Here is a 54,781-nt window from a genome sequence, read left to right as displayed (position 1 = left end):
GGGGTCTTTTGCTTTGTGCACCTCAAGGCTGGGCGGCGAAGCTACGGGTGTTCGTCGATCATCGGTGTGTGCGACTTTTCCGGAAAATCGTGGTCAGTAGTGGTGTAGCGGGTGCAAGCCACTAATCCATGCGCCGTAACGGGCCGAACTGTTGCACAATACGCCCCGGGTCGTTTTTTTCAGGATGTTCAATGTTCAAATCATTTCATGTGCGTGCCGCCGGGCTGGCGTTGATGCTGGCAGCGGTCGCCGGTTGTTCGAAGGATCAGGCCATCTATGAGCATGAAAACTTCGACGATTCCGGGACGTTTTCGCGCAAGTACCCAGTGACTGATGTGGCGACGTGCGAGGCGGCCCGTCGGGCGTTGCTGAGCCAAGGCTATATCATCACCAGTTCCGATCCGAAACTGATCAGCGGTCACAAGAGCTTTCAGCAGACGGGCGAAACCCACATGGAAATCAGCTTCAATGTGGTCTGTGCCGAGGACAGCAGCCATCACGCGACGATGTTTGCCAACGCCTTGCAGGACCGTTATGCGCTGAAGAAAACCAACAACTCCGCCAGCCTGGGTGTCGGTGTGCTGGGTTCGGTGTCGATGCCGATCGGCTCCTCCGACGACTCGATGGTCAAGGTCGCCAGTGAAACCGTGACCTCCGGGAAGTTTTACGAGCGTTTTTTTGCCTTGGTCGAACTGTTCCTGCCACCTGATGTAAAAAAAGCGGCGCATATTCCCGAGAAGCCAAAGACTGACCTGGGTGTGCCAGAACCCAAGGCTGCCCCCGCCGCGCCGGCACCGGCAGCGGATCCAACGCCCGCCCCAGCCCCGGAACCGACACCCGCGCCGATCATCGAGCCGGCTCCGCCACCGGCAGCCCCTTCGGCCGTCGATCCGGTACCTGCAATGCCCGTGGCGGTTGAGCAGGCACAACCGGTGTCGACGGCTTCCGAACCGGTTGCGGCGCCAACCGAAGCCGCCGCGATCACGCCTGTGACCCATGTCGAGCCAGTGCCTGAGCCCCAAGTCGTGAACTCAAGCGTGTTGCCCGCCCCAAGCGAACCGATCCCTGCCTTGCCGTCCTCCGGCCAGTAATCCGAATCCGGCGTTGCGCAATCGAAGGCTGGTTACGCAGCGTTACTCCAGCGATGCGCGCGCAGGGCGCGCGGGTTGATGTACGTCAACCTCTGTTCGAGTTGTCCCGTGATAAATTCTTCGGTGCCTGCTACGTTTTATCAGCAGGTGCTGGCGTTCACCCGCGTCATTTTTTGTTCATGCGAGCACTTTATGCTGATGGCGAAGGTCAAGGGTTAAACGGTTTTCAACACGACTCAGGAAGGACATCTCAATGGACGATTATCAAGAAGAACTGCTGGAATATCAGGCGTTCGAACTGGACCCGCTGGAACCGGCCGAAGACGCAACGGAGTTGTAAGAGGTACAGCTACAAGCTGCAAGTTTTCAGCTTCAGGCCGATTGCCGGTGACTGCGACGAAACTCGCCGGGTGTCTGGTTGTTCCAGCGCTTGAACGCGCGTTGAAAGGCTTCGGCCGAAGCGAACCCCAGCAGGTAGGCGATCTCGCCAAAGGCCAGTTCGGTGTCGCGGATATAGGTCATGGCCAGATCGCGGCGGGTGTCGTTGAGAATCGCGCGAAACTGCGTGCCTTCTTCGGCGAGCTTGCGCCGCAAGGTCCAGGTCGGCAGTTTCAAGCGCGCCGCCACTTCTTCCAGGTCGGGTTCACGACCACCATTGAGCAACGGTCCCAGCAGCGCGGTGATGCGTTCACGCAGGCTGCGGGTGCGGGTCAATTGCTCCAGTTCCCGTTCACACAGTTGCAACAGGTGTCGCCAGGTACTCGGGCAATGCTCCGGGTTGCGCTGGGCCAGGCTGGCCTGACTGAGGCGTAACTGGTTCTGCTCGGCACCGAACTGCAGCGGGCAATCGCCCAGCAGCGCGTACTGTTCGCGGTAATCCGGTTCGCTGAACTCGATGTCGACCCGCTCGGCACGTAAGGGTTCAGGGCTGACGCTGGACAGTTGCTGCAACCAGCCGGCGATGATCGAATCCACCACAAAGCGGTTGTAGGCGTTGTACGGGCTGATGGAGTAGAACCGTAGCCAGGCCCCCTGTGCGTCCTCATGGAAGCTCGACTGGCCGCGATAGTTGGAGCCGTACAGGGCCTCGAAACGAATCAGGCAGCGGGCCGCCTCGCGGACGGTCGGTGCCTGGGCGGCGGTGATGCCTGCCAGTCCGGCCTGGCTCAGGCGGCTGAGCCGGCCCATGCGCAGGCCCAGCGCCGGGTCGTTCGTCAGCTGGATCGCCGCATGGCCCAGGCGCATGTAGCGCGGAATCGACAAGCGGGCGCCAGCTTCAGCCAGGCGCGCGGCATCGAGGCCGTATTGTTCCAGCAGGGGCTGCGGGTCCAGGTCGTGGCTGCGTATGGCGTCCGCCAGGCTGTGGACGAAGCCGACCGACAGGTCACCGAGGCGCATCGGCAGCGGTTTCATGGGTTACAACCAGATATTGAGCAAGCGCGCACCGCGGGCTTCGCTGTCGCCAACGTGCTGGCCATGGCTGCTCAGGAAGCTTTGCCCCGCGCTGCCCCGGTCCCAGAATTGCCCGCGCAGGAACACGCTGACGCCAGCACTGGCCTGGCTCAATGGTGGCTGGCTGGTCAGCGTCAGGCGATGCCAGGCCTGGCCTTCACTGAGTTCGCCAGGTTTGAGGCCGACATCACCAGGCGTCGGTGAACCCTGATAACCCCGCCAGGGTTTGTCCCAGCCAGAGCGGCCCCTGACAAATGCCGGCACGGCGATCAGCTGTGCGCCCTGGTCGTTGAGTGTGCGGTAGTTGCCGGGGTACCAGCTGTCGTTGCCGATCAGCACACCCAGGCGCCCGGCCGGTGTGTCGACGACTTGCAGTGCGTGCTCGGTGCCTGGCTGGATGTAGCCTTGTCTCTCCGGGTCCGGGTACAACTGGCGCTGTGGCTGGCCCAGGGGCACCCCGTCGCGGCCAAATACCAGGCTGGTGTTGTACAGCGGGCCGCGTCCGACGCGTAGTGTGCCGTCGTTGACGCTCGGTTCGGGCAGCACGATGCTGCCGGCCACCAGGGTCACGCCGAACGCCTTGGCCAGCCCGCCGAACAGGGCCTGGTACTGGCTGGCCATGTCCTTGGCCTTCATGCGCAGGTGCGCGTCATCCAGGCGGTTGTCGCCCTTGGCACTGATCACGGCTCGCACAAAGGATAAAGGATTGCTCACCGCGAGCCAGTTCATGGCTTCCTCAAGCGTGGCGGCCTGGTACAGCTCGTCTTTTTCGCCGCTTAGCATCAGCCAGGTGCCGATGTGTTCGGGCAGCACCACAATGGTCTTTTCGTTGAGCAGGCCTTGTTCGCGTGCGTGCTGCAGATAGGCTGCGAGCTTGCGATGCAGGCGTTCGGGGCTTTGATAATCGGTGGGGAACAGCTCGGGCTGGATGCCCAGCAGATTGCCGCGGTCGCTCGGTACACCCTGATCGACGGCGAGGTTGATCCGCAGGTCGGACAGGTAATGGCCCATCGGGCGTTGCGCTGTCCACATGGCGTAGCTGGTGATGATGGCGAGCAGCGCCATGGAGAAGGTCAGGTACAGAAGTTTGCGCATGGGAAAACAGTCGATGGCCGTGTGCAGGGTTCGGTGCCTAGGGTAGGCCCCAGGCTGGAGAATGCCAAGGGGTGCTGCGCATTTGGATCAATAACTTGTCACTTACGGTCATTGAGTGGCGGCGGGCCTGCTCTTAGTCTGTGCCACATAACCGATGGACGCCCAAGAGCGTCCGCACTTTTTCCGTGATTGCTCGTTGTGGAGTTACCGATGGCCGCCACTCACTACCCGCACCTGTTGGCCCCGCTGGACCTGGGTTTTACTACGTTGCGCAACCGTACCCTGATGGGCTCGATGCACACCGGCCTTGAAGAAAAACCGGGTGGCTTCGAGCGCATGGCGGCGTACTTCGCCGAGCGCGCGCGCGGTGGTGTTGGCTTGATGGTCACCGGCGGTATCGGCCCGAACGACGAGGGCGGCGTTTATTCCGGTGCCGCCAAGCTGACCACCGAGGAGGAAGCGCTCAAGCATCAGATCGTCACCCGGGCCGTGCACGAGGCGGGCGGCAAGATCTGCATGCAGATCCTCCACGCCGGGCGTTATGCCTATAGCCCGAAACAAGTGGCGCCGAGTGCGATCCAGGCACCGATCAACCCGTTCAAGCCAAAGGAGCTGGACGAGGAGGGCATCGAGAAGCAGATCAGCGACTTCGTCACCTGTTCCGTGCTGGCACAAAAGGCCGAGTACGACGGTGTCGAGATCATGGGCTCGGAAGGTTATTTCATTAACCAGTTCCTCGCCGCGCACACCAACCACCGCACCGACCGTTGGGGCGGCAGCTACGAAAATCGTATGCGCCTGCCCGTGGAAATCGTCCGTCGCGTACGGGAAGCGGTAGGCCCGAACTTCATCATCATCTTCCGCCTGTCGATGCTCGACCTGGTGGAAGGCGGCAGTACCTGGGAAGAGATCGTGCAGTTGGCCAAGGCCATCGAGCAGGCTGGCGCGACCCTCATCAACACCGGTATCGGTTGGCACGAAGCGCGTATTCCGACCATCGCCACCAAGGTGCCGCGTGGGGCGTTCAGCAAGGTCACGGCCAAGCTGCGTGGGACGGTCGGCATTCCGCTGATCACCACCAACCGCATCAACACCCCGGAAGTGGCCGAACAGATCCTCGCCGAAGGCGACGCTGACATGGTGTCGATGGCGCGGCCGTTCCTCGCCGACCCGGAGTTCGTCAACAAGGCGGCCGAAGGCCGTAGCGATGAAATCAACACCTGCATCGGCTGCAACCAAGCCTGCCTGGACCACACCTTTGGCGGCAAGTTGACCTCGTGTCTGGTCAACCCGCGGGCCTGCCACGAAACCGAACTCAACTACCTGCCGGTGCAGCAACTCAAGAAGATCGCCGTGGTCGGCGCCGGCCCGGCCGGGTTGTCCGCCGCGACCGTGGCTGCCGAGCGCGGCCACCAGGTGACCCTGTTCGATTCCGCCAGCGAGATCGGCGGCCAGTTCAACATCGCCAAGCGCGTGCCGGGCAAGGAAGAGTTCTTTGAAACCCTGCGTTACTTCAAGCGCAAACTGCAGACCACCCATGTCGAGGTGTGCCTGAACACCCGGGTCGATGTTGCGCAACTGGTGGCCGGCGGATACGACGAGGTGATCCTGGCCACCGGTATCGCACCTCGCGTACCGGCTATTCCAGGCGTCGAGCATGCCAAGGTCCTGAGCTACCTGGACGTGATCCTGGAGCGCAAGCCGGTCGGCAAGAAAGTCGCGGTGATTGGCGCCGGCGGCATCGGTTTTGACGTCTCGGAGTTCCTCGTGCATCAAGGTGTCGCCACCAGCCAGGACCGGGAAGCGTTCTGGAAGGAGTGGGGCATCGACACTCACCTTGAAGCCCGTGGCGGTGTTGCCGGGATCAAGGCGGTGCCCCATGCCCCGGCCCGTGAAGTGTTCCTGCTGCAACGCAAGAAATCCAAGGTCGGCGACGGCCTGGGCAAGACTACCGGCTGGATTCACCGCACAGGCCTGAAGAACAAGCAGGTGCAGATGCTCAACAGTGTCGAGTACCTGAAGATCGATGATGAGGGGTTGCACATTCGCATTGGCGAAGCTGGCGAGCCGCAGGTGTTGCCCGTGGACAACATCGTGATCTGCGCTGGCCAGGATCCGCTGCGTGAGCTGCACGATGGCCTGGTGGCTGCCGGGCAGAATGTGCACCTGATCGGCGGGGCGGATGTCGCGGCCGAGCTGGATGCCAAGCGTGCGATCAATCAGGGTTCGCGCCTGGCGGCCGAGCTGTAACTCAATCCCTGTGGCGAGGGAGCAAGTGCCCTCGCCACGGTGGTAGGTATCCGCAGCCACTCCCTCGCCACACAAGCCGTAGCAGGCTGTTAAAATCCCGGTTCTTTTCTCCCAGAACCGATCCCTCATGCTTTTCCCTCCCCACTGGCTCCCCCAGGCCCCGCTTCAACCCCTGCACCTGGACTGGCTCGCTCGCGCGGGTGTCGAGGTGGCGGTGCTGCGGCTGGATCTCATCGATCCGCTGATCTCGGGCAACAAGTGGTTCAAGTTGATCGAGCACCTGAGGTTCGCCAGCGAAAGCGGGGCCAAGGGTGTCATCAGCCTCGGTGGCGCCTGGTCCAATCACCTGCATGCCCTGGCGGCCGCGGGCAAGCGCTTTGGTTTTGCAACCGTGGGCCTGTTGCGCGGCCATCCCCAGGACACTTCGACGGTGCAGGACTTGCAGGCTTTCGGCATGCAATTGCACTGGTTGGGGTATGGCGGCTATCGGGCTCGGCACCAACCCGGTTTCTGGCAACCGTGGCGGGAGCGCTACCCGGATTTGCATCCGATGCCCGAAGGCGGGGGCACGGTGTTGGGCGCTCGAGGGTGCGGACAGTTATTGGCGTTGGCGGCCGGGCAATTGGAGGCGCTGGGCTGGCCTGACCATGATGGCTGGTGGCTGGCCTGTGGAACCGGCACCACCTTGGCCGGCCTGGTGCTGGCGGAGGCCGGCAGGCACCCCGTACTGGGTGTGCTGGCCGTGCCGGATGATCATGGCGTGGCGCAGCAGGTCGACGGGATATTGAGTGAGTGTGGGATGCCCGACGGAGGCTATGAGCTGTTCGATGGCAGTCGTGGTGGCTTTGCCAAGGTCGATCCGACATTGCTGGCGTTCATTGACGCCACCGAACGGGCCAGTGGTATTCCGCTGGAACCCTTGTACACCGGCAAGGCGTTGTTGGCGCTCAAGCAGCAGGTGGAGTCTGGACGCTTTGCCACCGGGACGCGCTTGATCTTCATCCACACGGGTGGCCTGCAGGGTCGTCGGGGCTTGAGTTCGTAGGGCACAAGCGGGCACGGTGCGTGTGGCGAGGGCGCGGGGTCCCTCGCCAGAGCGTGGCGTCGGTGCTCAGCCGCGTTTAGGCAGCATCCGCAGCAGCGTGTTGTCGCGGTACACGTAGTGGTGAGCCAGGCCAGCCACCGCGTGCAGGCCGATCAGCCAATAGCCGATAGTGCCGCCCAGGACGTGCCAGCCCTCGATCTGTTTGGCCAGGTCCTTGTTTTCATCGATCAGCAGCGGCAAGTCGACGCCGTAGAACATCACCTGATGGCCTGCGGCGCTGGTAATCAGCCAGCCTAGAATCGGCATGCTGATCATGAATACATACAGTGCAACATGCATCAGGGTGGCGAGAGCGCTCTGCCATTGCGGCGGCGTCGGCTTGATTTTCGGGGCAACCCCCAGGCTGCGGGCAAGCAGGCGTAGCCAGACCAGCACGAACACCGTCAGGCCGAGCATGAAGTGGGCTTCCTTGATCAGGGTGCGCCCTTCACTGCCCTTGGGAAAGATCCCGCGCAGTTCGATACAAGCGTAAACCACCGCCAGCAGGACCAGCATCAACCAGTGCAATGTGACTGATATCGTGCTGTAGCGTGATTCCAAATTCTTCCATGGCATAGGTATTTCCTCGCTAGTCAGGTCTGAAATTCCCCGCTCTTGTGTGACGGAGTGCGGTCACTGTAATCCTGTTTGCGCGGGTTTGCCTGAGCCAGGTCAGGCTTTTGTCATGCTACGAGCGCTCTGCGACGGGTGTTCTGGTCAAAAAAAACGCCAGCCCGGTTCAGGGGTTGGTGCTGCTCGAACGTCCCGGGACAGTTAGCTGCCTTGCGGCATTTCGCCCTTGGCCAGGCGTTTGTTGATGTCGGCAATCACTTCTGGCAGGTCCGTGATGGTGTCGATCATGTAGTGCGGGCGCGAGCCTTCGAACAGGGCGTGAATGCGTTTGCGTTCACTGGCCAGGGTGTCGCTGGCCAGCGCACGATAGCCTTCGTACGTCAGGCCCAGGGCGTTGCCCGAGCAGATCAGCGCAACGGTCCACATGCCGGCACGCCGACCTTCGAGGATACCGGGCACCGTGTCGTCGATCTTCACGCAGGCGGCGACGTCGTCGATCCCCAGGGCAATCACGTTGGCCAGCGCCTGGGCCGGCCATGGGCGGCCGTTGGGTACTTCGTCGGTGGCCACCACGTGATCAGCCACGTAACCATTGGTGGCGGCCAGCTCCACGACCTTGTCCATCACCTGCTTGGGGTAGCCGGAGCACGAGCCGATCTTGATCCCTTGCTGGCGCAGTTGGGCGATGGTGTCCAGGGCGCCTGGAATCAGTGCCGAGTGTTCGGCGATTTTTTCGATTTGCAGGGGCATGAAGCGTTGGTAGATGGCGGTCACGTCAGCGTCGGTCGGTGTGCGCCCGAAGACCTGGCGATAGCGCTCGGCCACCTGCGGTTGATCGCACAGGGTGCGGATGTGGTCCCACTTGCCCATGCCCATCGGCCCACGGGCTTCTTCGATGGAGACCTGGACGTCGAATTCGGCGAAGGCCTCGACGAAAATCTGGGTCGGGGCAAATGAGCCGAAATCGACCACGGTGCCGGCCCAGTCGAGGATGGCGGCTTGCAGTTGGGTTGGGTTGTTGTAGTTCATGGCACGGATGTCCTGTAGGGGCTGGCTTGCCAGCGAAGATCGTTGATGACTCGTGTTTGCTGGATAAACGCGGTGCTGTCGAGTCCGTCGCTGGCAAGCCAGCGCCTGCAACAGTCGGTGCGTCAGCGGGGTCAGATGTCGAGCACTTCCATTTCGCGCAGTACTTCAGCGACCGCGGCAACGGCGGCTCGCATCTCGGTACCGTTGACGTGACCGATGCAGCCGACGCGGAAGGTTTCGACTTGGGTCAATTTGCCCGGGTAGAGGATGTAACCCTTGGCCTTGACCCGTTCGTAGAACTCCTTGAACTGGTAGCGCGGGTCCTTCGGTGCGTGGAAGGTGACGATGATCGGCGCCTGGATGCTGGCTGGCAGGAAGCTGCGCAGGCCCAGTTTGCTCATTTCTTCGAGCAGCACCCGGCAGTTGCTCGCGTAACGCTGATGCCGCGCCGGCAGGCCGCCTTCTTCGTTGTATTGCAGCAGTGCTTCGTGCAGGGCGGCGACCACATGGGTTGGCGGGGTGAAACGCCACTGACCGGTCCTGGCCATGTAGGTGTGCTGGTCGAACAGGTCCATCGCCAGGGAGTGGGAGTTACCGGCGGCATTGGCCAATGCGGCCTTGTTGGCGAAGACGAAGCCCATGCCCGGCACGCCTTCCAGGCATTTGCCGCTGGCCGCGATCAGGGCATCGAAAGGAACCTGGCGAGCGTCGATGGGCAGCGCGCCAAACGAGCTCATGGCGTCGATGATCAGGCGTTTACCGTGCCCGGCGATGACCTGGGCGATGTCCGGCAGCGGGTTGAGAATCCCGGTGCTGGTCTCACAGTGAATCAACGCCACGTGGGTGATGCTGTTGTCGGCGCGCAGCAGGCGGTCGACGTCGGCGGCCGTGGTCGGTTCGTCTTCGGCGGTTTCGAAGGCGCTGAACGAACGGCCCAGCACTTCGCAGATTTTCGCCAGGCGTTTGCCATAGGCACCGTTGATCAGCACCAGGACCTTGCCGTCCCGTGGCACCAGGGTGCCGATGGCCGCTTCGACGGCGAAGGTGCCGCTGCCTTGCAAGGGGACGCAGTGGTGGCTGTCGGTGCTGTTGACGATGGTCAGCAGTTGTTCGCACAGGCTGGCGGTCAATTGGTTGAAGCGGTCATCCCATGAGCCCCAGTCGACCATCATCGCCTGGCGGGTGCGGGCCGATGTGGTCAGTGGGCCGGGGGTGAGCAGGATGGGGTCGGCAGTACTCATTCACGTGTCCTCGCATTCAATGGGATGAAGCTACGGGACATAAATTGCAATTTGGTGTGCCATCAATCAAATTGTTTGTTGTTATGCCAACCATCAGTAAGGGTTATTCATGAATCTGTTCCAGCTTCGTGCATTTGATGCCGTGGCCCGTGAAGGCAGCTTTACCCGGGCCGCTGCCCGCTTGTTTATCAGCCAGCCGGCGGTCACTGGGCACATCAAGGCACTGGAGGAGCACTACCAGATCACACTGTTGCGGCGTACCGCGCGGCGGGTCGAGCTGACGGAGGAGGGCACCAAGCTGGCGGCGATCACCCGGGCCATGTTTGGCCTGGCCGAGGAAGCGCAGGTGATGCTCGAAGCCAATCGGCAGTTGCTGACCGGACGCCTGGAAGTGGCGGCGGACGGCCCGCACATGGTGATGCCGATGCTGGCCAGCCTGCGGGCGCGGTATCCGGGAATCACGGTCAACCTGCGCCTGGGCAATGCCCAGGAAACCCTGGCGGCGCTGTTGTCCGAGCATGCTGATGTGGCGGTGCTGACAGAGGTCGAGCCGCGCAAAGGGTTGCACCTGCAAGCCTTGAGCGAATCGCGGATCTGCGCCCTGGTGCCGGATAACCACCCTTGGGCCGCACTGGAGCGGGGGGTAGCGCTCAAGCAACTGGATCAGGTGATCATGGTGTTGCGCGAGCCGAGCTCGATTACCCGCCGCACCTTCGATGACGCCTGTGTTCAGGCGAAGGTCAATCCACGGGTGTTGCTGGAGCTGGACAGTCGCGAGGCGGTCACCGAAGCCGTCGCCGCCCAACTGGGGGTGGGGGTGGTGTCGTCGGTGGAAGTCAGTCACGACCCACGGGTGCGGGCGGTGCCGATCCTGGGCGACGGGCTGGTGAACCGGCACATGATCGGCTGCATGGAGCGACGCCGGGATTTGCGCTTGATCCAGGCATTCTTTGGCCTGGCACCAGGGGGATAGCGCGCGATGCGGCCTTTGCGGGCAGGCGGGACCTGTCTACTCCAGGCTTTCGCGCACCATCTGCAGGAACGTCGCCACCACCCGTCGCGTACAAGGAGCCCGCGGAGGACCATGGCCGGCGGCCACGCCATCTGGACGTGCGGCTGGCCAGGTTTGCCGTCGCGGCCGGCAAGGCGGACAAGGGTTAGTGTCCGGGGCGGTTCACCAGCCAGTCGAACAGCAACTGGTTGTCGACCCCGCGCTGGTGTGCCCTGGCCGCTTTGGCGCTGTCGATGAAATCCAGGCGCTGCTCACTTGTCCAGTATTGCTGGAAGTAGTCAGCCAGTGCCACGCATTGCCCCGGATACAGCAGGCAGAGTTGCTCCGGCGTGCGGGCATATTCGTGGGCCAGCTGTCTTTTCTGCTTGGTCGTCAGTGACAGGTTGCCTGATGCCTGGCTGCGGCCTTCCATGATCACGGCATCACGGTTGAGACCGTCCAGCTCCTTGAGGCCGGGGCGGGGCGTGCGCACGATGTACCAGATGGTGTCGGACAGTCGTCGGGCAGTGGAGGGTGGTTGTTCGAACAGATAGATCTCGCCGCTCCAGCCGGTGGCGTGTTCCGCCAGCCTATCGGTGTCGTCGACATGTTCGCAGGCAGCCGGCGGGGCGCTTGAGGGCTGCGCAGGGCTGATCATGGGGCCGGACAGGGTGATGGCGGTCGGCGTCAGATGCAGGACATTGCCATTGGCGCTCAGGCTGATGGGCTGATCTTCAATCTTTTGCGCGGACTCGTCTGGCGCAGCACCGGTGAAGTCGCCCAGCAGCACAGGCCGGTCGGGGTCGGCATCGAGAAAGGCGACCTGCACCTCGTTGCCGCCCAAGGGCAGTCGAGGCTGCCCGCTGCCGGTGTGCACAAGGGACAACCAAATGCCGCCCGCGCCTGGTCCGCCGGACTGCTGCGGCCACAGGCAGACCTCAATCCGCCCTTGAGCGTCGAGCGCGGCGGGTTTGCCGGCCGGCCCCATGACACAACCAACCTGATAGCCGCTGATACATGGCTTGGGATGGGTCAGGGCTGGCCTGAATTCGGTGGCCCAGGGAATGGCGGTGAACTGATTGCCATAGCCTGTCGGCTGTTCCGGCCAGGGGCTGTCCACACCGGGCTGTTGTCCAACGTGATGGACATCGCAGAGCAGCCATTGATCGTTGAGTGCCGCCACGGGATGGCCGCTGACCTGCAGCGTCCGGCCACTGCGCAGTTCGGGCTGGGTGCTGTGGCCCTGCACTCGACGCTGCCGGCAACGTGTGCGCTCAAGTGCCCGGCGTCCCAACTGGTTGCGACGCGTGAGCAAAGGGTCGATTCGGCCCGGCGCAGACGGCGTGTCGAGGGGCGCCTGATTGGCGGCGTCGGCGGGCGTAGGGAGCACGCCGAGGTTGTCGGCGCGCGGCTGGAAACCGGCCTGCGGTTCGCCGAAGGGCCGGTCATGACACTCGGACAGTTGGGTGATCTGCGACGGGTCGGCACTGTGTGCGGCGAGGTGAAAGGTGGTCTCGACCGGAGGCAGGGCAAAGCTTGTGCTGTCCTCGGCGAACACCAGGACGTGCCGGTCAGGGTGGTGTTCAAAGTGAAAATGCAGGCCTTCCTCTTCGCACAACCGGTGCAGCAGGTGCAGGTCGGTTTCATCGTACTGGATGCAGAACTCGCGCAGCGGATACTCACCGTTAGGCAGTTCGAACCGATAACTGTCGCCTGGCAGTCTGTGTTCGTTGAGCAACTGGCGCAACAGCCCTGGCACGCTCAGTTGCCGGAACACCCGGCGTCGGGGCTGCTGTTCCAGCGTCTGCAGCCGGGGTGCCAGCTTCAGGTTGTAGCCGATCTGCTGCGCGCCTTCGTAGTGCAGGCCGGCGCTGTGGACGATGCCGTGTAGGCCGGTGTCGCGGCTCATCTCGAGCCATGCCGGCTGGTGCAGCAAGTGCTCCAGCGCCATGGCCGGTATGGGGCCGAGCATTTCAACCTCGAACCGATAGACCTGATTCAGGGCTTCGTGACCGCTGAACTGGCGGACCGGGAAACTCAAGCCGAGCTCGGTGAGCGTCAGGGTGAAGGGGCTTTCCTTGTCGTTGTGCATCAAAGACTCTTCTGCCATGAGGTGCGGGGGCATAGAGGTTACGAAACACTGGCCATCAATAGTCGGCCAAGGCGGTTTTTCGGAAATACCCTACAACGGCTGGTGAGGATGTCGATCACTGACAACACTTTTTGGTCGATTGCCAACTTTTTGCCGTATAAACTTGCGCAAAGCGTCGGCCAATAGTTGTCTCGGCGCCACAGATCAAGAGAGTGAGTAATGGGCGCACAGTGGAAGGTTAAACACAAAGAAGCGGCAGCCAACGCCAAGGGCAAGATCTTCGGTAAGTTGGTGAAAGAAATCACCATTGCTGCGCGTAACGGCGCCGATATCGCGACCAACGCGCACCTGCGTCTAGTGGTCGAGCAGGCTAAAAAGGCCTCGATGCCCCGTGAGACCCTGGAACGCGCCATCAAGAAAGGCTCCGGCCAACTGGGCGAAACCGTTCAGTACCATCGTGTAACCTACGAAGGTTTTGCACCGCACCAGGTGCCGCTGATCGTTGAGTGTGTGACCGACAACATCAACCGCACCGTGGCTGAAATCCGCGTGGCGTTCCGCAAGGGGCAACTGGGGGCTTCCGGTTCCGTAGCCTGGGACTTCGACCACGTCGGCATGATCGAGGCGTCCCCGGACACCCCTGACGCCGATCCGGAAATGGCCGCCATCGAAGCCGGTGCGCAGGATTTCGAGCCGGCGGAGGACGGTGCGACCTTGTTCATCACCGAAGCCACCGACCTGGATGCCGTGCAGAAGGCGTTGCCTGAGCAAGGCTTCACCGTGTTGTCGGCGAAACTGGGTTACAAGCCAAAGAACCCGGTCAGCGGCTTGACCGACGCGCAAATGGAAGAAGTCGAAGCCTTCCTCGAAGGCCTGGATAACCACGACGACGTGCAGGACATGTTTGTCGGCCTGGCGGGCTGAATCCGACCTGACCCGTGGCGAGGGAGCACGCTCCCTTGCCACGTGGCGTGTGCGCCGCTAGCGACTTGAGTCGCAGGCGGCCAACGCTTCCACGATCTCGCTGAAACCCGGTCGGGCCAGGACATCTGGCTGACAGCAGCGCGTGTGCAATTGCTCCAGTCCCACCCGACCTGCCTGGCTCAACCCCGAGTCGACCCGCTCCAGCAACTCACCCAGCAGAATCCCGAAGGCCCGCACTTCGATGCGTTGCAGCGCCCGGGTCTCCAGGGTATCGGCGGTAGCGTGGAAAGACGCTGCACCAAAGTCCCCGAGCAGGCACTCGCCGCGCTCATTGCACAGCGTGTTGTGGCCGTAGAGGTCGCCATGGGTAATGCCTTGCCGATGCAGGTGCGCAGCAGCCGAGGCGATGCCTGCGGCAATGTTCAACGCCACGGCAGCACTCAGGCGCAGGTCGTCGGTGTACACGTCACGGCTGCAAGAGGCCAGGCTGGGCAGGTCGGCCAGGTTGCGGTAGCTCGGGTCGACCAAGTGCATCACCAGCCCGGCCTGGGCTTGGGGATGGTCGACGAGGCGCCCATGGACGCGAATCAGGTTCGGATGAATGCCGGCGGTGATGCAGGCGTTCATTTCATGCAGCGGTGAGCCGTCGCTGGTCATGTGCCCTTTGTAGAGTTTTACCGCGACCGGTTGCGCCGGTTGTGCAGGGGGCTGCCATTGCGCCCGATGAATGACTCCGCTGGCGCCTTCACCCAGCGGCTGCTGCAGGTGCACGTGGGGCCAGGGAATGTTCGCCGTGGTCTCAAGGGCGCTGGCGCAGGCCTCGGTTTCCAACGGGTTGCCGGCGTAGGCCAGCCAGGCCAGTGCCGGCAAGGTCAGCAGCCACTGTGGCAATTCGGTCAACTGGTTGGCAGCGATGCGGATCAGTTCCAGCTGATGGCACTGGCTCAAGCTGGCGGGCAGGTGTCGCAGGCGATTACCCGCAAGCATCAGTTTTTGCAGGAGCGGGCGTTCGCCCAGCTCACTCGGCAACTCGCCGATGTGGTTGTCGGTCAGGATCAACCAACGCAGCAGCGGCGGCAGGGCGGCGGCAGGGACCCGCTCCAGCTGATTGGACTTGAACCCGATCATGCTCAGTTGCGCGCACTGGCCCAGGCACTCCGGCAGTTCAGTGAAGCGGTTGTTCGAGCAGAACAGCACGCGCAAACGGGTCAGGCGGTGCAGGTCATCGGGCAAGCGCTCCAGGGCGTTGCCGCTGAGGTTGAGCACTTCCAGCGAGTCCGCCAGGTCGAAGATTTCCTCGGGGAACTCCGTCAGGCCACACGACAGGTCCAGACGTTTGAGGCCTGCGAGCGCTCCGGCTCGCAGTTGTGCAAGGGTATGCATGGACAGATCCAACCAGTGAAAAGAGAGCAGTGTGTCGCCCTGACAGGCGTGGCCATGATAGCGGCAAATACCGGCTCAGCGGCGTAATGCCAGCTTGGGACGTCGAACACTTATCCCGTGGCGAGCGAGCTTGCTCGCGCTGGTCTGCGCAGCAGGCCAAAAACGGCTCACCGGATGTTATCTGAAAGACTGCACAGTCTTCTCAGGGCCGCTTCGCGCCGTAACGGGAGCAAGCTCCCTCACCACGGAAATCGCGCTCACCCAGAGGATCAGGAGCTTGTCCTGGTCGTACAGCACATCGATCAGGTTGATGAAACGCTGTTGAACGGCAATTTAGCGCAACGGCATTCTGGACGTCGGGTTCTAGAACCGCAGCGTCTGCTTGATCACTTGGGTGGCCGGGCCCCGGGCTTCGCTGACCATTGCATAGTTGTACCCGGCCCCTGACCAGTACTGCGCCTGCAATTCACCGTCGCTGCGACTGCCACGGGGCAACAGATTGTTCCGGGGGCCGGGTGGCCGAATGTAGAAACTGATCTTGCTGCCCTGCGGGTTCTCGTACATCACCATGGCCGCCGGGCCTTGATCGGTGCTCAGCAAACGCCCGCTGACCGGTTTGAACCCTGAGGGGGAGAGGTCCGGCAGGCGATTGGCCCGGGTGAAGTAATGGTCAAGCCAACCTTGTACGTCGCCGTCGTCCGCGACCTTGTAATCGGCCGGCAGAATGCCTTGCTGGGCGAACATCCGATACGCCTGCATCGCGTCGGTCATCGGCGGTGTGCTCCCGGTCAGGCTCATCTCGCGTGCTTGCCAGCCACTCAGGCCACCGACACTGACCGCGATCAGCAGCACCGCGGCACTGGCCAGATGACGCCGGGACTGGCGTTTGAGGTGTTGGCGAATCATGCCGGGGTCCAGGTCCGGGTTGGCCGGTTGCTGCATTGCTCCGCCCAACGCGGCGCGCAGTTGCTGGGCGTCCTGCTGCCAGGCGCGGACCTGGACGGTCATCTGCGGATTGGCCGCCAGCCAGGTTTCCACCAGGCGCCGGTCGGCCTCGTTGAGTTGGTGGTCGACGTAGGCGTGCAGGTCATTGACCTCGGGGGGCATGCTGATCATTTGAGTATCCGCAGAGTAGGGCTGCTGATTTCGCCATCGCTGAGCTGGCGCAAGGCTTGGCGCGCGCGGGACAGGCGAGACATCACGGTACCGGTGGGGACGTCGAGGATCTCGGCGACCTCTTTGTAACTCAAGCCTTCCACCGAAACCCAGAGCAACAGCGCGCGTTGTTCGGTGGGCAGTCGGTCGAAGGCTTCCAGTGTCGATTGCGCGATGACGGTGCGTTCCAGCGAAGGCTGTGGGTCATCGCGCCCGGTGAAAAATTCCAGCATCCGGGCATAGCGCCTCGAGCGACGGTGGGCATCGAGAAATTGCCGATACAGGATCGCGAACAGCCACGCGCGCACGTCGCCTTCCGGGCGCTTGCTCCCCCAGCTCGACAGTGCGCGTTCCAGCGACGATTGCACCAGATCGTCAGCGTTGCCGGGATGGCGTGTCAGGGACACGGCAAAGCGCCGCAGCCTGGGGATGAGTTCACGTAACTGTTCGTCGAGCGGGTTCATGGTGGGCTGGCCAGTCACTGTGTTGGGGACCCGGGAGACGCTTGGCAAGGGAGGTTATTCCAGCCGCGGAAAAATAAACACCATGCCAATGGAATAAACCGGCAGCGCTTTCGTCTGATTGATCCTTCCCACAGGCCCGCTGCGGCCCTGGAGTCTTTTATGGTTGATCATGCACCGCCACCCGACAAAATACCCCTGAGCCCTGGGAGCCTGATCCTGCGCCTGGCGGGGATCTGCGTGGTGATTGCGGCCTTGGCCGGGGCCTTTGCCTACGTCAATGGCACACTGGACCCACAGCGTCTGACCCCCAAGGCGCTGGTCAATGTGCTGGAGACCAACAACGGTGTTCACCCAGGCTTTCGACGCAATCACGCCAAAGGGGTGTGCGTGATCGGTTACTTCGAAAACTCCGGAGAGGCGCGTCAGTATTCCACTGCGCAGGTCTTCAGCGCGGCATGGACGCCGGTGGTTGGGCGCTTTGCGTTGCCCAGTGGTAACCCCTACGCCCCTGACAGCAGTGTGCCGATCCGCAGCCTGGCGTTGCGTTTCACCCAGGCCAACGGCCAGCAATGGCGCACGGGCATGAACAGCATGCCGGTGTTCCCGGTGGGGACGCCTGAAGCCTTCCTTCAGTTGCAACAGGTGCAGACCCCCGATCCCGCGACTGGCAAACCTGATCCGGCCGCCGCACCGGCATTTTTCGCCGCGCACCCGGAAACCGCGCCCTTCCTGAAATGGGTGAAGTCGACCAGGCCTTCGGCCAGTTACGCGACCGAGAGCTATAACGGCATTAACGCGTTCTACCTGGTCAACGCAGCAGGTCAGCGCCAGGCGGTACGCTGGGGCGTGGTGCCCGTCACCCGGGACGCTGCGGGCGCCAGTGCACCGCAAGGCGCGGACTTCCTGGAACAGGACTTGCTCCAGCGCTTGAGCAGCGGCCCTTTGCGTTGGCAGTTGAACATCACGCTGGCGGCGCCCTCGGACCCGACCCATGACGCGAGCAAGGCGTGGCCTGCCGACCGCACCGTCCTGAATGCCGGGACCCTGGTCCTGGAGCGTGCCCAGGCGCAGGACAGCGGCGAATGCCGCGACATCAACTACGACCCGCTGATCTTGCCGGCAGGCATCGAAGGCTCGGATGACCCGCTGTTGGCGGCGCGTTCAGCGGTCTACGCCAACTCCTACCTGCGGCGTACCCAGGAAGTCAGCCAGTTGCCCACCGCCAGACAGGAGCCTGCACAATGAGCGCGTACCCGAACCACTTTGCGCCGCTGGCGCGGCTGCTGCACTGGCTGATGGCATTGATGATCATCGCGATGTTGTTTATCGGCGCCGGTATGGTCGCCTCGGTGTCCGAGCGCCATGCCTGGCTGATCCACCTGCACAAGCCCTTGGGCATCGCGATCCTGCTGTTGGTGATCGTGCGACTGGTGGTGCGCTTTTCGACTCGCCAGCCACCGTTGCCCGCCGATTTGCCGGCCTGGCAGGTACTGGCGGCCAGGGCCTCCCATGTGTTGCTGTATGCCTTGATGCTGACCTTGCCGCTGCTGGGCTGGGCGATGATTTCGGCGGCAGGCGACCCGGTGATGCTCGCCAGTGCCTGGCAGCTGCCGTCGATTGTGCCGGCCAATACCGCGCTGTTTGCCTTCCTGCGCAAGGCTCACGGCTATCTGGCGTACCTGCTGTTCCTGACCGTGCTGGTGCATCTGGCCGCGGCGCTGTTCCATGGCTGGGTGCGCCGTGACGGCGTGTTGCAGAGCATGTTGGCTGGCAAGGATCACTGATCGGGCAGGGCGGTGCAGCGTTGCGTTGCACCGCTGTTATCAGGCCTTTGGAACTGCGCTCCCAGGACGGGCGCTTGCTGGGGCCGGAGGATTGCCGGCGGATCGCGGCGTCTGAGTGAGGTCATGGCGGCATGTCGTGGAGGCATGCCGCCATGCCAGGGGATCAGCGCAAGGCGCCGACCATATCGGCCACCGTCGACAAGACATCCTTGCCCAACTGCATCGAACGTTTGCCGGACCAGCCGGTGTGGGCGTTGGGGGCGTCGTTGTTGTCCTTGAACGGCATTTCCAGGGTCAGCGACAGGCAGTCGAACTGTTCGCCGACGCTGTTGCAGGCCAGGGTCATGTTGGCCTTGCCCGGCTCGTCACGGGTATAGCCGTGGGTGGTCTGGAAATCGCGGGTCTTGTGTTTGAGGTGGCTGCGGAAATGCTCCTCAAGCTTTGCAATCCGTGGCGTATAGCCCGGGTTGCCTTCACATCCGGCGGTAAACACGTAGGGGATTTCTTCATCGCCGTGGATATCGAGGAACAGGTCGACGCCGTACTTTTCCATTTGCTGCTGTACGAAGAACACTTCCGGGCTGATGTCCGGGCTGGCGCTCTGCCAGGCGCGGTTGAGGTCCTGGCCCATGGCGTTGGTGCGCAGGTGACCGTGAAAGGCACCGTCCGGGTTCATGTTCGGCACCAGGTACAGGTCGGCGCTGGCCAGTAATTTGTTCAGCTCAGGGTCGTTGTGCTGTTGCAGGCGCTCGATGACCCCTTCCATGAACCACTCGGCCATGTGTTCGCCGGGATGCTGCTGGGCGATGATCCAGACCTTGCGCTGGCCTTCGGCACCACTGCCTTTGCGCAGCAGTTGAATGTCACGACCTTCGATGCTTTTGCCGGTGGCCAGCAACTCGGTGCCGGCCTTGGTCAGCGCTTGTTCGATCAGCCAGTCATGGCGACCGCGGCTGTAGGGTTCAAAGTAGGCAAACCAGGCGTGCGTCTGGGTGGCTTCCAGGCTGAAGCGCAGGCAATCGCCTTCAAAGATCGTCGGGACGCGGAACCAGTTCACGTGGTCGTAGGAGGCTACGGCCTGATAACCGTCCCAGGCTTTGTTGTACGAGGATTTGCTGGCGTTGTTCAGGCGAAACCAGTGCTCCTGCCCCACATGCAGGCCGCTGGCCTTGAAATGAAACCATTGGAAGTGCTGACTGCGGGTATCGGGCTTGATGGCCAGCAAGGCCTGTAACGGATTGCTGAGGTCCAGCACCTCTATGTTGCCGCTGTCGAAATTGGCAGTGATATCAAAGGAGCGTTGAGCCACGGTCATAATCTCATCCTGGATATGATTGTTATGGCGCTTACTTTACACGCAAGGGAGGGGGAAGGCTGAGGGCAATTTGCGGGGTGTTGAGGGGGGGCGTCGTCCTTGACGCAGCCGCAGCTTAGTGACTATGCGATTGATTCTCAAGTGCTATTTTCCATTGCCTGTAAGGCGTCTTCTCACTGCCGTGTTGCAAAAAGATGCTCTTTTGATATCATCCGCGCCATCGAATTCAGCAGTACCCGACTTCATTAGCCTGAAGCCAAAGCCAGAATAACTGGCAAAAAAAAGACCCGGCAAAAAGCCGGGTCAAAAACCGTGATTAGCCTGATGAGGAGATATTCGAAGAGTCCGACCTAAGGTCTCTTGGGATATCGACTGATCTCGCGACCAGCTGATGCAATAATAATCATTATCGTTTGCAAGTCAAATGTTTTCACCTGCCTCATAGGAAATATTTTTCCTGTCGCCTTGCAAGACGCCTGCGGTTTGACCTGAAACCCGGCGTTGACGCTAATATTTCCCGCTCAATCCGCTCGATTGCCGTCCAGGGATCGTTCCACCATGGCCTTGGCCATGTCGATCATGTGAACCACCGTCAAGACCAGATCGCGGCTGGCGCCCTGCAGGCTGTTCGCCGACTCGTTGGCGCTCGCCGCTGCACAGCGCAGCAGGCCTGAGGCATGGACCAGGGCTTCCTCGCTGCTGACGTGACGTTTGACGTTGAACAAGCGTTCCGTGACATCCCATTCCGAAACAGTTGGTTTCAAGTAATAGTCGAGGGCGCGCTGGGTAGCGGCACAGTCCTTGAGTGAGGTGAAGCTGGTGTCGATTTCCTGCTCTTGCGGGTTTTTGTCGATGTTATCCATGGTGAGGTCTTACTCCATGAGAGGGGGCGTAGGGTCAGGTCAAATATTAGTACCAATCGTATTTATGACGAAAAATTAAATACTACAATGTGTGTGTTGAGGGTCTGGTCACGGGAAGTATCGTTCCGCCCATGGATAAATGGATTGAATTGGTCAAGGCCAAGATGAGTGAGCTACGGATCACTCAGGAAAAACTCGCTGAACGCCTCGCCATGTCGCAGGGCGGCGTCGGTCATTGGTTGAACAAGCGTCGGCAGCCGAGCCTCGACGACATGAACCGGGTGCTCCGGGAACTGGGAATGGGGTTTCTTGAGGTGGCCCTGGTGATCAGGGAAACCGAGGCGGCGAAAGTCGATGACGAAGCGGATGAGGATGAAATGCCGCTGGCGCAAAAGTACAACCCGTACTTTCGTTACCCGGTGAGCGACTGGCGGGGGCTTTGCGAAGTGCGTGAAACGACAGCACCCACCTACGGCAAGGGGCGCTCCGAATTGTCGGATTACCATGCCCGCGGGCCGGCGTTCTGGCTGGTCGTGGTGGGCGATGCGATGACGGCACCCAGCGGACCGAGCATTGCTCAGGACATGCTGATCCTGGTCGACCCGGCCGTCGAGGCGGTGCCTGGCAAACTGGTGATCGCCCAATGGTCCGGCAGCGCCGAGGCGACCTTCCGCAAGTTGATAGAAGAGGGCGGCCAGCGTTACCTCGTGCCGCTGAACCCGACCTATCCCAAGGCCCTGATGACCGACGACTGCCACATCATCGGCGTGGTGGTGCAGGCTACCGCGAAGTTCTGATCAGCGAGGTCCTGGCGCGCAGGACCTCTCTGGCAGTGGGTGGTGGTTAGTCGAACTCCACCAGCGCACTGCCTTCGTTGACCATCTCACCTTCCTGGCAATACAAGGCCTTGACCACGCCGGCATGGGGTGCACGGATGCTGTGCTCCATTTTCATGGCTTCGAGTACCACCAATTGTGCCCCGGCTTCGACGGTCTGTCCCGGCTCCACCAGGACGCGCACGATGCTGCCGTTCATCGGCGCGGTCAACCCTCCGTGGTGGCTATGGCTGGCTTCGACTGCGGCAATCGGGTCGTACTGCTTGACGCTGTGCAGTTCGCCTTCCCATTGCAGGTACAGGCTGTCGCCGTGGCGGATTGCGCGATGCTGGCGGCGCAGGCCGTGATGCTCCACCCGCAACTGTTCATCGACCAGTTCGGCATGACGCCTGTCAGCCGGGGCCAGGGTGACGGCCCGATCCTGGCCCTCACAGCTCAAGTGCAGCGTGGTTTCGGCGGGTAATCCGGCGCGGAACCCGTTGCCAATGGCCCAGGGTGAACCCGGGTCATCGCTGCGTACGCTGTGTGCCTGGCTTTGCGCAAACGCTTGAGCGGCGGCCTGCCAGAACTCATCGCTGAGTTCGCGGGAAGCGGGCAGCAATTGCTCCTGGTAGCGCGGGATAAACCCGGTGTCCAGTTCAGCGGCGGCGAATGCCGGGTGAGCGACGATTCGGCGCAGAAAGCTGATGTTGGTCTTCAGGCCGCCAATGGCGAACTCGTCGAGCATGCTCAGCAGGCGCAAGCGTGCCTGTTCGCGATCCTCGCCCCAGGCAATGAGCTTGCCGAGCATCGGGTCGTAGAACGGTGAAACGGTGTCGCCTTCCTCGACGCCGCTGTCCACACGACGGCCAGGACCGGCGGCGGACTCACGGTACAGCGCCAGATGGCCGGTGGCCGGGAGGAAGTCATTGCCCGGGTCTTCGGCGTACAACCGCACTTCAATCGCATGGCCGATCAACGGCACCTGCGCCTGGGTCATCGGCAGCGGCTCGCCCTGGGCGACGCGGATCTGCCAGGCGACCAGGTCGAGGCCGGTGATGGCCTCCGTGACCGGGTGTTCGACTTGCAGGCGAGTGTTCATCTCCATGAAGAAGAACTCACCCCGCGAATCGAGCAGGAACTCCACGGTACCGGCGCCGACATAGCCAATGGCTTGCGCGGCACGGACCGCCGCCTCGCCCATGGCCTTGCGCAGTTCCGCGCTCAGGCCGGGGGCAGGGGCCTCTTCGACGACTTTCTGGTGACGACGCTGGATCGAGCAGTCACGCTCATTGAGGTACAGGCAGTTGCCGTGTTGATCGGCGAACACCTGGATTTCCACGTGGCGTGGCTTGAGCAGGTACTTCTCCACCAGCATCCGCGAGTCGCCGAACGACGACAGGGCTTCACGCTGGGCCGAGGCCAGGGCTTCTGCCAGCTGGCTGACGTCCTCGACCACTTTCATGCCTTTGCCACCACCGCCGGCCGTTGCCTTGAGCAGGACCGGGTAGCCGATGCGCTGGGCGGCGTCGCGGAAGGTTTCCAGGTCCTGGGCTTCGCCGTGGTAACCCGGTACCAGCGGCACGCCGGCGGTTTCCATCAAGGCCTTGGCCGCGGATTTGCTGCCCATGGCGTCGATGGCCGACGCAGGTGGGCCGAGGAAAATCAGGCCGGCCGCTTCAATGGCGCGGGCAAAGCCGGCGTTTTCCGAGAGGAAACCATAGCCCGGGTGAATCGCCTGGGCGCCGCTGGCTTTGGCGGCGGCCAGCAGTTTGTCGATTTGCAGGTAGCTGTCAGCCGCCTTGCTGCCGCCCAGGTCCACGCGGATATCCGCTTCGCGGCTGTGCCGTGCGTCCCGGTCGGTGGCACTGTGCACGGCCACGGTGGTCAGGCCCAGCGCTTTGGCGGTGCGCATCACACGGCAGGCGATTTCGCCACGGTTGGCCACCAGCAGGGTGGTGAGTACAGGTGCGCTCATCAACGCGGCTCCTTGGTGGTGGATTCGACCTGCCAGCTCGGCGGCCGTTTTTGCAGAAAGGCACGCAAGCCTTCCTGCCCCTCGGGGCTGACCCGGATCCGCGCGATGGCATTTTCGCAATAACGGCGCAGCGCGGGGTTCAGGGCGCCGTTGCCGACCTCACGCAGCAGTTCCTTGCTTGAGCGCATGGCCTGCGGGCTGTTGAGCAACAGGTTATTGATCCAGTGCTCGACCTGTGGCTCCAGTTCGCCCACCGGATAGCTTTCGCTGAGCAGGCCGATTTCCCGGGCGCGTACGCCGCTGAAGCGTTCTGCCGTCAGGGCATAACGACGGGCTGCACGCTCGCCGATGGCTTGTACGACGAAGGGGCTGATCACCGCGGGTGCCAGGCCGATGCGTACTTCCGACAGGCAGAACTGCGCCTCATCGGCACCGATGGCCATGTCGCAGCAACTGATCAGGCCCAGGGCGCCGCCATAGGCCGCACCTTGTACCACCGCCAGGGTCGGGATCTTCAGCTTGGCCAGGTTGTACATCAACTCGGCGAGCTCGCGGGCGTCATCCAGGTTGGTGTGGTAGTCGAGTTCGGCCGACTGCTGCATCCAGGACAGGTCCGCACCGGCGCTGAAATGCTTGCCGCGTCCGCGCACCAGCAGAAAACGCAGGTTCGGGTCGCCCTGAACCTTGTCCAGGGCCAGGATCAGCTCGCGAATCATTTCGGCGTTGAAGGCGTTGTTCTTCGCTTCGCGACTGAGCCACAGCGTGGCGAAACCACGGGGGTCGGTCAGCAGTTCCAGGGTATTGAAGTCGCTCATGGTTTTCTCCAGATCACATCCGGAACACGCCGAAGCGGCTCGGTTCGATAGGGGCGTTCAGCGAGGCGGACAACGCCAGCGCCAGCACGTCGCGGGTTTGCGCCGGGTCGATGACGCCGTCATCCCACAAGCGAGCGCTGGAGTAGTAGGGGTGGCCCTGTTCTTCATACTGGTCGAGGATCGGTTGCTTGATCTCGGCTTCCTGCGCGGCACTGAAAGGGTGTCCGCCGCGCTCGGCCTGTTCGCGCTTGACCTGCACCAGCACGCCGGCGGCCTGTTCGGCGCCCATCACGCCAATACGTGCGTTCGGCCACATCCACAGGAAGCGCGGGTCGTAGGCCCGGCCGCACATACCGTAGTTACCGGCACCGAAGCTGCCACCGATGATCACGGTGAATTTTGGCACCTTGGCGCACGCCACGGCGGTCACCAGCTTGGCGCCGTGCTTGGCGATACCGCCGGCCTCGTATTTCTGGCCGACCATGAAGCCGGTGATGTTTTGCAGGAACAGCAGGGGAATCCCGCGCTGGCAGGCCAGTTCGATGAAGTGCGCGCCTTTTTGCGCGGCCTCGGCGAAGAGGATGCCGTTGTTGGCGAGTATCGCGATGGGATAGCCGTGCAGATGGGCGAAACCACAGACCAGTGTGGTGCCAAACAGCGCCTTGAATTCGTCGAACACCGAACCATCCACCAGGCGTGCGATCACTTCGCGCACATCGAAGGGTTGCTTGGCGTCGGCCGGGACCACGCCGTACAGCTCGTCGCTGGCGAACAGCGGGGCAATCGGCGCGCGCTGCTGCAGCTCACCGAGTTTGCGCCAGTTGAGGTTGGCAACGCTGCGTCGGGCCAGCGCGAGGGCGTGTTCATCGCTGTCGGCGTAGTGGTCGGCCACTCCGGAAATCTTGCAATGCACATCGGCACCGCCCAGGTCTTCGGCACTGACCACTTCGCCGGTGGCGGCCTTCACCAGCGGTGGGCCGGCGAGGAAAATAGTGGCCTGCTCGCGCACCATGATCGCTTCGTCGGCCATGGCCGGCACATAGGCGCCGCCCGCGGTGCACGAGCCCATGACCACCGCGATCTGCGGGATGCCCATGGCGCTCATGTTGGCCTGGTTGAAGAAGATTCGCCCGAAGTGTTCGCGGTCCGGAAAGACTTCATCCTGACGGGGCAGGTTGGCGCCACCGGAGTCCACCAGATAGATGCACGGCAAGCGATTCTGCTGGGCAATGGTCTGGGCGCGCAGGTGTTTTTTCACCGTCAGCGGGTAGTACGAGCCGCCTTTGACCGTGGCATCGTTGGCGACGATCATGCATTCGACGCCCTCGACCCGGCCGATGCCGGCGATCACCCCGGCGGCCGGAACCTCTTCGCCATAGACTTCATACGCGGCCAGCTGGCTGATTTCCAGGAAGGGCGAACCCGGATCGAGCAAGCGGTTGATCCGCTCGCGGGGCAGCAGTTTGCCCCGCGAGGTGTGCCGTTCCTGGGCCTTGGCGCCACCGCCTTGCTGGACCTGGGCGAGCAGGGTGTGCAGCGCATCGACCTGGGCAAGCATTGCCGCGCTGTTGCTGGCGAACTCCGCCGAACGGGGATTGAGCTGGGTGTGCAAAATCATGGGCTACTCCGTAGCAGCTTCAAGTTTCAAGCTACAAGCTACAAGTCAGAAGCAAGAGCGCAGTCCTCTTGCAGCTTGACGCTTGCCGCTGACGAAATTTATTTCGTTTCGTTGAACAGTTCGCGGCCGATGAGCATGCGACGGATCTCACTGGTGCCCGCGCCGATTTCATACAGCTTGGCGTCACGCAGCAGACGGCCAGCGGGGAACTCGTTGATGTAACCGTTACCCCCCAGGATCTGGATCGCGTCGAGGGCCATTTGCGTGGCGCGTTCGGCGCTGTAGAGGATCACGCCGGCAGCGTCCTTGCGGGCGGTTTCACCACGCTCGCAGGCCTGGGCCACGGCATACAGGTAGGCGCGGCTGGCGTTGAGCTGGGTGTACATGTCGGCGACCTTGCCCTGGATCAGCTGGAATTCACCGATGCTTTGGCCGAACTGCTTGCGGTCGTGGATGTACGGAACAATCAGGTCCATGCACGCTTGCATGATCCCGGTAGGGCCGCCGGAGAGCACCACGCGCTCGTAGTCGAGGCCGCTCATCAGTACTTTCACGCCACCGTTGAGCACGCCCAGGATGTTTTCTTCCGGGACTTCAACGTCGTCGAAGAACAGCTCGCAGGTGTTGGAACCCCGCATGCCGAGCTTGTCGAACTTGTTGCTGCGGCTGAAGCCTTTCCAGTCGCGCTCGACGATAAACGCGGTGATGCCGTGCGGGCCCTTCTCCAGGTCGGTCTTGGCGTAGATCACATAGGTGTTGGCGTCCGGACCGTTGGTGATCCAGGTCTTGCTGCCGTTGAGCACGTAGTGGTCGCCACGCTTGTCGGCGCGCAGCTTCATCGAGACCACATCGGAACCGGCATTGGGTTCGCTCATGGCCAAGGCGCCGATGTGTTCGCCACTGATCAGCTTGGGCAGGTACTTGGCCTTCTGCTCATGGGTGCCGTTGCGGTTGATCTGGTTGACGCAGAGGTTGGAGTGGGCGCCGTAGGACAAGGCGACAGAGGCCGAACCGCGGCTGATTTCTTCCATGGCCACGACGTGGGCCAGGTAGCCCAGGCCGGCACCACCGTATTCTTCCGGCACGGTGATCCCCAGCAGGCCCATGTCGCCGAACTTGCGCCACAGGTCCGCCGGGAACAGGTTATCGATATCGATCTGTGCGGCTCGCGGTGTGATCTCTTTGGCGACGAATGCGCGGACCTGGTCACGCAGCATGTCGATGGTTTCGCCGAGGGCAAAGTTCAGGGTCGGATAGCTCATGGGGGCACCTTCACACTTGTTTTTATCAATGGAGAATCGGCCTGTGAATCGTGCCGAGTCGACTGTCACCTTTACGTTAACGTAAACCTGTGACGAATGGCTGTCAATCGCCCTTTACGTTAACGTCAACTTGAGCGAGAGTAGGGGCAGTTCTGAAAGACCAGCGTCGCTTTGGGGGGTGAGAAAACACGCTCATTCACCGACAGGCTTCGCTCCTACAAAAAAGACAATATAGGGGTCGTCATGGATCAACACAGTGCTCACCCACAGCACAGCTACAGCCGCGGTTCGCAGGACAAAGCCTTGCTGGCGATGACCATTGGCCAGGCGTTCGACAACACGGTCGCCAAGTACCCACGGGGCGAAGCGCTGGTCGTGCGTCATCAGCAATTGCGCTACACCTGGACGCAGTTGGCGCATGCCGTCGAGCTGCACGCCAGGGCGATGTTGGCGCTGGGCCTGCAGGCGGGGGACCGCCTGGGCATTTGGGCGCCGAACTGCGCGCAGTGGTGCATCAGCCAATTTGCCAGCGCAAAAATCGGGGTGATTCTGGTCAACATCAACCCGGCCTACCGCAGCTCGGAACTTGAGTATGTGCTCAAGCAGTCCGGCTGTCAGTGGCTGGTGTGCGCCGGTTCGTTCAAGACCTCCGATTACCACGCGATGCTGCAGGGGCTGGCGCCGGAGTTGGCCGAGCACGCCATCGGTCAGTTGCAGTCTGAGCGCCTGCCGGATCTGCGCGGTGTGATCAGCCTCGACCCGCAGCCACCGTCCGGTTTCCTGCCATGGTCGCAACTGGCGGATCTGGGCGCCGGCGTTCCGGTGGAACAACTCAAGGCGCGGCAGAACAGCCTGCATTTCGACCAGGCGGTGAACATTCAGTACACCTCCGGCACGACCGGGTTCCCCAAGGGCGCGACCCTCAGTCACTACAATATTCTGAATAACGGTTACATGGTCGGTGAAAGCCTGGGGCTGACCGAGCACGACCGCCTAGTGATTCCGGTGCCGTTGTATCACTGCTTCGGCATGGTCATGGGCAACCTGGGTTGCATCACCCATGGCACCACCATGATTTACCCCAATGACGCATTCGATCCATTGCTGACGCTCGAGACCGTGGCCCAGGAAAGCGCCACCGGGTTGTACGGCGTGCCCACCATGTTCATCGCCATGCTCGATCAGCCACGACGTGCTGAGTTTGACCTGTCGACGCTGCGCACCGGGATCATGGCCGGGGCGACCTGCCCGATCGAAGTGATGCGACGGGTCATCAACGAAATGCACATGAGTGAAGTGCAGATTGCCTACGGCATGACTGAAACCAGCCCGGTGTCATTGCAGACCGGTCCTTCAGACGAGCTGGAACTGCGGGTGACCACCGTCGGTCGCACACAGCCGCAACTGGAAAGCAAAATCATCGATGAGGCGGGCAACCTAGTCCCGCGCGGTACCATCGGCGAGCTCTGCACCCGTGGCTACAGCGTGATGCTCGGTTACTGGAACAACCCGCAGGGCACGGCCGATGCCATCGACCAGGCCGGTTGGATGCACACCGGCGACCTAGCGACCATGAATGAAGAGGGTTACGTGTGCATCGCCGGGCGCAACAAGGACATGATCATTCGCGGCGGTGAAAACATTTACCCGCGTGAGCTGGAAGAGTTTTTCTTCACCCATCCGGCGGTGGCGGATGTGCAGGTGATCGGTATTCCGTGCGAGAAGTATGGCGAGGAGATTGTGGCCTGGATCAAGCTCCACCCTGGCCATACCGCCAGCGAGCAGGAGCTGCAAGCCTGGTGCAAGGAGCGCATCGCGCACTTCAAGACGCCGCGTTACTTCAAGTTTGTCGATGAATTCCCGATGACCGTGACCGGCAAGATCCAGAAATTCAAGATGCGCGAGGTCAGTATCGAGGAGTTGAAAGCCAGCAAGGGATAACCACATTCTTGTGTAGGAGCGAGCGTGCTCGCGATGGACGTTAACGATGACGCGTGCTTTCTGGATAAGCGCGGCGCTATTGAGTTCATCGCGAGCAAGCGGAATCTGCGCGAGGTCGGTGGAAAACCTGAACACCAGACAGCACAAAGGGGAGCCGAAGCTCCCCTTTAATTTATTGCTGCATGCTCTTTTTTTATTATTAAGGGGCGGTCTGTTGTTGTTTTTGGCAACCGTGACCCTTTACCGCTGTTTTGTGCGACCCCCATGCGGGGTCAAGAGCAAACGTATTTTTTTGAGCGCTGATCTGCTTTTTCGCCAAGCGATCCAACCAGTTCGGGAGCTACCTGAAGGTAGTTTTATTGTTCTCTGCCCGGTTGCGGGTGACTGCATGCAGCACCCTGAAAGCACACCTTCTCCAAAAAAATCTGTTAGCTGCGTCTCTGCCGTGTTGTTTTTGTTATGTCAGAGTCGTTACGTCTTATTTTTATTAGGTTTGCCGCTTTTTTTGTTCTTGTTATGCCATAGAGATAGCAGAACCCGTGCCAACTTTTAAAAATCCTTTAAAATCAATGATTTACAATTTGGCGGGTTCATTCGCTAAATTTTTTTCGGTCAGTTTGTTTCCGTGTTACTCGTTTTGTTGCGGGGCGGTAACACACCCCCGACACATTATTGTGCGCTACGGGCCTTGGCCACGCGTGAACCCGTTGGGCGGCCCAGAACGGTGCAAATCTGCTGGCCGGCCAGCAGCAATTGCTCCATGTCGACGCCAGTCTCGATGCCCAGGCCATTGAGCAGGTACAGCACATCTTCCGTGGCGACGTTACCGCTGGCGCCCTTGGCGTAGGGGCAGCCCCCCAGGCCGGCGACGGAGCTGTCAAATACTGCGATCCCTTCCAGCAGGCTGGCGTAGATGTTCGCCATGGCCTGGCCATAGGTGTCGTGGAAGTGCCCGGCGAGCTTGTCCCGTGGCACGTCGGCGGACACCACTTCAAACATCTTGCGGGTGGCGCCAGCGGTACCGGTACCGATGGTGTCGCCCAGGGACACTTCGTAGCAGCCCATGGCATACAGCTCGCGGGCGACCATTGCCACCTGCTCCGGCGCGACTTCACCTTCATAGGGGCAGCCGAGTACGCAGGACACGTAACCGCGCACGCTGACGCCATGCTGCCTGGCGGCGTCCATGATCGGCACGAAACGCTCCAGGCTTTCACTGATCGAGCAATTGATGTTGCGCTGCGAGAATGCCTCGGACGCGGCGGCGAACACCGCGACTTCCTTGACCCCGGCCGCCATCGCGTCCTCGAATCCGCGCAGGTTGGGGGCCAGGGCGCCGTAGGTCACGCCGGGCTTGCGCTGGATCCGTGCGAACACTTCGGCGGAGCCGGCCATTTGCGGTACCCACTTGGGTGACACGAAACTGCCGACTTCTATATAGCCGAGGCCGGCAGCGCTCAGCGCATCGACCAATTGCACCTTGTCGGCGACGCTGATGGGCTGGGCTTCATTCTGCAGGCCATCGCGCGGGCCGACTTCGATCAGGCGTACATGGGAGGGGAGGGACATGGGCGTTGACCTGTTGTCATTGTCTGAGTGTTCGGAGATCCCTGTGGGGGGGTGAGCAAGCCCGGCTCCCCATTGGGCGTAGTGTTTCTACTGGACGGCCTGTTGGTTCTTGATCGTCTGCTCCAGCGCATGGACACAGCGCTCTTCGGCGGTGTCGAGCTCCAGCTTCATCTGTTCGATGTCCAGCAGTTGCTGTTCAAGCTGTTCGCGGCGTTCGCTGATTTTCGCCAGCATGCTGTGCAATTGCTTGGTGTTACCGCTGGTGGGGTCGTAGAGTTCGATCAGTTCGCGGCATTCGGCCAGGGAAAAACCGATGCGCTTGCCCCGCAGGATCAGTTTCAGGCTGACCTTGTCCCGCGGCGAATAGATGCGCTCCTGACCGCGTCGCTCGGGGCTCAGCAAGCCTTGTTCTTCGTAAAAGCGAATGGCGCGGGTGGTGATGTCGAGTTCGCGGGCGAGGTCGGAAATGCTGTAGGTCTGGCTGCTCATGGGCGCGCTCAAGAAAGGGACTTGGGACTAAACTAATGTCAGGTTGACGTAAACGTCAAGCAGCGTTTGCGCGGGCCAGCCCGTCCCCGCGGGGATCGCATTGAACCTGTGGAAGAGGGCCGGGCGGCGTACCGCTCGCCTGCGATGAACGAGGACAGGACCTGTCAGGCTGCCCCCTCGCGATTACACCTTGTCCAGTTTCTTCTCATTGGCCGTCACCTGCTGGCACAACTCGATCATCTGCTCGCGCATCCAGCGGTTGGCCGGGTCCTGGTCAGTGCTTTCGTGCCAGTAGAGGTGGGTTTCCACTGGTGGCACGTCATTGACCGGGAGCAGGAAGGACTGCAGGTCATGACGACGGGCGAAACGTTCCGGTACGGTCATCACCATGTCGGTTTGTTGTAACACCTGGGAGGCCATCAGGTAATGCTGGGAACGCAGGGCAATCTTGCGCTGGATGCCCATTTTGCCCAGGGCCAGGTCAACGTAACCCAGGCCGCTGCGCCGGCTGGAAATATGAATGTGGGTCAATGACAGGTAGTCATCGAGGCTGAACTTCTCTTTCCCCGCCATGGGGTGGCCCTTGCGCATGGCGCAGACGTAACGGTCTTCCATCAGCTTGACATGACGCACTTGCGGGTCGGTGTTGAGCGGGGCGTCGACGGCAAAGTCCAGGCGCCCGGCCGCCAGTTCCTTGGTGGTCTCGCGGCGCTTGGACAGGAAGCTCTCGATGATCACGGTCGGTGCCAGGCGGCGCAGGCGCTGGAACAGCGGTGGCAGGATTACCGCTTCCGTGAGGTCGGTCATGCTGATGCGGTACGTCTTGACCGCCTGCAGCGGGTTGAAAATCCGGCTTTCCTGGACCGAGACGCGCAGCAGCGACAGGGCGTTGCGCACCGGGCCGATGATGTTTTGCGCCATGGGCGTGGGCACCATGCCTTGGGCGGTGCGCACGAAAAGCGGGTCGTTGAAGGTCTCGCGCAGGCGGGCCAGAGCGTTTGACACCGCCGGCTGGGTAATGCCGACAATCTGCCCGGCACGGGTCAGGTTGGCTTCGGTATAGATCGCGTCGAAGACGATGAACAGGTTGAGGTCGACCTTGCTTAGATTCATAGCGTTTGGCTCTTGGCTTTTGTTATGGGAGCAGGTGGCTCGATCAGTCGATCATATATCGGTGATGAATGTTAATACACGCCGAGAATAGGTTAGATAAATTATCAACGCTGATCTAGCATCGATTCATGACCTCAACAACGCCTCCACCACCTCGTCAAAAAAGGTAGCTGCCCATGGATTTTGCCTATTCGCCCAAGGTTCAGGAATTGCGTGAACGCGTGACTGCGTTCATGGATGCTTACGTTTATCCAGCCGAAGCGGTGTTTGAACGCCAGGTCGCCGAGGGCGATCGCTGGCAGCCGACCGCGATCATGGAAGAGTTGAAAAACAAGGCCAAGGCCGAAGGCCTGTGGAACCTGTTTTTACCGGAGTCGGAACTCGGCGCCGGCCTGACCAACCTGGAATACGCACCATTGGCGGAAATCATGGGTCGCTCGTTGCTCGGTCCCGAGCCGTTCAACTGCTCGGCACCGGACACCGGCAACATGGAAGTGCTGGTGCGTTATGCCAACGAAGAGCAAAAGCAGCGCTGGCTTGAGCCGCTATTACGCGGTGAGATTCGCTCGGCGTTCGCCATGACCGAGCCGGACGTAGCGTCCTCCGATGCCACCAACATGGCCGCCCGTGCCGAGCGCGATGGCGATGAGTGGGTGATCAACGGCAAGAAGTGGTGGACGTCGGGTGCCTGCGACCCGCGCTGCAAGATCCTGATCTTCATGGGCCTGAGCAACCCTGACGCGCCACGGCACCAACAGCATTCGATGATCCTGGTGCCGGTGGACGCCCCCGGGGTGAAAATCCTGCGTCCGTTGCCGGTGTTCGGTTACGACGATGCCCCCCACGGTCACGCTGAAGTGCTGTTCGACAATGTGCGGGTGCCGTACGAGAACGTATTGCTGGGCGAGGGCCGCGGATTCGAAATTGCCCAGGGGCGCCTTGGCCCGGGCCGGATTCACCACTGCATGCGTTCGATCGGCATGGCCGAGCGGGCACTGGAGTTGATGTGCAAGCGCTCGGTCAATCGCACCGCCTTCGGTAAGCCGTTGGCTCGCCTGGGCGGTAACATCGACAAGATTGCCGACTCGCGGATGGAAATCGACATGGCGCGACTGTTGACCCTCAAGGCCGCCTACATGATGGACACCGTGGGCAACAAAGTGGCGAAAAGCGAAATTGCCCAGATCAAGGTGGTTGCACCGAACGTCGCCTTGAAAGTCATCGACCGGGCGATCCAGATCCATGGTGGCGCGGGAGTTTCCAACGATTTCCCGTTGGCCTACATGTACGCCATGCAACGGACCCTGCGTCTGGCCGACGGCCCGGACGAAGTGCACCGCGCCGCGATCGGCAAGTTTGAAATCGGCAAGTACGTGCCCAAGGACATGCTGCGCAGCGGGCAGTAAGCCCCGGCGCGGCAGGTCACCCGCACCACCCGTCTGGCGTGGTTGCGGGTGATTGCCTGTGCGGTTTTTCAATCGAAGGCGATCAATCCGACCGCGCGTTCACCTCGCGACCAAACCGCTCCCGATACACCGAGGGCGGCAGTCCCACCACCGTGCGAAACGCCACCCGAAAACTCTCCACGGAACGGTAGCCGCATTGCCGGGCGATCGATTCCGTGTGGTGGGCACTGCTTTCCAGCAGCTCCCGGGCCCGGGCCAGGCGTTGTTGTTGCAACCAGGACTTGGGGGACTCGCCGGTCGCTTCACTGAAGCGTCGTAGAAAAGTGCGCTCGCTCATGGCCGCCTGGCTTGCCAGCTCACGCACACCCAAGGGCTCATGCAGGCGCTCTCGTGCCCAGTGCATGACCCGCGACAGATCGCTGCGGGGCGTACGGCTGATGGGGGCGGGAATGAATTGCGCCTGACCGCCGGTGCGTTGCGGTGACATCACCAGCCGCCGGGCCACCGAATTGGCGACCTGAGTACCGAAGTCCCTGGCCACCAGATGCAGGCACGCATCAATCCCCGCGGCGCTTCCGGCCGAGGTGATCAACTGGCCGCTATCCACGTACAAAACGTCGGGGTCCACCAGAATATTGGGGAAGCGCTCGGCCAATTCCTGGGTGTAACGCCAGTGCGTCGTCGCGCTGCGCCCGTCGAGCAGGCCGGTGGCCGCGAGGACAAACACCCCGGAGCAGATCGACAGCAGCCGTGCGCCCCGGGCATGGGCCTGGCGAAGCGCCTGCAGCAGGGCTTGCGGCACCTGCTCACTGCGGTTGCGCCAGCCGGGGATGATGATGGTCCGGGCCGTTTCCAGCCGTTCCATGCCGCCATCGGCCAGCACCTGAATGCCGCCGGTGGCGCGCATCGGTCCCGGGTCAACACCTACGATGCAGTGCTCGTACCAGGGGAAGTCGAACTCGGGCCTTGCCAGACCGAAGATCTCCACGGCAATTCCAAACTCAAAGGTACAGAGCCCGTCGTAGGCCAGAATCGCGACTAATCCGGGGTCGTTGTGCATTTGGCGGAAAGTTCCCTGTGAGTGTCGTTTGCGCCACTGTAGCGCCAACGACTATCTGGATACAGTCTTCTCACACCCATATCCGCTTTGGAGAACACCCATGACCAGTCTGGTAAACGCTGTCCCTGCCGCTTCTTCAGCCGTTGCCTTGATGCATTTCAGCAATCGCCTGACCTTTGAAACCGACTGTTCTGACGTGTTTGCCAGCCAGCAGGCCGATGAAGTGGACTTCGTCCTGCTGGATGTGCGCGGCCCGCACGCCTATGAGCGCGGTCATGTGCCGGGAGCCCTGAATATTCCGGGGCGTTTGATCACTGCGGACGTTCTGGCGGCGTACCCGAAAAGCACGTTGTTCGTGGTGTATTGCGCAGGCCCCCATTGCAATGGCGCCAACAAGGCCGCGGTGAAACTCGCGGCGCTGGAGTATCCGGTCAAGGAAATGATCGGCGGGGTGACCGGGTGGCTGGATGAAGGCTTCGAGTTGAGCCGTGCGATCGAGCGGCCGGTCAGTGCAGCGATCGGTTGTGAATGCTGATCACTGCTGGGTGTTGGGTGAGCGTTGGTTGCGACGCCAGGTGCTTGAGCGGGGGCAAGCGCTCTCGCCACAGGGGAATCGCTCAAGCCTTGGTCGCCGCGTGCCACTGATCCAGCGTCACGTGCAACCAGTCGGACACCTGACAGTAGGCCGCACTGTCGTCCTGGTCCCGGGGCAGTGGTGATGCTTGCGCGAAATGGGCGTTGAGCAAGGCGACGGACTCGGCGTTCCATTCTGGATGAAACTGCACGCCCACACGGGTCGGGCCGACAGCGTACATTTGCTGCGCGCATCGGGCGCTGCTGGCCAGCAAGTGGGCGTTGGGCGGCAGATCGATAGCATCCTCATGCCATTCCAGGACCGTCAGGGGTTGCCCATTGGCGAACGTGATGCGGGTCCAGCCGGTTTCCGGTTCCGCCATTCGCCGCACGCTGCCACCCAGGCTCAGGGCCAGCAATTGCGCACCCAGGCAAATGGCGAATACCGGCGCTCCGGCCTCGATACTGGCCGCCAGCCACTGGCGTTCTGCGGCCAGCCACTCTGGGCCGGCATTGGATTCGTAGGGCCCGCCCAGGATGATCACCGGTGCTGCACTCTCCGACGGTAGTTGACCGAGGTCGGCACGAAACACCTTGAGGGTCAGCCCTCGGGATTCGGCCCAGTCGTCAATCGCGCCCGGGCCTTCGGCGGGGTGGTGCTGGATCAGGTTCAGCGAGGTCAAGTGCTCGGGCATGATGCGGCGCTCGGTTGGCGGGTGGAGTGTTCTGTCGGCAGCTGCGTCATCTTGACCGAAAGCGCGGCGTTTCTGTAGGGCGTTGCAGCGTGCGGGTGCAGTGGACTATGGCTTGTCATACCTTCTGCTTATTTTTATAACAATTTGTCGCTTCAACATAATTCGCTTCCCGGGCGCAGCTCTAGACTGCCGGCCACTTCGATAAATACTAGCCACAAGCTATCCATCGAATGCTGCCAATAAGAGTCTCCGCACACAGGAGTTATAAATGAAAAAGCGAGTGATGCTCGGTGCCCTGGCACTGTCGATGTTGTCCCTGACCGCTGTGGCCGACGATGCCAAGCCGATCCGTCTGGGGATTGAAGCCGGCTACCCACCGTTCTCGTTCAAGACGCCTGAGGGCAAACTCTCAGGCTTTGACGTGGACATCGGCGATGCGCTGTGTGAGCAGATGAAAGTCAAATGTACCTGGGTCGAGCAAGAGTTCGATGGCCTGATCCCGGCGCTGAAGGTCAAGAAAATCGACGCGATCCTGTCGTCCATGACCATCACCGACGACCGCAAGAAGAACGTCGATTTCACCATCAAGTACTACCACACCCCGGCCCGCTTCGTGATGAAGGAAGGCACCGCGGTCAAAGACCCGCTGACCGAACTCAAGGGCAAGAAAGTCGGTGTGCTGCGCGCCAGTACCCATGACCGCTTCGCCACCGAAGTGCTGCAACCGGCCGGTATCGTGCTGGTGCGCTACGGCTCGCAGCAGGAAGCCAACCTGGACATGGTTGCCGGTCGCCTCGACGCGATGCTGGCAGACTCGGTCAATCTGGACGACGGTTTCTTGAAAACCGACGCCGGCAAGGGCTTCGCCTTCGTAGGCCCGACCTATGAAGACGCCAAGTACTTCGGCGGCGGCGCGGGTATTGCCGTGCGCAAAGGCGATCAGGCGCTGGCCGACAAGTTCAACACCGCCATCACCGAAATCCGCGCCAATGGCAAGTACAAGCAAGTGCAGGACAAGTACTTCAACTTTGACGTGTACGGCGAGTAATTTCTCCGTTCAAAAAGGTGGCTACCGTTGACGCGGTGGCCACTTTTTTTATGCCCACTTGAGTGACCCTGTCCGACCTGTTTCCCCTGGGAGCCCCCATGCAACGTATTGACCATTCACTGCCCTGGAGCCACCTCGGCACCGAGCGCACCCTGAGCGTGTTTCGTTTCGGCGCAGGTGAGCGCAAGGTCTACATCCAGGCCAGCCTGCACGCCGATGAGTTGCCGGGCATGCGCACGGCCTGGGAGCTGAAAAAACGCCTTGGCGAACTCGAAGCCCAGGGCCAGCTCAAGGGCGTGATCGAACTGGTGCCGGTGGCCAACCCGATTGGCCTGGATCAGCACCTGCAAAGTGCTCACATGGGGCGTTTCGAACTAGGCAGCGGCAAGAATTTCAACCGTGCTTTTCATGAGCTCAGCGGCCCGGTCGGTGAATTGATCGGCGCTCAATTGAGTCGCGACGCCGAGGCAAACGTGGCGTTGATCCGGCAGACCATGGGCCAGGTACTTGACCGCTTGCCAGCGCCGGCTTCACAGCTGGAGGCCATGCACCGGTTGCTGCTGCGTCATGCCTGTGACGCCGACATCACCCTGGACCTGCACTGCGATTTTGAAGCCGCCATTCATCTCTATGCGTTGCCGCAGCACTGGCCGCAATGGCAGTCGCTGGCGGCGCGCTTGAAGGCGGGCGTTGCGTTGCTGTGTGAAGACTCTGGCGGCAGTTCGTTCGATGAGTCCTGTTCGTCGCCCTGGTTGCGGCTGGCCCGGGCGTTTCCTGAGGCGGCCATTCCTCCGGCCAACCTGGCGACGACCCTGGAGTTGGGCAGCATGGGCGACACCCGGATTGATCAGGCACAGGCCAATTGCGAGGCGATTCTGGGGTTCCTGGCCGAGCAGGGGTTCATTGCCGGGCAGTGGCCGGCGGCACCGCAAGCCTGCTGTGAGGGGATGCCGTTTGCCGGTACCGAGTATCTGTTTGCGCCCCATCATGGGGTGGTGAGTTTTCTGCGCGAGGCCGGGGAGTGGGTCGAGCAGGGGGATGCGCTGTTCGAGGTGGTCGATCCGTTGAGTGATCGGGTGTCCGTGGTGTGTGCCGGGACCAGCGGGGTGTTGTTTGCGCTGGATCGCGGGCGCTATACGGAGCCGGGGATCTGGCAGGCGAAGGTGGCGGGGCGGGAGGTGATTCGGGTGGGCAAGTTGACCAATGATTGAGTCTGGTTTTGTTTGCGGAGTCCGCTGCACGAGCTGGCTTGCCTGACAGCCAGTCATTTTGTTGCAGGTGTACATATCCGTTGCTGCGGTTACGGCCTCTTATGGTTCCGCTTTTACAGCGGGTCACTTTGGCAAACGCCCCAAAGTAACCAAAGGTCTCGCCCCGAGCGTTCGGCCCCTCGCCGAGGCTCGGGGTTCCCTCTCTCCGGCATTCATCAGGGGGCATCGCCTCCGGTCGGCTTCGCTCGACCTCCTCTCGATGTGTTCGGCTGCGCCGAACGGCGCTGCGCGCCTACCCCCTGATGAACGCCTGCGTTCGGCCTGTCGAAGGGGCGGGTGGATCAAGATCAAAAGCCAAAGCCAAAGCTAGATCAAGGGCGGTAGGCGAGCTGGCGAGTTGGTGTTCGGCCTGTTGTTTCTGTGTTTCCCGGGATTCCGTGAAGAACCTTATTTCTCGCCGAGAACCTCTTTGAGCAGTGCCGCGTGGCCGGTTTTGTCGTCGGCGCGGGAGATGATCTGGACCAGCACCATGTGGGTGCCAGAGCCGGCCAGCAGGCTGGTGTTGAGGGTCGGGCCGCCGCCCTGGGTGGCGGTGAAGTCGATCTGGCGCAGGCCGAGGCCTTTGAGGGTCAGGCTCTTTTCACTTTGCTTGTTGAAATCGGGCAAGGCTTCGCGTTGTTGGCTGGCGAAGCCGGATATCGACTCGTCGAGGAATACGCTGTCGTTGTCCTTGATGCTCAGGCCGCCCGGCAGGGTGTTTTCAGCGATGATCAGCACGGTTTTGCTGTGCTGGTTGGTGTACATGGTGCCCGTTGCGCCGGAAGTGCCTTGGGCCACGTCGCCGCCGGGCAACGGGTCGGCGATGAACCCCTTGGGCAGGGTAAAGGCGAATTTCCCGCCCAGTGCCGAGACTGTTTGCTCAGGGGCGGTTTTGGCGGCAGGCTGGCTGGCGGCGAATGTGTGGGTGACGCCAAAGGCCGTCACTGCCGTCAGGAATAGGGCAGCGGCTTTTTTACGGAAGGTGGGTTTCTTGAGCAGCGACATGCAGGGTCTCCGGGGTAATCGCGCGACGGCGGTGATCATCCCACGGGCCCGCGCCTTCACTCCAGTGCCAACTTGAGTGAAGGCTTGACCTGCGACCTGAGGTCATGTGGTCAGGGTGCTGGCAATGTCCTGCCGGTGCGGCGCCGGGGTCAGTCAGGCTGGGCCTCGCCGGCGGCTTTCGGTGCGTTGGCGCGCGCGGTCGCGATGACGGCACCGACGATGATCAACAGCGCCGAGCCGATCAACAGCGGATTGACCGGGCTGCGCCCCATGAGGATCAACAGCAGGGTCGACATCAGCGGCGCCAGGTACGAGAGCGCGCCGAGCATCGCCAGGTTGCCGTGTTTGGTGGCGTGGTCCCAGGCGAAGAAGGCCAGCCCCACGGGGCCGAGACCGAGCGCAATGATCGCTGCCCATTGGCTGGCGTCGGGCCAGACGCTAGTTTCCAGCAGCAGATGGCAGATCAGCCCGGCCAGCGCCACCAACCCGCACATGCCACCCATGATGCTGCTGGGCACTTCGTTGAAGCGCCGATTGATCACCGAGTAACTCGACCACACCAACGCACAGCCAAGCGCCGCCAGATAGCCGGCAATGGGCATTGTCGCGACTTCATCCTGGGGCCGTTGCAGCAGGATCAGCGCCGTGCCGAAAAGCCCCAGCAGGGCACCGAGCAGTTGCCGTGCGTGCAGGCGCTCTGCGGTACCCAGTACCGAGAGCAGCACAATCAGCAGCGGCCAGAGGTAGGCGATCAGGCTGGCCTCAGCCGCAGGCGCGGCTTTGAGGGCGAAGAAGTACAGGGCGTGATAGACAAAGATCCCGAGAAAGCCGGTCAGCCAGACGGGCCACGGCTGGCGCCAGCTCTGGAAGCCGACCCGGCCCCGTCGCCCGAGAATGATCAGGCTGGCGACGAAGGCGATGCCGAAGCTCATGGCCAGCAACTGGAACGGCGGGATGCCTTCGGTGAGGGTGGTCAGCAGGGCCAGGCAGGACCAAAGAAAGATGGCGATCGTCCCGATGGCAGTGGCCGAGGTGGCTTTTTTGCCCGGGGCAAGCACTTCAAGAGAGGCGGTCATCTACGTTCCTTCGTAAACAGTAGTGCGGCGGCTGGAGTCAGGGTTGTTGCGTGCGGTCAACACCGCCCACGAGCTTAGTCGCAACCGGTTCGATCGTCGCGGCGAGGGGCCTTGGCGCCGCTTTGCGCTTGGTCACCAGCAACATGCCCAGTGACACCGCCACACCCAGGATAAATGCGCTCCATCCCCAATGAGGCAGGGCCAGTGCCAGCGTCAGGCAGAAGGCGGCGAATGAGTACATGCCGGTGGCCGTGGCCCGCAGCAAGGCGGCAGTGAACGCCGGCCCGCGGGTTTGCTGGGAGAACACCGCCATGACGCTGCCCAGTACCGGGAACACCGCCAACAGGCCGCTCCAGCGCTCACCCACGGTACTGGCCAGCAGGGTCACCACCAGGGTCAACGCGGCGCCGGCCAGCATGCGCAGCAGGAGCTTGTCGGACTTCGGTGCTGGGCCGGACACCAGCGGCTGTATCGCCGGAAACAGGTAAGGCGCGGTCAGCAGCGCGGTGGCTGCGGCGATGTTGGAAAACACCAGGGAGGCGGGGATCAGCGACAACACCAGCGCCACGGACGTCCAGCTCAGCAGCGCGATCAACAGCGCCGTTGGCCAGTTGAACCGTTGCGCTGCCTGGGCATACACCACGCAGAAGGTGATCATCGCAAACATGGCGGACAGGGCCGCCGTCGCGGATTGGGCGGCAAAGGCCGTGCCTTGCTCGACCGCCAGGAAAAACAGAATCGGCCCGACCACCACCGGCAGTCCCGACAACCAACCGGCGATGCTGGGGCCCCAGCGTTTGCCGGCCAGGGAGATCAACAACAGAAAACCGGGGATCACCAGCAGTTTCAAAAGCAGCACGGACAGATCCTTGTACGAGGGCAGTAGCCACAGCATACAAGGCTTTGCCCTGTCGCCTGAAACCTTCAGGCATGTCGCTTGCGGGGGCTTATGACATTCAGTCTGCCGGGGACTGCTACCGCGTCATTTTGCCTGATGCCAGTGGTCGTGTACGCAGGGGCCGGCTGAGTGTGTGGCATCGACTAACCTCAACGATGAGCGAAGGCCGCCAGTCGTCTCTGTGGGTCGGTTTCAAGGTGCGCGGTCGTTGCTTGAGGTGTGGCTCTGGTGCCACGCCCGCACAGCCACCCGTATGGAGGAATCAGATCGATGAAAGCCAAGCAAGGAGACACCTGCGCCTGCCCCAACTGCACCTGCAAACTGGGTGAGCACTCCGTCGTCCGTCATGGCAAGCATTACTGCTGCGAAGGTTGCGCCAAGCATCACGAACACGGCGAAGCCTGCGTCATGGCCGGTTGTAAGTGTGCGAAGGGCGCCCACGGTTGAAGGCACGCCATTGAGCGTGGGGCCGTTGGGCTTCACGTTCGATGGTGGCATCGATTGAGTTAACGGGTCGGGCGCCAAGTGACGTTCTCGATACCGAACTTCTGCGCTTGCGGCATGCTGGTCTTTTTGACGTTCTCGCGGACAAATCGACCGATCCGGCCGAAACCGGCGTCACAACTGGCCCAGTGCCAGGCTTCAGCGTTGTCCATCTTCTCGTGACGGATGATGAACGACTTGGGCACACCGTGAAGGGTGTATTCAATGACGAACAATTTTGCGTTGATCATGGTGTCGCTATTTCTCCCTGTCGTAGTTGAGTGATCGTCCACGGCAGGAAAAATTCACTCCGGTTGCCGAACGGTCATGAACTGGCAGCATGGGGGCGAGAGTTCGGCAGTCACGCCGATTGGACGCCAAGTGAGGGTGCGGGCAGCGCGCTCTGCTAGAATCGCTCATCTTCAATTGCAGAGGTGCCCTCATGAGCGAGCCGATTCGCCTGACCCAGTACAGCCATGGCGCAGGTTGTGGCTGCAAGATTTCGCCCCAGGTGCTGGAGGTGATTCTGGCCGGCAGCGGCGCGCAGAACCTCGACCCGAAACTCTGGGTGGGCAACGCATCTCGTGATGACGCGGCGGTGTACGCCATCGATGACGAGCAGGGTGTGGTCTCGACCACCGACTTCTTTATGCCGATTGTCGATGATCCGTTCGATTTCGGTCGCATCGCCGCCACCAATGCCATCAGCGACATCTACGCCATGGGCGGTGACCCGTTGATGGCGATTGCCATCCTCGGCTGGCCAGTCAACGTGCTGGCGCCTGAGATCGCCCGGGAAGTGATTCGCGGCGGCCGTGCGGTGTGTGACGCGGCGGGTATTCCATTGGCGGGTGGTCATTCGATTGACGCACCCGAGCCGATCTTCGGCCTGGCCGTTACCGGGCTGGTGAAAAAACGCCACATGAAGCGCAACGACACCGCCACTGCCGGTTGCCTGCTGTACCTGACCAAGCCGCTGGGGATCGGCATCCTCACCACCGCAGAGAAGAAGGGCAAGCTGCGCGACAGTGACGTGGGCCTGGCTCGCGACTGGATGTGCACCTTGAACAAGCCCGGGAGCCGCTTCGGCAAGCTTGCCGGCGTGACCGCCATGACCGATGTCACCGGTTTTGGCCTGCTCGGGCATTTGGTGGAAATGGCCGACGGCAGTGCGCTGACCGCTCGCGTCTACTACGACCGCGTGCCGCGCCTGCCGGGGGTCGAGTACTACCTGGACCAAGGGTGTGTGCCGGGTGGCACCCTGCGCAATTTCGACAGCTACGCCAGTAAACTCGGGCGCGTCCAGGAACTGCACAAGCGGGTGCTGTGCGACCCGCAGACCAGTGGCGGCTTGCTGGTTGCCGTGACACCGGAGGGCAACGAGCAGTTTTTGGCGGTGGCCGCCGAGCTGGGGTTGGACCTGGCGCCTATCGGTGAACTGGTCGAGCGACAGAGCAACGCGGTCGAGGTGATTTGATGCCCGTCGATATCACCGATTACCGCGACATCTTTCTCAACGATCGACCCATGATGGACACCCGTGCGCCGATCGAATTCACCAAGGGCGCGTTTCCCGGGGTGGTCAACCTGCCGCTGATGACCGACAACGAACGTCAGCGCGTCGGCACCTGTTACAAGCAGCAAGGCCAGCAGGCGGCCATTGTCCTGGGGCACCAGTTGGTCTCGGGGGCGATCAAGGCCGAGCGGATCCAGGCCTGGGCCGATTTCGCGCGGGCCCATCCCGAGGGTTATCTGTATTGCTTTCGCGGAGGCCTGCGCTCGCAGATCGTCCAGCAATGGCTCAAGGATGAAGCGGGCATCGAATACCCTCGGGTCGGCGGTGGCTACAAGGCAATGCGTACCTTCCTGCTGGATACGCTCGACCAGGCTGTCGGCCAGTGCGATTTCGTCTTGCTCGGTGGCATGACCGGTACCGGCAAGACCGATGTCCTCACGCGCTTGAACAATGGCCTGGACCTGGAAGGGCATGCCAATCACCGTGGTTCCAGTTTTGGCAAGCGGGCGAGCGGGCAACCCTCCAATATCGACTTCGAGAACCGCCTGGCAGTTGATGTACTGAAAAAGCGCGCCAGGGGTATCGAGCAGTTTGTGCTCGAGGATGAAAGCCGCATGGTGGGCAGTTGCGCCTTGCCGTTGCCGCTGTATCAGGGCATGCAGCGTTTTCCGATGGTCTGGCTGGAAGACAGTGTGCAGGGGCGGATAGAGCGCATCCTGCGTGATTATGTGGTGGACCTGTGCGCCGAGTTTGTCGCGGTGCATGGCGATCAAGGCTTTGCGCAGTTTTCCGAGCGCTTGCTGGGCAGCCTGAACAACATCAGCAAACGTCTGGGTGGCGAGCGCCACCAACGGCTGTTCGGCTTGATGGAAGCGGCATTGGCCGAACAGGCACGCAGCGGTGCGGTGGACCTGCACTGCGGCTGGATCGAAGGGTTGTTGAACGAGTACTACGACCCGATGTACGCCTTCCAGCGCGAGAAGAAGGGCGCTCGAATCGAGTTCGCGGGCGAGCAGGCCGCGGTGCTTGAATACCTGCGCGAACGCAGCCGCCGACAGGCTTGAGAACAAGGCGCCGATCGTCCAGCGCCTTGCCCCGCGTGTCTTACAGCACCAGCGCGCCGATCAGCCCGCACATCACGCCGACCAGCATGGTCAGCAGGGCCACGGTCACCAGCACCCGGGTGTCGAAGTCCTTGCGCAGCATCAGCAGCGACGGCAGGCTGATGCTGGGCAGAGTCATCAGCAAGGCAACTGCCGGGCCGGTGCCCATGCCCAGGGCCATCATGGTCTGCACGATCGGGATTTCCGCTGCGGTGGGAATCACGAACAAGGTGCCGACGATGGCCAGCGGTACCAGCCACCACAAGTTGTCTGCCATCGCCCCGTCAACGTGGGGAAACAGCCAGACCCGTGCGGCGCCCAGCACCAGCACTGCCAGGACATAGACCGGAATAGTGCTCCAGAACAACTGCCACAGAGTGCGAATCCAGCGGCTGAGGAAGGGTTGCGAATCCGTGGTGCTGACGTTCGCCACGGCTTGCAGCGCGGCTTCCGGCACGTGCTCGGGACGGGAAATGCGCTGGGCCACCAGTGAAACTCCCAGTACCAGCACGAGGCCGGCCACCAGTCGCAGGGCGGTAAAGCCCCAGCCCAGGACAAAGCCCATGAACACCAGGGTTGCCGGGTTCAGCACCGGGTTACCGATCCAGAACGCCAGCGCGGCGCCCACCGAAACGTTTTGCCGACGCATGCCGGCGGCCACCGGGGCGGCACAGCAACTGCACATCATGCCTGGCAACGCGAACAGCCCGCCACGCAGGGTCGAGGCGAAACCGGCCTTGCCGAACAGGCGCAGCAACCAGTCCCTGGGGATCAGCACCTGCAGCAATGAGCCGAGAATGACCGCCAGCACCGCCGCTTTCCAGATCGCCAGGAAATACACCTTGGCGTAGGCCAGGGCGGCCGCCAATGGCGAGGTCTGCGCATCATTGAGAATCGAGGCGCCAATGCTGTGGTTGTCGGCAGCGACGAAGGCCTTGAAGTAGTACGGCGACCACTTGACGTAGTAGAGGCCGATGCAGGCCACCAACAGGAACAGGGCGGGCTTCCACCAGAACGACCAGCCCCGTGTAGGGGCTGCTAAGGAGTTGGACATGCGGGGGTTCCGGACAATAGAGACAAGGGGCGCATCATACCCCAGCCCGGTTTCCCCTGTAGACGTGAAGACCTGTGGGTGAGAAGCCGACCTGTCAGGTCGGACAGGCCTCATCCCCGTTGTCCAGCCCCTGCTTGAAGTGCTGGCTCTGCAAGGTGGCCTTGCCGTTATGCCAGGTCAGGGTCAGTACGTAGAGTGAGTCGAAGTCGCCGGACTGCCAGTCATCGGTAATGGACTGTTTGCCCCCGACAGCCTCTTGCGCCACTTTGTTGATCAGTTCCGGCAGGTAGCCGTGAGACCAGGCCGTATAGATAGTGGCGTTGTGGTACTTGTTGTGGAGCAGTTCGTCAGCCAGCTCGCTGGTGTCATTGGCCGAAAACTCGATGTTCACCGGCAGCCCCAGTTTGATGGCGCTTGGGCTGATGGTCATCAACGGGCGAATGTAGCTGTAGGAGTTATCGAGCTCGCCTTCCTCGACATTGCGGGTCGGATTGGCGGCAAAGACGAAATCGGCCTTGCCGAATTTCTCCGGCAGCAGTTGTGCCAGGTCGATAGCACGGTTCAGGCCCTGGCAATTCAATTGGCCGAGGCCGCCGGCAGGTTTTTCCGCGTGACGCAGGAACACCAGGGTCTGGGTGCCGTCAGCCGGCTGCGCACGGCTTTCGCTGGACTCAAGGGCAAGGAACAGGGCACCTGCCACCAGCAAGGCCGGAAAGAGCATCAAGGAGCGGCGCTTCAGGCGATGGGCGAGCTTGAATTTGTTGATCATTGAATAAAAGTTCTTCAGCACATTTGATTAAGGCTGACAAACCTTTCCATCGCGAGCAGCCTGCCTGGCTACGGATGGTTTTCCGTGTCGTGGAGCAAATCGTCTGGCACTAGGGCTGGCTTCAGAGTCTATTGAGGCCCGTTGGTTCGAATAAAGTTTGCGGGCGGCACTTTATCCGGGGTGCCCTGTGGGGCGTGTACCAGGTTAGCGACATAATGTTTCTGAATTAAGATGCTCCCCTTGCGACGCGCGGGTTTAAGCTAGCCGCGGTAAGGCCCGGCGTACGCCACGATCAAGGCCAGAGCTCAGTCATTTAATTGTCACTGGATGTTCATTATGACCGATTTGTCAGCATTTCCTATTACTGAAAAATGGCCTGCACAGTTCCCCGAGTGGATCCAGCTCTACTCCTTACCGACGCCTAACGGGGTCAAGGTCTCGATCATGCTGGAGGAGATAGGCCTGCCCTATGAGCCGCACCGGGTATCGTTCGACACTCAGGACCAGATGTCCCCGGCGTTCCTGTCGTTGAGCCCCAACAACAAGATCCCGGCGATCCTTGACCCGCACGGCCCTGGCGACCAGCCCCTGGCGTTGTTCGAGTCTGGAGCGATCCTGATTTACCTCGCCGACAAGAGCGGGCAGTTGTTGGCTCAGGAGTCGGCCGCCCGTTATGAGACCCTTCAGTGGCTGATGTTCCAGATGGGCGGTATCGGCCCGATGTTTGGCCAACTGGGCTTTTTCAACCGGTTCGCCGGCAAGGACTACGAGGACAAGCGCCCCCGTGACCGTTACGTGGCCGAGAGTGTGCGCTTGCTCAAAGTGCTCGACGAACGCCTGCAAGGTCGTGACTGGGTCATGGGCGAGCGCTACACCATCGCTGACATCGCCATTTTCCCATGGGTGCGTAACCTGATCGGCTTCTATGAAGCCGGGCATCTGGTGGAGATCAACAATTTCCCGAATGTACTGCGGGTGCTGGAGCGCTTTCTGGCACGACCGGCGGTTATTCGCGGCCTGGAAATTCCAAAGCCATGAATGGAACGCCACTGCCGTCGCGGCGGTGGCGTTTTTCAGCGTCCGGCAGAGCCAGTGTTCAGCGGTTGCTCGCCGCCAGCTTGAGACCAAAGCCTATCAGCGCCAGGCTAGCCACCCGGGTGGCGATCGTGCGGGCCAGGGGCAGTGTCTTCAAGCGAATCGCGGCGGCATTGCCCACCCATACCAGCGCCCCCTGGTAGAGGAAACTGATCAGTGTGATGTGCACCATCATCGCCACCAGGGTGACACTCGATGAACCCGGTTGGATGAACAGTGGGAAAAATGCCACGAAGAACAACATGACTTTCGGGTTGGTCAGGCTGATCACCAGTGCATTACGCAGATAGGTGCGCGCCGAGCGTTTCGGTTCCTCGCCGCCAGTATCGCGGGCGACCGGGCCGAACAACATGCCAAGGCCCATCCAGCACAGGTAGGCGGCACCGAACCATTGCAAACCGTGGAACAACATGGGGTTGGCATGCATGACCGCTGCCAGGCCTGCTGCGGCGGCAATCATGTAGGCCGCATCGCCCAGCAGGGTACCGATGACCGCGCCAAAACCCGCGCCGATGCCGTTGCGGGCAGTGGCATTGAGGATGGCAAACGTGCCGGGGCCGGGCATCAGTTGGAAGATCACAATGGCCGCGATGAAACTGCCGTAGTTCTGGATGTCGAACATGGGGGTACTCCGTATCCTTCGGGGTGTTGGGGTCGGCTTTGAGCCTAGCTCACCGGCAACACGGTGTCTGCTGGCGCGGGGGGCAACCCTGTCGGCGAACGTCAATTATTGCCAGATCTGTAATAAACTCTTCCGGAATGTGCATTTGTGTCGCAAGGGGGCAGGGGCATAAGCTTCCGGTCTTTGCGACCTTTGTCTTGTCCAGGCCGTTGGCCTCCTGCCAGGAAACCTCATGTCCAGTCAGTTCCCCGAAGCCCGTCCTCGCCGTTTGCGGCGCACCCCGCAATTGCGCAGCCTGTTCCAGGAGACCGAGTTCACCCTCAATGACCTGGTCTTGCCGATCTTTGTCGAGGAAGAAATCGACGATTTCGTGCCGATCACCAGCATGCCGGGCGTGCGTCGGATCCCCGAGTCGAAACTGGCCGGTGAAATCGAGCGGTATGCACGAGCGGGTATCAAGTCGGTGATGACCTTTGGCGTGTCCCATCATCTGGATGGCAACGGCAGCGACACCTGGCATGAAAACGGTCTGGTGTCGCGCATGGCGCGGATCTGCAAGGACGCGGTGCCGGAGATGATCGTCATGTCCGATACCTGTTTTTGCGAGTACACCGATCACGGTCATTGCGGCGTGATGCATGGCGCTGAGGTGGACAACGACAACACCCTGATCAACCTCGGCAAGCAAGCGGTCGCCGCGGCGCGGGCAGGGGCCGATGTGATTGCCCCGTCAGCGGCAATGGACGGGCAGGTCCAGGCCATTCGCCGGGCGCTGGATGCAGCCGGTTTCAGCCAGACCTCGATCATGGCCTATTCGACCAAGTTCGCCTCCGCGCTGTACGGCCCGTTCCGCGAAGCCGGTGGCAGTGCGCTCAAGGGGGACCGTAAAAGCTATCAGATGAACCCGATGAATCGCCGTGAAGCCGTGCGCGAATCCTTGCTCGACGAGCGGGAAGGCGCCGATGCGCTGATGGTCAAGCCGGCGGGGGCGTACCTGGATATTATCCGCGATATCCGTGAAGCCTCGCGCTTGCCGTTGGCGGCGTACCAGGTCAGTGGCGAGTACGCGATGATCAAGTTCGGTGCGGCCGCCGGTGCCATCGATGAAGAGCGCGTGGTGCGTGAGAGCCTCGGTGCGATCAAGCGCGCCGGCGCGGACCTGATCTTCACATACTTCGCGATGGACCTGGCCCTGAGCGGGATCTGAGCCGGCACTAACGGGTGCTCAGCAGAGGAACGGCCTGATCCCGTGGTCGCGAAAGTAGCGTTCGATGACTTTCGGGTCGGCCGACAGGTCGGCCACCGCCACGTAAGTGTCCGGTCGCAACAGGTAGAAACCGTTGCGCGCCAACCCGGCGGCTTCGTGGGCGGGCAACCAGTCGAACACCTGTAGCGCCAGACGATGTTCAGTGCACCAGGCGCGCATTTCGTCGCTGGTGTCACCGTACACGTGCACCTGCCAGTCCAGGCGGCTCAGGCTGGCGAAGTTGTCGGTGACGCCGTCTGGCACCCAGGGCAGGCGATCCCCGCCGAACACATGGCCGGCGTGCCCCTCGCTCAATGGCATCCCCCGATAGTTCAGGGTGATTTGAGACACGGTGCGAAACAGAAACTCTCGAGCCCGCTCCACGGACGCCATTTTCGGCAACAGGAAGGGCGCCAGGCGGGTACGCAGCAGGTCGGCGATCGGGCCTTCGGCGGTGACGAAGCTGAACACCCTGTCGGTGGTCGCCACCAGTCGGCGGGCAAAGGCCATGCGTTCGATCTCGTAACTGTCGAGCAACTTGTCGCTGGCCCCACCGTTGAGGACGGCGGCGAGTTTCCAGGCCAGATTGATCGCATCGCCAATGCCCGTGTTCATGCCCTGGCCACCCGCGGGGCTGTGGACGTGGGCCGCGTCACCGAGCAAAAAGGCACGACCCAGGCGGAACTCGTCCGCCACCCGATGGTGGACCCGGTAAGTCGAGAACCAGTTGACGGTATCGATTTGCACCTTCAGGTGATCCATGGCGCGACGGCTGATGTCTTCGAACCTGAGGGTTTCAGCCTGTTCCGCGCGTTCGTCGCGCACGGTGCCGATCAACCGGACACGGCCAGTGCCGGCGAGGGGGAACACGGCCAGGAAGTCGGCTTCATCCAGGTCCACATGCAGCTCGCCATTGAACGCCGGGCCGGAGCCATTGACGTCGGCGACATAAAACACTTGCTGGTACGTGCCGCCGGGAAAGCCGATGTCGAGTGCCTTGCGCACGGTGGAGCGAGCACCGTCGCAGCCGGCAAGGTAGCAGGCCTGGCAGCTGTGTGATTGACCGTCGGGCAACAGCAGTTGGGCGATAATGCCGCCGTCGTGCTCGCTGAAACCGGTCAACTCGGTGTCTCGCTCGACCTCCACGCCAAATTGTTCCAGACGCTCGATCAGCAACCGTTCGTGTTGATCCTGCGGGTAAATTTCCAGGAAAGCGTAGGGCGTCAGGTCCTTGCCGATGCTCGCCAGGGGCAGTCGCGCGGCGGGCACGCCCTTGACCCACATATTGACGGCGGGCACGGTGTGGCCGTTCTGCACCACGGCCTGGCTGAGGTCGAGCTGGCGGTACAGCTCAAGGGTGCGGGCCTGGACGGCCAGGGCGCGGGAGGTGGTGCCGGGGACGCTGGTCTTGTCGAGTATGCGCACCCGGACCCCGAGTTTGCACAGCCAAAGCGCCAGGACCAGCCCCGTGGGGCCGGCACCGATGATCAGTACGTCGCTGCGGTTCATAGCGTTGCCCTCGTAGGAGCGCTCCGTGCGACGCTGGCTTGAGATTTAGAAGAACGCCAGCGTCAGGTTCACGCTGACCCCGCCACCTTCCGGTCGGTTGACGGAATCAAACTCGGACACCCAGCGGCCATTGATGCTCGCCTGGGCATCGGAAAACTTGCCACTCCAGCCAATGTACGGCCCGACACCGGCCGAGTGTCCGCGAAAGCCGTTCAACTGGTCGGCAGTCGGACCTTCGTCGTCGGTCACCTGCTTGATCACGCCGCCCACCACCCCGGCCGCCCAGCCATTGCCAAGGCCATGGGTCCAGAGGCCATCAAGGCGAAAGATACAGCCGTTCTGGTAATCGGTGGCGTCGTTCCTGGTATAGAACTCGAACGCCCCCAGCAGGCTGAACTCACCGCCTTTCTCGTACAGGTGGGTGTAGGCCAGGGTCGGCATGAAGGTGTAGGTGTTCTGCCCGGCGTTGGCCAGGCGATCCTTGTCGTAGGCGCCGGTGGGCACATAGATCGGCAAGGACATCGCAATGTGATCGGTGGCGCTGAAGTGGTAACCGGCTGCAATCGGCGTGATCAGGGCGTCGGCAAACTGGGTGCCGTAGTCGGTTTCACGCACCGTATGGCCGCGTGGTCCGGTGAGGTCGACCTCGGCGTCGGTGTACTGCACGGGCAGGCCAACGGCCGAAGCAAAGTTCCAGCGACCCTTGCCGGTGTCCCAGATTCGAGTGATGTTGGTCATGGTATAGGAGACTTTCATCTTCAACCCGCTACCCACTTCGCCGCGCACCGGTGCTGGCTTGCTCTTGCTCAGTTCACCGTCGTAATAGATGGAGGTCGCCGACACCACCCAGCCAGGCTCCGGTGGAATGATCCCGGCGTTGGTGTAGATGATCTGGCCGGTAATCGGCCTGCCGACACTGCCCTCGGTAGCCAATACGTAGGGACTGCCACTGAACAACAGCAACGCCAATGGCAGGCTGGCGACCGGCACTCTTTTCATGCGGGCTCTCTTGATTATGCGTTTTATTGGAGGTGAGGTGCCACACGGCCGATTTGCCTCGAAGCGGATCCCTACAGTTTAGATCCGGCTGTCCGGCATTACCCTTTCCAGGACCGGGGCTCAGCGTTGAGCAAATGCAAGGTGTAGGCCCAGCGCGGCGAAGGTGGCGGCAAAGCCGCGACGTAGCCAGTTCTGGACGCCGGGGGATTCAATGACGGCGGTGCGAAAAATGTGGGCCAGTAAGCCATAGATCACAAACACTGCAAAGGTCATGAGCATGAACACGGCGCTGAGTGTCAGCATCTGTAGCGACGCCGCAGGACCGCCTGGCGTGATGAACTGCGGGAGAAATGCCAGGAAGAAAATCGTCAGCTTGGGGTTGAGTACATTCAGCAGGCAGGCCCGAAGCATGATGTGTGCAGCGCTGCGGGTCACGGGGACATCGGTCACGGCAAAGGCTGAGCGATCGCGCCAGGTGGCATAGGCCAGGTACAACAGGTAGGCGACCCCGGCGAATTTCAACCCCTGAAAGGCCAGCGCGCTGGTATGCAGAATCGCCGACAGCCCCAGGATCGAAGCCATCAAGTGCGGCACGATACCGGCGGTGCAGCCCAGTGCGGCATACACACTGGCTCGCTTGCCCGCGCTCAGTCCGGTGGACAGGGTGAACACCACGCCGGTGCCGGGGATCAGGACAACAATCAATGAGGTGATCAGGAAATCCAGGGTCAGCATCGCGTCGAACTCCTTCAAACGTTTGGGTGTCAGACAGCCACGAATCAATCTCTCAGTGAAGAGCACGGGTGCTTGCATTTCCACCGGGAAAACCCGGAGTGTAGGCGCCAGCGTTTCACCCGGTATGTCAAAAGGACCCTTGAACCTCCCATGCACTGCAAATCATTGATCACCGGCCTGACGGCGCTCTTGCTGCTGGCGGGTTGCGCGAGCCAGGCCCCTCGGCAGGCGGTGCCGAAACCGGCCCAGGTCAAAGCGCAGATTGTCCGCTTGTTACCAGCCAGGACCCTTGACCGTGAAGGCTGGGCCAATGACATCTATACAGCGTTCGCGGAACAGAAGATCCCTGCCACCACGCAGAACCTCTGTTCAGTGCTGGCCGTGACCGAGCAGGAGTCGACGTTTCAGGCGGACCCTGTGGTTCCCGGCCTGGGCAAGATCGCCCGGGACGAGATCGATCGACGCGCTGCCAAGGCGCACATCCCCAACCTGTTGGTGCGGGGTGCCTTGCAGGTCAGCTCGACGAACGGCAAGAGCTACAACGACCGGTTGAACGCGGCGCGCAGTGAGAAAGAACTCAGCGCCATCTTCGATGACTTCATTGGCCGGGTGCCGATGGGGAAAAGCCTGTTCGACGGCTTCAATCCGGTGCATACCGGAGGACCGATGCAAGTCAGCATCGCGTTTGCCGAGCAGCAGGCGCGCAGCTATCCCTATGCGGTGGACGGTTCGATTCGACGTGAGGTGTTCTCCCGGCGCGGCGGCATGTACTTCGGCATCGCGCATTTGCTCGGCTACCCGGTCAATTACAGTCAGCCGTTGTACCGCTTTGCCGATTTCAATGCCGGTTGGTACGCCAGTCGCAACGCGGCTTTCCAGGCGGCACTCAATCGTGCGACCGGTAGTTCACTGGCGCTGGATGGTGACCTGATCCGCCATGGCTCAATCATGCCGGGGACAACGGAGTTGGCGGTACGGAGCCTGGGTAAGCGCCTGGACATGCGTAACACGACCATTCGCGATCAGCTGGAGCTGGGGGACAGCCTGGCGTTCGAAGACAGCAAGCTCTATAAGCGGGTGTTCGAGCTTGCACAAAAGGCTCAAGGCAAATCACTGCCCCGGGCGGTATTGCCGGGAATTGAATTGCAAAGCCCGAAAATTACTCGAAAACTCACCACGGCCTGGTTCGCCAAGCGTGTCGATGAGCGTTATCAGCGTTGCATGAAGCGAGCGTCTGGCGCGTAAGGGCGGGGCAGGCAAGAAAAAGCCCGGCGGTTCAGGCCGGGCTTTTTGTCCTGTACTGCGGGACTGCAAGTCATGCGCGGTTCTGGGTCAGGCGATCGGAGCCACCCTCGGCGACGCGGTTCTGTTGCAGGCGATCGGAGCCACCTTCGGCGACGCGGTTCTGTTGTAGACGATCGGAGCCACCCTCGGCGACGCGGTTCTGTTGCAGACGATCGGAGCCACCTTCGGCAATGCGATTCTGGATCAGGCGATCCGAGCCGCCTTCGACAATTACTGGCTGGAGCTGGGTGTCGATGGCCGGTTGTGCCTGCGAGGCGGCAAAAGCGTTGGCGGCCAGTACCGAGAAAGCGAGGCTGAGAATGATCTGGCGTTTCATGGTGGTGTGCTCCGGGGTGTTGTGGGTAGGTATGGAGCAGATGTTACGCGTCAGGATTTTTATGAGAACTTCATTGGGTCGATGGTGAACATCGATGGCATTGATGGGGTGGGAGTGATGACGTACCTGTCGTTGATGGCGTTGGGCAGGGTGGGCAACTCTTGGACGTATCCTTCTATATAGGTAGTCGAGGTTTCAGGGGGGGGGCGGCTTTACTGATAGAAACCCTGAATTAGCAGTTGACGGCGAATTTTATCTGTCTATAATCCGCCCCACTTCCGGCGCAGTCGAAACGGAAAGCTCCTTGGTAAACAATGAGTTATGAAGTTTTCGGCAGCGGGTTGCTTCAGGTCATCGAAGCCAAAAGGAAGTTGAAAAAGAGGTGTTGACAGCGGTGTGTAACACTGTAGAATCCGCCTCCCGCTGACGAGAGATCGAAAGCGCAAGTGATTGAAGTTGCAAAGGATTCTTTGAAAACTTCTGAAAATAACCACTTGACAGCAATAGAGGCTGCTGTAGAATACGCCGCTCGGTTGAGATGAAAGATCTTAACCAACCGCTCTTTAACAACTGAATCAAGCAATTCGTGTGGGTGCTTGTGCAGTCAGACTGATAGTCAACAAGATTATCAG

At 61.6% G+C, this 54,781-nt stretch carries 51 protein-coding genes and 1 pseudogene; 21 read left to right on the top strand and 31 right to left on the bottom strand.

The genetic code is table 11. From position 1 onward, the window contains the following. Positions 1–191: 191 nt before the first annotated feature. Positions 192–1,091, top strand: coding sequence for a DUF2242 domain-containing protein (locus tag CKW07_RS03700; RefSeq protein WP_095143660.1), 900 nt, complete (start codon positions 192–194; stop codon positions 1,089–1,091). A 372-nt stretch (positions 1,092–1,463) separates the two neighbouring features. On the opposite strand, the gene CKW07_RS03695 is transcribed toward CKW07_RS03700, so the two are convergent. Together CKW07_RS03695 and CKW07_RS03690 are read right to left on the bottom strand one after the other, a co-directional pair. After that, a complete protein-coding gene (locus CKW07_RS03695) occupies positions 1,464–2,504 on the bottom strand; it encodes an AraC family transcriptional regulator (protein ID WP_095143659.1) in 1,041 nt (346 codons plus the stop codon). 3 nt (positions 2,505–2,507) lie between these two features. Then, entirely contained in the window at positions 2,508–3,638 is a 1,131-nt protein-coding gene (locus tag CKW07_RS03690; protein WP_095143658.1) for a nitrilase-related carbon-nitrogen hydrolase, read from the bottom strand. A gap of 210 nt (positions 3,639–3,848) precedes the next feature. Here CKW07_RS03690 and CKW07_RS03685 point away from each other — a divergent pair, with 210 nt between their 5' ends. Next, positions 3,849–5,888, top strand: coding sequence for an NADPH-dependent 2,4-dienoyl-CoA reductase (locus tag CKW07_RS03685; RefSeq protein WP_095143657.1), 2,040 nt, complete (start codon positions 3,849–3,851; stop codon positions 5,886–5,888). A 127-nt stretch (positions 5,889–6,015) separates the two neighbouring features. After that, the gene (locus CKW07_RS03680; protein WP_095143656.1) at positions 6,016–6,933 is read left to right on the top strand and encodes a 1-aminocyclopropane-1-carboxylate deaminase/D-cysteine desulfhydrase; all 918 of its coding nucleotides are present in this window, start codon (positions 6,016–6,018) and stop codon (positions 6,931–6,933) included. Positions 6,934–6,999: 66 nt separating this feature from the next. Here the strand turns inward: CKW07_RS03680 and CKW07_RS03675 are convergent, their stop codons facing one another. The 3 genes from CKW07_RS03675 to CKW07_RS03665 form a co-directional block, all read right to left on the bottom strand. Beyond that, a complete protein-coding gene (locus CKW07_RS03675) occupies positions 7,000–7,548 on the bottom strand; it encodes a cytochrome b (protein ID WP_095143655.1) in 549 nt (182 codons plus the stop codon). A 198-nt stretch (positions 7,549–7,746) separates the two neighbouring features. Then, complete coding sequence (gene phnX / locus CKW07_RS03670; RefSeq protein WP_095143654.1) at positions 7,747–8,574, bottom strand: phosphonoacetaldehyde hydrolase; 828 nt, start codon at positions 8,572–8,574, stop codon at positions 7,747–7,749. A 131-nt stretch (positions 8,575–8,705) separates the two neighbouring features. Continuing rightward, positions 8,706–9,815 (bottom strand): 2-aminoethylphosphonate--pyruvate transaminase, encoded by a 1,110-nt coding sequence (locus CKW07_RS03665; RefSeq protein WP_095143653.1) that lies wholly within the window; start codon positions 9,813–9,815, stop codon positions 8,706–8,708. A 109-nt stretch (positions 9,816–9,924) separates the two neighbouring features. On the opposite strand from CKW07_RS03665, the gene CKW07_RS03660 reads away from it, so the two are divergent. After that, positions 9,925–10,788, top strand: a complete 864-nt coding sequence (locus CKW07_RS03660) for a LysR substrate-binding domain-containing protein (RefSeq protein WP_095143652.1) — start codon at positions 9,925–9,927, stop codon at positions 10,786–10,788. A gap of 92 nt (positions 10,789–10,880) precedes the next feature. After that, a pseudogene (locus CKW07_RS25610) lies at positions 10,881–10,976 on the top strand (hypothetical protein); the annotation flags it as partial. Here the strand turns inward: CKW07_RS25610 and CKW07_RS03655 are convergent. After that, positions 10,973–12,898: a type VI secretion system Vgr family protein gene (locus CKW07_RS03655; protein WP_095143651.1), complete on the bottom strand. Its 1,926-nt coding sequence runs from the start codon at positions 12,896–12,898 to the stop codon at positions 10,973–10,975. The pseudogene CKW07_RS25610 and the gene CKW07_RS03655 overlap by 4 nt on opposite strands. A gap of 219 nt (positions 12,899–13,117) precedes the next feature. Here CKW07_RS03655 and CKW07_RS03650 point away from each other — a divergent pair, with 219 nt between their 5' ends. Further along, positions 13,118–13,822 (top strand): YebC/PmpR family DNA-binding transcriptional regulator, encoded by a 705-nt coding sequence (locus CKW07_RS03650; protein WP_095078906.1) that lies wholly within the window; start codon positions 13,118–13,120, stop codon positions 13,820–13,822. Between the two features lie 57 nt (positions 13,823–13,879). Here CKW07_RS03650 and CKW07_RS03645 read toward each other — a convergent pair whose 3' ends face one another. The 3 genes from CKW07_RS03645 to CKW07_RS03635 all read right to left on the bottom strand — a co-directional run bounded on the left by CKW07_RS03645 (position 13,880) and on the right by CKW07_RS03635 (position 16,824). Then, complete coding sequence (locus CKW07_RS03645; protein ID WP_095143650.1) at positions 13,880–15,205, bottom strand: leucine-rich repeat-containing protein kinase family protein; 1,326 nt, start codon at positions 15,203–15,205, stop codon at positions 13,880–13,882. Positions 15,206–15,568: 363 nt separating this feature from the next. Then, a complete protein-coding gene (locus CKW07_RS03640; protein WP_095143649.1) occupies positions 15,569–16,321 on the bottom strand; it encodes an anti-sigma factor in 753 nt (250 codons plus the stop codon). Beyond that, positions 16,318–16,824, bottom strand: coding sequence for an RNA polymerase sigma factor (locus CKW07_RS03635; protein WP_095143648.1), 507 nt, complete (start codon positions 16,822–16,824; stop codon positions 16,318–16,320). The genes CKW07_RS03640 and CKW07_RS03635 overlap by 4 nt, the downstream gene beginning before the upstream one ends. A gap of 159 nt (positions 16,825–16,983) precedes the next feature. On the opposite strand from CKW07_RS03635, the gene CKW07_RS03630 reads away from it, so the two are divergent. Both CKW07_RS03630 and CKW07_RS03625 read left to right on the top strand, forming a co-directional pair. Further along, positions 16,984–18,069 carry a catalase family peroxidase gene (locus CKW07_RS03630; RefSeq protein ID WP_095143647.1) on the top strand — a complete coding sequence of 362 codons (1,086 nt, stop codon included), beginning with the start codon at positions 16,984–16,986 and terminating at the stop codon, positions 18,067–18,069. Continuing rightward, complete coding sequence (locus tag CKW07_RS03625) at positions 18,066–18,608, top strand: cytochrome b (RefSeq protein ID WP_095143646.1); 543 nt, start codon at positions 18,066–18,068, stop codon at positions 18,606–18,608. The genes CKW07_RS03630 and CKW07_RS03625 overlap by 4 nt, the downstream gene beginning before the upstream one ends. A 163-nt stretch (positions 18,609–18,771) precedes the next feature. Here the strand turns inward: CKW07_RS03625 and CKW07_RS03620 are convergent, their stop codons facing one another. Together CKW07_RS03620 and CKW07_RS03615 are read right to left on the bottom strand one after the other, a co-directional pair. Then, positions 18,772–19,923, bottom strand: coding sequence for a M14-type cytosolic carboxypeptidase (locus tag CKW07_RS03620; RefSeq protein WP_095143645.1), 1,152 nt, complete (start codon positions 19,921–19,923; stop codon positions 18,772–18,774). A 521-nt stretch (positions 19,924–20,444) separates the two neighbouring features. Then, positions 20,445–20,786, bottom strand: a complete 342-nt coding sequence (locus CKW07_RS03615; RefSeq protein ID WP_095143644.1) for a DUF6124 family protein — start codon at positions 20,784–20,786, stop codon at positions 20,445–20,447. A gap of 131 nt (positions 20,787–20,917) precedes the next feature. Between CKW07_RS03615 and CKW07_RS03610 the strand changes: the two genes are divergently transcribed. Then, complete coding sequence (locus tag CKW07_RS03610; RefSeq protein WP_095143643.1) at positions 20,918–21,583, top strand: S24 family peptidase; 666 nt, start codon at positions 20,918–20,920, stop codon at positions 21,581–21,583. Positions 21,584–21,629: 46 nt separating this feature from the next. Here CKW07_RS03610 and CKW07_RS03605 read toward each other — a convergent pair whose 3' ends face one another. From CKW07_RS03605 to CKW07_RS03590, 4 genes are all read right to left on the bottom strand, one after another. Next, positions 21,630–23,579 (bottom strand): acetyl/propionyl/methylcrotonyl-CoA carboxylase subunit alpha, encoded by a 1,950-nt coding sequence (locus tag CKW07_RS03605; RefSeq protein WP_095143642.1) that lies wholly within the window; start codon positions 23,577–23,579, stop codon positions 21,630–21,632. Beyond that, on the bottom strand, positions 23,579–24,394 hold the full coding sequence (locus CKW07_RS03600; protein ID WP_095143641.1) for a gamma-carboxygeranoyl-CoA hydratase: 816 nt from the start codon (positions 24,392–24,394) through the stop codon (positions 23,579–23,581). The genes CKW07_RS03605 and CKW07_RS03600 overlap by 1 nt, the downstream gene beginning before the upstream one ends. 13 nt (positions 24,395–24,407) lie before the next feature. Further along, positions 24,408–26,012, bottom strand: a complete 1,605-nt coding sequence (locus CKW07_RS03595; protein WP_095143640.1) for a carboxyl transferase domain-containing protein — start codon at positions 26,010–26,012, stop codon at positions 24,408–24,410. Between the two features lie 98 nt (positions 26,013–26,110). Further along, entirely contained in the window at positions 26,111–27,274 is a 1,164-nt protein-coding gene (locus tag CKW07_RS03590) for an isovaleryl-CoA dehydrogenase (protein WP_095143639.1), read from the bottom strand. A gap of 243 nt (positions 27,275–27,517) precedes the next feature. Between CKW07_RS03590 and CKW07_RS03585 the strand changes: the two genes are divergently transcribed. Together CKW07_RS03585 and CKW07_RS25605 are read left to right on the top strand one after the other, a co-directional pair. Next, positions 27,518–29,215, top strand: coding sequence for an AMP-binding protein (locus CKW07_RS03585; protein ID WP_095143638.1), 1,698 nt, complete (start codon positions 27,518–27,520; stop codon positions 29,213–29,215). A 46-nt stretch (positions 29,216–29,261) separates the two neighbouring features. Further along, a complete protein-coding gene (locus tag CKW07_RS25605) occupies positions 29,262–29,768 on the top strand; it encodes a hypothetical protein (protein ID WP_256577018.1) in 507 nt (168 codons plus the stop codon). Between the two features lie 116 nt (positions 29,769–29,884). Here the strand turns inward: CKW07_RS25605 and CKW07_RS03575 are convergent, their stop codons facing one another. The 3 genes from CKW07_RS03575 to CKW07_RS03565 all read right to left on the bottom strand — a co-directional run bounded on the left by CKW07_RS03575 (position 29,885) and on the right by CKW07_RS03565 (position 32,386). Next, positions 29,885–30,784 (bottom strand): hydroxymethylglutaryl-CoA lyase, encoded by a 900-nt coding sequence (locus CKW07_RS03575; protein ID WP_095143637.1) that lies wholly within the window; start codon positions 30,782–30,784, stop codon positions 29,885–29,887. 87 nt (positions 30,785–30,871) lie between these two features. Further along, entirely contained in the window at positions 30,872–31,273 is a 402-nt protein-coding gene (locus CKW07_RS03570) for a MerR family DNA-binding transcriptional regulator (protein ID WP_095078921.1), read from the bottom strand. A gap of 183 nt (positions 31,274–31,456) precedes the next feature. After that, entirely contained in the window at positions 31,457–32,386 is a 930-nt protein-coding gene (locus tag CKW07_RS03565; protein ID WP_095143636.1) for a LysR family transcriptional regulator, read from the bottom strand. A 176-nt stretch (positions 32,387–32,562) separates the two neighbouring features. Here CKW07_RS03565 and CKW07_RS03560 point away from each other — a divergent pair, with 176 nt between their 5' ends. Next, positions 32,563–33,792 carry an acyl-CoA dehydrogenase gene (locus CKW07_RS03560; RefSeq protein WP_095078923.1) on the top strand — a complete coding sequence of 410 codons (1,230 nt, stop codon included), beginning with the start codon at positions 32,563–32,565 and terminating at the stop codon, positions 33,790–33,792. A gap of 82 nt (positions 33,793–33,874) precedes the next feature. On the opposite strand, the gene ftrA is transcribed toward CKW07_RS03560, so the two are convergent. After that, positions 33,875–34,852 (bottom strand): transcriptional regulator FtrA, encoded by a 978-nt coding sequence (gene ftrA / locus CKW07_RS03555; RefSeq protein ID WP_095143635.1) that lies wholly within the window; start codon positions 34,850–34,852, stop codon positions 33,875–33,877. Positions 34,853–34,952: 100 nt separating this feature from the next. Here ftrA and CKW07_RS03550 point away from each other — a divergent pair, with 100 nt between their 5' ends. Next, on the top strand, positions 34,953–35,387 hold the full coding sequence (locus CKW07_RS03550) for a rhodanese-like domain-containing protein (protein ID WP_095143634.1): 435 nt from the start codon (positions 34,953–34,955) through the stop codon (positions 35,385–35,387). A gap of 82 nt (positions 35,388–35,469) precedes the next feature. Here the strand turns inward: CKW07_RS03550 and CKW07_RS03545 are convergent, their stop codons facing one another. Further along, complete coding sequence (locus CKW07_RS03545) at positions 35,470–36,108, bottom strand: type 1 glutamine amidotransferase (protein WP_095144061.1); 639 nt, start codon at positions 36,106–36,108, stop codon at positions 35,470–35,472. Positions 36,109–36,388: 280 nt separating this feature from the next. On the opposite strand from CKW07_RS03545, the gene CKW07_RS03540 reads away from it, so the two are divergent. Then, the gene (locus CKW07_RS03540; protein WP_095143633.1) at positions 36,389–37,168 is read left to right on the top strand and encodes an ABC transporter substrate-binding protein; all 780 of its coding nucleotides are present in this window, start codon (positions 36,389–36,391) and stop codon (positions 37,166–37,168) included. A 98-nt stretch (positions 37,169–37,266) separates the two neighbouring features. Next, positions 37,267–38,379, top strand: coding sequence for a succinylglutamate desuccinylase/aspartoacylase family protein (locus tag CKW07_RS03535; RefSeq protein WP_095143632.1), 1,113 nt, complete (start codon positions 37,267–37,269; stop codon positions 38,377–38,379). Positions 38,380–38,826: 447 nt separating this feature from the next. Here the strand turns inward: CKW07_RS03535 and CKW07_RS03530 are convergent, their stop codons facing one another. The 3 genes from CKW07_RS03530 to CKW07_RS03520 all read right to left on the bottom strand — a co-directional run bounded on the left by CKW07_RS03530 (position 38,827) and on the right by CKW07_RS03520 (position 41,358). Beyond that, positions 38,827–39,423: a hypothetical protein gene (locus tag CKW07_RS03530; RefSeq protein ID WP_095143631.1), complete on the bottom strand. Its 597-nt coding sequence runs from the start codon at positions 39,421–39,423 to the stop codon at positions 38,827–38,829. Positions 39,424–39,572: 149 nt separating this feature from the next. After that, entirely contained in the window at positions 39,573–40,499 is a 927-nt protein-coding gene (locus tag CKW07_RS03525) for a DMT family transporter (protein WP_095143630.1), read from the bottom strand. A gap of 37 nt (positions 40,500–40,536) precedes the next feature. Next, positions 40,537–41,358: a hypothetical protein gene (locus CKW07_RS03520; RefSeq protein WP_095144060.1), complete on the bottom strand. Its 822-nt coding sequence runs from the start codon at positions 41,356–41,358 to the stop codon at positions 40,537–40,539. Between the two features lie 309 nt (positions 41,359–41,667). Between CKW07_RS03520 and CKW07_RS03515 the strand changes: the two genes are divergently transcribed. Beyond that, positions 41,668–41,844: a metallothionein gene (locus CKW07_RS03515; RefSeq protein WP_095143629.1), complete on the top strand. Its 177-nt coding sequence runs from the start codon at positions 41,668–41,670 to the stop codon at positions 41,842–41,844. A 59-nt stretch (positions 41,845–41,903) separates the two neighbouring features. Here the strand turns inward: CKW07_RS03515 and CKW07_RS03510 are convergent, their stop codons facing one another. Further along, on the bottom strand, positions 41,904–42,131 hold the full coding sequence (locus CKW07_RS03510; RefSeq protein WP_095143628.1) for a DUF6555 family protein: 228 nt from the start codon (positions 42,129–42,131) through the stop codon (positions 41,904–41,906). Between the two features lie 191 nt (positions 42,132–42,322). Here CKW07_RS03510 and selD point away from each other — a divergent pair, with 191 nt between their 5' ends. Then, the gene (gene selD, locus CKW07_RS03505; RefSeq protein WP_095143627.1) at positions 42,323–43,357 is read left to right on the top strand and encodes a selenide, water dikinase SelD; all 1,035 of its coding nucleotides are present in this window, start codon (positions 42,323–42,325) and stop codon (positions 43,355–43,357) included. Further along, positions 43,357–44,460 (top strand): tRNA 2-selenouridine(34) synthase MnmH, encoded by a 1,104-nt coding sequence (gene mnmH, locus CKW07_RS03500; protein WP_095143626.1) that lies wholly within the window; start codon positions 43,357–43,359, stop codon positions 44,458–44,460. The genes selD and mnmH overlap by 1 nt, the downstream gene beginning before the upstream one ends. A 40-nt stretch (positions 44,461–44,500) precedes the next feature. Here mnmH and CKW07_RS03495 read toward each other — a convergent pair whose 3' ends face one another. Next, positions 44,501–45,553, bottom strand: coding sequence for a permease (locus CKW07_RS03495; RefSeq protein WP_095143625.1), 1,053 nt, complete (start codon positions 45,551–45,553; stop codon positions 44,501–44,503). A 94-nt stretch (positions 45,554–45,647) separates the two neighbouring features. Then, the gene (locus CKW07_RS03490) at positions 45,648–46,322 is read right to left on the bottom strand and encodes a histidine phosphatase family protein (RefSeq protein WP_095143624.1); all 675 of its coding nucleotides are present in this window, start codon (positions 46,320–46,322) and stop codon (positions 45,648–45,650) included. 336 nt (positions 46,323–46,658) lie between these two features. On the opposite strand from CKW07_RS03490, the gene CKW07_RS03485 reads away from it, so the two are divergent. Further along, positions 46,659–47,360: a glutathione S-transferase family protein gene (locus CKW07_RS03485; RefSeq protein ID WP_095143623.1), complete on the top strand. Its 702-nt coding sequence runs from the start codon at positions 46,659–46,661 to the stop codon at positions 47,358–47,360. 58 nt (positions 47,361–47,418) lie between these two features. Here the strand turns inward: CKW07_RS03485 and CKW07_RS03480 are convergent, their stop codons facing one another. Next, positions 47,419–48,039, bottom strand: coding sequence for a LysE family translocator (locus tag CKW07_RS03480; RefSeq protein WP_095143622.1), 621 nt, complete (start codon positions 48,037–48,039; stop codon positions 47,419–47,421). A gap of 232 nt (positions 48,040–48,271) precedes the next feature. Here CKW07_RS03480 and hemB point away from each other — a divergent pair, with 232 nt between their 5' ends. Next, on the top strand, positions 48,272–49,246 hold the full coding sequence (hemB, locus tag CKW07_RS03475) for a porphobilinogen synthase (RefSeq protein ID WP_095143621.1): 975 nt from the start codon (positions 48,272–48,274) through the stop codon (positions 49,244–49,246). Between the two features lie 18 nt (positions 49,247–49,264). Here hemB and CKW07_RS03470 read toward each other — a convergent pair whose 3' ends face one another. From CKW07_RS03470 to CKW07_RS03460, 3 genes are all read right to left on the bottom strand, one after another. Continuing rightward, the gene (locus CKW07_RS03470) at positions 49,265–50,794 is read right to left on the bottom strand and encodes an FAD-dependent monooxygenase (RefSeq protein ID WP_095143620.1); all 1,530 of its coding nucleotides are present in this window, start codon (positions 50,792–50,794) and stop codon (positions 49,265–49,267) included. Positions 50,795–50,839: 45 nt separating this feature from the next. After that, positions 50,840–51,793: a transporter gene (locus CKW07_RS03465; RefSeq protein WP_095143619.1), complete on the bottom strand. Its 954-nt coding sequence runs from the start codon at positions 51,791–51,793 to the stop codon at positions 50,840–50,842. 120 nt (positions 51,794–51,913) lie between these two features. Next, entirely contained in the window at positions 51,914–52,528 is a 615-nt protein-coding gene (locus tag CKW07_RS03460) for a LysE family translocator (RefSeq protein WP_095143618.1), read from the bottom strand. Positions 52,529–52,678: 150 nt separating this feature from the next. On the opposite strand from CKW07_RS03460, the gene CKW07_RS03455 reads away from it, so the two are divergent. Beyond that, positions 52,679–53,773 carry a DUF1615 domain-containing protein gene (locus CKW07_RS03455; protein WP_095143617.1) on the top strand — a complete coding sequence of 365 codons (1,095 nt, stop codon included), beginning with the start codon at positions 52,679–52,681 and terminating at the stop codon, positions 53,771–53,773. A gap of 70 nt (positions 53,774–53,843) precedes the next feature. Here CKW07_RS03455 and CKW07_RS03450 read toward each other — a convergent pair whose 3' ends face one another. Then, positions 53,844–54,149, bottom strand: coding sequence for a hypothetical protein (locus tag CKW07_RS03450; protein ID WP_095143616.1), 306 nt, complete (start codon positions 54,147–54,149; stop codon positions 53,844–53,846). Positions 54,150–54,781: the final 632 nt, after the last annotated feature.

Source organism: Pseudomonas sp. Irchel s3b6 (assembly GCF_900187415.1).
Classification (GTDB): domain Bacteria; phylum Pseudomonadota; class Gammaproteobacteria; order Pseudomonadales; family Pseudomonadaceae; genus Aquipseudomonas.
This window is presented reverse-complemented; position numbering and strand designations above follow the sequence as displayed.

What these genes read in the sequence shown, in the direction of transcription:
- CKW07_RS03700 (WP_095143660.1), top strand. Translation starts at nt 192, where the DNA reads ATGTTCAAATCATTTCATGTGCGTGCCGCCGGGCTGGCGTTGATGCTG.
- CKW07_RS03695 (WP_095143659.1), bottom strand. Translation starts at nt 2,504, where the DNA reads ATGAAACCGCTGCCGATGCGCCTCGGTGACCTGTCGGTCGGCTTCGTC.
- CKW07_RS03690 (WP_095143658.1), bottom strand. Translation starts at nt 3,638, where the DNA reads ATGCGCAAACTTCTGTACCTGACCTTCTCCATGGCGCTGCTCGCCATC.
- CKW07_RS03685 (WP_095143657.1), top strand. Translation starts at nt 3,849, where the DNA reads ATGGCCGCCACTCACTACCCGCACCTGTTGGCCCCGCTGGACCTGGGT.
- CKW07_RS03680 (WP_095143656.1), top strand. Translation starts at nt 6,016, where the DNA reads ATGCTTTTCCCTCCCCACTGGCTCCCCCAGGCCCCGCTTCAACCCCTG.
- CKW07_RS03675 (WP_095143655.1), bottom strand. Translation starts at nt 7,548, where the DNA reads ATGCCATGGAAGAATTTGGAATCACGCTACAGCACGATATCAGTCACA.
- phnX (WP_095143654.1), bottom strand. Translation starts at nt 8,574, where the DNA reads ATGAACTACAACAACCCAACCCAACTGCAAGCCGCCATCCTCGACTGG.
- CKW07_RS03665 (WP_095143653.1), bottom strand. Translation starts at nt 9,815, where the DNA reads ATGAGTACTGCCGACCCCATCCTGCTCACCCCCGGCCCACTGACCACA.
- CKW07_RS03660 (WP_095143652.1), top strand. Translation starts at nt 9,925, where the DNA reads ATGAATCTGTTCCAGCTTCGTGCATTTGATGCCGTGGCCCGTGAAGGC.
- CKW07_RS03655 (WP_095143651.1), bottom strand. Translation starts at nt 12,898, where the DNA reads ATGCACAACGACAAGGAAAGCCCCTTCACCCTGACGCTCACCGAGCTC.
- CKW07_RS03650 (WP_095078906.1), top strand. Translation starts at nt 13,118, where the DNA reads ATGGGCGCACAGTGGAAGGTTAAACACAAAGAAGCGGCAGCCAACGCC.
- CKW07_RS03645 (WP_095143650.1), bottom strand. Translation starts at nt 15,205, where the DNA reads ATGCATACCCTTGCACAACTGCGAGCCGGAGCGCTCGCAGGCCTCAAA.
- CKW07_RS03640 (WP_095143649.1), bottom strand. Translation starts at nt 16,321, where the DNA reads ATGATCAGCATGCCCCCCGAGGTCAATGACCTGCACGCCTACGTCGAC.
- CKW07_RS03635 (WP_095143648.1), bottom strand. Translation starts at nt 16,824, where the DNA reads ATGAACCCGCTCGACGAACAGTTACGTGAACTCATCCCCAGGCTGCGG.
- CKW07_RS03630 (WP_095143647.1), top strand. Translation starts at nt 16,984, where the DNA reads ATGGTTGATCATGCACCGCCACCCGACAAAATACCCCTGAGCCCTGGG.
- CKW07_RS03625 (WP_095143646.1), top strand. Translation starts at nt 18,066, where the DNA reads ATGAGCGCGTACCCGAACCACTTTGCGCCGCTGGCGCGGCTGCTGCAC.
- CKW07_RS03620 (WP_095143645.1), bottom strand. Translation starts at nt 19,923, where the DNA reads ATGACCGTGGCTCAACGCTCCTTTGATATCACTGCCAATTTCGACAGC.
- CKW07_RS03615 (WP_095143644.1), bottom strand. Translation starts at nt 20,786, where the DNA reads ATGGATAACATCGACAAAAACCCGCAAGAGCAGGAAATCGACACCAGC.
- CKW07_RS03610 (WP_095143643.1), top strand. Translation starts at nt 20,918, where the DNA reads ATGGATAAATGGATTGAATTGGTCAAGGCCAAGATGAGTGAGCTACGG.
- CKW07_RS03605 (WP_095143642.1), bottom strand. Translation starts at nt 23,579, where the DNA reads ATGAGCGCACCTGTACTCACCACCCTGCTGGTGGCCAACCGTGGCGAA.
- CKW07_RS03600 (WP_095143641.1), bottom strand. Translation starts at nt 24,394, where the DNA reads ATGAGCGACTTCAATACCCTGGAACTGCTGACCGACCCCCGTGGTTTC.
- CKW07_RS03595 (WP_095143640.1), bottom strand. Translation starts at nt 26,012, where the DNA reads ATGATTTTGCACACCCAGCTCAATCCCCGTTCGGCGGAGTTCGCCAGC.
- CKW07_RS03590 (WP_095143639.1), bottom strand. Translation starts at nt 27,274, where the DNA reads ATGAGCTATCCGACCCTGAACTTTGCCCTCGGCGAAACCATCGACATG.
- CKW07_RS03585 (WP_095143638.1), top strand. Translation starts at nt 27,518, where the DNA reads ATGGATCAACACAGTGCTCACCCACAGCACAGCTACAGCCGCGGTTCG.
- CKW07_RS25605 (WP_256577018.1), top strand. Translation starts at nt 29,262, where the DNA reads ATGACGCGTGCTTTCTGGATAAGCGCGGCGCTATTGAGTTCATCGCGA.
- CKW07_RS03575 (WP_095143637.1), bottom strand. Translation starts at nt 30,784, where the DNA reads ATGTCCCTCCCCTCCCATGTACGCCTGATCGAAGTCGGCCCGCGCGAT.
- CKW07_RS03570 (WP_095078921.1), bottom strand. Translation starts at nt 31,273, where the DNA reads ATGAGCAGCCAGACCTACAGCATTTCCGACCTCGCCCGCGAACTCGAC.
- CKW07_RS03565 (WP_095143636.1), bottom strand. Translation starts at nt 32,386, where the DNA reads ATGAATCTAAGCAAGGTCGACCTCAACCTGTTCATCGTCTTCGACGCG.
- CKW07_RS03560 (WP_095078923.1), top strand. Translation starts at nt 32,563, where the DNA reads ATGGATTTTGCCTATTCGCCCAAGGTTCAGGAATTGCGTGAACGCGTG.
- ftrA (WP_095143635.1), bottom strand. Translation starts at nt 34,852, where the DNA reads ATGCACAACGACCCCGGATTAGTCGCGATTCTGGCCTACGACGGGCTC.
- CKW07_RS03550 (WP_095143634.1), top strand. Translation starts at nt 34,953, where the DNA reads ATGACCAGTCTGGTAAACGCTGTCCCTGCCGCTTCTTCAGCCGTTGCC.
- CKW07_RS03540 (WP_095143633.1), top strand. Translation starts at nt 36,389, where the DNA reads ATGAAAAAGCGAGTGATGCTCGGTGCCCTGGCACTGTCGATGTTGTCC.
- CKW07_RS03535 (WP_095143632.1), top strand. Translation starts at nt 37,267, where the DNA reads ATGCAACGTATTGACCATTCACTGCCCTGGAGCCACCTCGGCACCGAG.
- CKW07_RS03530 (WP_095143631.1), bottom strand. Translation starts at nt 39,423, where the DNA reads ATGTCGCTGCTCAAGAAACCCACCTTCCGTAAAAAAGCCGCTGCCCTA.
- CKW07_RS03525 (WP_095143630.1), bottom strand. Translation starts at nt 40,499, where the DNA reads ATGACCGCCTCTCTTGAAGTGCTTGCCCCGGGCAAAAAAGCCACCTCG.
- CKW07_RS03515 (WP_095143629.1), top strand. Translation starts at nt 41,668, where the DNA reads ATGAAAGCCAAGCAAGGAGACACCTGCGCCTGCCCCAACTGCACCTGC.
- CKW07_RS03510 (WP_095143628.1), bottom strand. Translation starts at nt 42,131, where the DNA reads ATGATCAACGCAAAATTGTTCGTCATTGAATACACCCTTCACGGTGTG.
- selD (WP_095143627.1), top strand. Translation starts at nt 42,323, where the DNA reads ATGAGCGAGCCGATTCGCCTGACCCAGTACAGCCATGGCGCAGGTTGT.
- mnmH (WP_095143626.1), top strand. Translation starts at nt 43,357, where the DNA reads ATGCCCGTCGATATCACCGATTACCGCGACATCTTTCTCAACGATCGA.
- CKW07_RS03495 (WP_095143625.1), bottom strand. Translation starts at nt 45,553, where the DNA reads ATGTCCAACTCCTTAGCAGCCCCTACACGGGGCTGGTCGTTCTGGTGG.
- CKW07_RS03490 (WP_095143624.1), bottom strand. Translation starts at nt 46,322, where the DNA reads ATGATCAACAAATTCAAGCTCGCCCATCGCCTGAAGCGCCGCTCCTTG.
- CKW07_RS03485 (WP_095143623.1), top strand. Translation starts at nt 46,659, where the DNA reads ATGACCGATTTGTCAGCATTTCCTATTACTGAAAAATGGCCTGCACAG.
- CKW07_RS03480 (WP_095143622.1), bottom strand. Translation starts at nt 48,039, where the DNA reads ATGTTCGACATCCAGAACTACGGCAGTTTCATCGCGGCCATTGTGATC.
- hemB (WP_095143621.1), top strand. Translation starts at nt 48,272, where the DNA reads ATGTCCAGTCAGTTCCCCGAAGCCCGTCCTCGCCGTTTGCGGCGCACC.
- CKW07_RS03470 (WP_095143620.1), bottom strand. Translation starts at nt 50,794, where the DNA reads ATGAACCGCAGCGACGTACTGATCATCGGTGCCGGCCCCACGGGGCTG.
- CKW07_RS03465 (WP_095143619.1), bottom strand. Translation starts at nt 51,793, where the DNA reads ATGAAAAGAGTGCCGGTCGCCAGCCTGCCATTGGCGTTGCTGTTGTTC.
- CKW07_RS03460 (WP_095143618.1), bottom strand. Translation starts at nt 52,528, where the DNA reads ATGCTGACCCTGGATTTCCTGATCACCTCATTGATTGTTGTCCTGATC.
- CKW07_RS03455 (WP_095143617.1), top strand. Translation starts at nt 52,679, where the DNA reads ATGCACTGCAAATCATTGATCACCGGCCTGACGGCGCTCTTGCTGCTG.
- CKW07_RS03450 (WP_095143616.1), bottom strand. Translation starts at nt 54,149, where the DNA reads ATGAAACGCCAGATCATTCTCAGCCTCGCTTTCTCGGTACTGGCCGCC.